Source organism: Leptospira saintgironsiae (genome assembly GCF_002811765.1).
Lineage (GTDB): Bacteria > Spirochaetota > Leptospiria > Leptospirales > Leptospiraceae > Leptospira_B > Leptospira_B saintgironsiae.
The window spans coordinates 1-54575 of the sequence record NZ_NPDR01000012.1 but is presented as its reverse complement, the minus strand read 5'-3'; the positions used below and the strand labels follow the sequence as shown (position 1 = coordinate 54575).

The 54575-nt window shown below is 39.5% G+C and carries 51 protein-coding genes and 1 tRNA gene; 13 read left to right on the top strand and 39 right to left on the bottom strand.

Features of this window, described 5'->3' with window-relative positions; translation table 11 throughout:
• Positions 1-328: 328 nt before the first annotated feature.
• A complete protein-coding gene (locus tag CH362_RS18100) occupies positions 329-1741 on the top strand; it encodes a hypothetical protein (RefSeq protein WP_100711721.1) in 1413 nt (470 codons plus the stop codon).
• A 17-nt stretch (positions 1742-1758) separates the two neighbouring features.
• Here the strand turns inward: CH362_RS18100 and CH362_RS18095 are convergent, their stop codons facing one another.
• The 8 genes from CH362_RS18095 to CH362_RS18060 all read right to left on the bottom strand — a co-directional run bounded on the left by CH362_RS18095 (position 1759) and on the right by CH362_RS18060 (position 11483).
• Positions 1759-2571, bottom strand: a complete 813-nt coding sequence (locus CH362_RS18095; RefSeq protein WP_100711720.1) for an NADH-quinone oxidoreductase subunit B family protein — start codon at positions 2569-2571, stop codon at positions 1759-1761.
• Positions 2568-3986 (bottom strand): hydrogenase large subunit, encoded by a 1419-nt coding sequence (locus CH362_RS18090; protein ID WP_100711719.1) that lies wholly within the window; start codon positions 3984-3986, stop codon positions 2568-2570. Before CH362_RS18090 ends, CH362_RS18095 begins: the two co-directional genes overlap by 4 nt.
• The gene (locus tag CH362_RS18085; protein WP_100711718.1) at positions 3983-5206 is read right to left on the bottom strand and encodes a proton-conducting transporter transmembrane domain-containing protein; all 1224 of its coding nucleotides are present in this window, start codon (positions 5204-5206) and stop codon (positions 3983-3985) included. The genes CH362_RS18090 and CH362_RS18085 overlap by 4 nt, the downstream gene beginning before the upstream one ends.
• Positions 5203-5814 carry a formate hydrogenase gene (locus CH362_RS18080; protein WP_100711717.1) on the bottom strand — a complete coding sequence of 204 codons (612 nt, stop codon included), beginning with the start codon at positions 5812-5814 and terminating at the stop codon, positions 5203-5205. The genes CH362_RS18085 and CH362_RS18080 overlap by 4 nt, the downstream gene beginning before the upstream one ends.
• A 2-nt stretch (positions 5815-5816) precedes the next feature.
• Positions 5817-6707 (bottom strand): NADH-quinone oxidoreductase subunit H, encoded by an 891-nt coding sequence (locus CH362_RS18075; RefSeq protein ID WP_100711716.1) that lies wholly within the window; start codon positions 6705-6707, stop codon positions 5817-5819.
• Positions 6674-8395, bottom strand: coding sequence for a proton-conducting transporter transmembrane domain-containing protein (locus CH362_RS18070; protein ID WP_100711715.1), 1722 nt, complete (start codon positions 8393-8395; stop codon positions 6674-6676). Before CH362_RS18070 ends, CH362_RS18075 begins: the two co-directional genes overlap by 34 nt.
• A gap of 13 nt (positions 8396-8408) precedes the next feature.
• Positions 8409-10340 carry an alginate export family protein gene (locus tag CH362_RS18065; RefSeq protein ID WP_100711714.1) on the bottom strand — a complete coding sequence of 644 codons (1932 nt, stop codon included), beginning with the start codon at positions 10338-10340 and terminating at the stop codon, positions 8409-8411.
• Between the two features lie 171 nt (positions 10341-10511).
• The gene (locus tag CH362_RS18060) at positions 10512-11483 is read right to left on the bottom strand and encodes a sodium-dependent bicarbonate transport family permease (RefSeq protein WP_100711713.1); all 972 of its coding nucleotides are present in this window, start codon (positions 11481-11483) and stop codon (positions 10512-10514) included.
• A 523-nt stretch (positions 11484-12006) separates the two neighbouring features.
• On the opposite strand from CH362_RS18060, the gene CH362_RS18050 reads away from it, so the two are divergent.
• Positions 12007-13644 carry a helix-turn-helix domain-containing protein gene (locus CH362_RS18050; RefSeq protein WP_100711711.1) on the top strand — a complete coding sequence of 546 codons (1638 nt, stop codon included), beginning with the start codon at positions 12007-12009 and terminating at the stop codon, positions 13642-13644.
• Here the strand turns inward: CH362_RS18050 and ychF are convergent.
• The 3 genes from ychF to CH362_RS18035 form a co-directional block, all read right to left on the bottom strand.
• The gene (ychF, locus tag CH362_RS18045) at positions 13641-14738 is read right to left on the bottom strand and encodes a redox-regulated ATPase YchF (protein ID WP_100711710.1); all 1098 of its coding nucleotides are present in this window, start codon (positions 14736-14738) and stop codon (positions 13641-13643) included. The two genes, CH362_RS18050 and ychF, sit on opposite strands and share 4 nt — an antisense overlap.
• 68 nt (positions 14739-14806) lie before the next feature.
• Positions 14807-15790, bottom strand: coding sequence for an LIC11612 family fibronectin-binding protein (locus CH362_RS18040; protein WP_100711709.1), 984 nt, complete (start codon positions 15788-15790; stop codon positions 14807-14809).
• Complete coding sequence (locus tag CH362_RS18035) at positions 15787-16455, bottom strand: hypothetical protein (RefSeq protein WP_100711708.1); 669 nt, start codon at positions 16453-16455, stop codon at positions 15787-15789. The genes CH362_RS18040 and CH362_RS18035 overlap by 4 nt, the downstream gene beginning before the upstream one ends.
• Positions 16456-16556: 101 nt before the next feature.
• On the opposite strand from CH362_RS18035, the gene CH362_RS18030 reads away from it, so the two are divergent.
• Complete coding sequence (locus tag CH362_RS18030; RefSeq protein ID WP_100711707.1) at positions 16557-17465, top strand: UbiA-like polyprenyltransferase; 909 nt, start codon at positions 16557-16559, stop codon at positions 17463-17465.
• 1 nt (position 17466) lies between these two features.
• Complete coding sequence (locus tag CH362_RS18025; protein WP_100711706.1) at positions 17467-18081, top strand: UbiX family flavin prenyltransferase; 615 nt, start codon at positions 17467-17469, stop codon at positions 18079-18081.
• A 58-nt stretch (positions 18082-18139) separates the two neighbouring features.
• On the opposite strand, the gene CH362_RS18020 is transcribed toward CH362_RS18025, so the two are convergent.
• Genes CH362_RS18020 through CH362_RS18005 form a run of 4 tightly spaced genes read right to left on the bottom strand, consistent with a single transcriptional unit; the run spans position 18140 to position 21059 of the window.
• Positions 18140-18823 carry a hypothetical protein gene (locus CH362_RS18020; protein WP_100705796.1) on the bottom strand — a complete coding sequence of 228 codons (684 nt, stop codon included), beginning with the start codon at positions 18821-18823 and terminating at the stop codon, positions 18140-18142.
• 40 nt (positions 18824-18863) lie between these two features.
• Positions 18864-19910: an Mrp/NBP35 family ATP-binding protein gene (locus CH362_RS18015; RefSeq protein WP_100711705.1), complete on the bottom strand. Its 1047-nt coding sequence runs from the start codon at positions 19908-19910 to the stop codon at positions 18864-18866.
• Complete coding sequence (locus CH362_RS18010; RefSeq protein ID WP_100711704.1) at positions 19900-20802, bottom strand: metallophosphoesterase family protein; 903 nt, start codon at positions 20800-20802, stop codon at positions 19900-19902. Before CH362_RS18010 ends, CH362_RS18015 begins: the two co-directional genes overlap by 11 nt.
• Entirely contained in the window at positions 20799-21059 is a 261-nt protein-coding gene (locus CH362_RS18005) for a lipoyl domain-containing protein (protein WP_100711703.1), read from the bottom strand. Before CH362_RS18005 ends, CH362_RS18010 begins: the two co-directional genes overlap by 4 nt.
• 69 nt (positions 21060-21128) lie before the next feature.
• Between CH362_RS18005 and CH362_RS18000 the strand changes: the two genes are divergently transcribed.
• On the top strand, positions 21129-21962 hold the full coding sequence (locus CH362_RS18000; RefSeq protein ID WP_086448665.1) for a hypothetical protein: 834 nt from the start codon (positions 21129-21131) through the stop codon (positions 21960-21962).
• On the opposite strand, the gene hslU is transcribed toward CH362_RS18000, so the two are convergent.
• Genes hslU through CH362_RS17970 form a run of 6 tightly spaced genes read right to left on the bottom strand, consistent with a single transcriptional unit; the run spans position 21959 to position 27352 of the window.
• On the bottom strand, positions 21959-23395 hold the full coding sequence (gene hslU, locus CH362_RS17995) for an ATP-dependent protease ATPase subunit HslU (RefSeq protein WP_100711702.1): 1437 nt from the start codon (positions 23393-23395) through the stop codon (positions 21959-21961). The two genes, CH362_RS18000 and hslU, sit on opposite strands and share 4 nt — an antisense overlap.
• Positions 23392-23949, bottom strand: coding sequence for an ATP-dependent protease subunit HslV (hslV, locus tag CH362_RS17990; protein ID WP_425269081.1), 558 nt, complete (start codon positions 23947-23949; stop codon positions 23392-23394). The genes hslU and hslV overlap by 4 nt, the downstream gene beginning before the upstream one ends.
• Positions 23924-24877: a tyrosine recombinase XerC gene (locus tag CH362_RS17985; protein ID WP_100711701.1), complete on the bottom strand. Its 954-nt coding sequence runs from the start codon at positions 24875-24877 to the stop codon at positions 23924-23926. The genes hslV and CH362_RS17985 overlap by 26 nt, the downstream gene beginning before the upstream one ends.
• A 49-nt stretch (positions 24878-24926) precedes the next feature.
• Positions 24927-25496, bottom strand: a complete 570-nt coding sequence (gene pth, locus CH362_RS17980; RefSeq protein WP_100711700.1) for an aminoacyl-tRNA hydrolase — start codon at positions 25494-25496, stop codon at positions 24927-24929.
• Positions 25484-27034, bottom strand: a complete 1551-nt coding sequence (gene cimA / locus CH362_RS17975) for a (R)-citramalate synthase CimA (RefSeq protein WP_100711699.1) — start codon at positions 27032-27034, stop codon at positions 25484-25486. The genes pth and cimA overlap by 13 nt, the downstream gene beginning before the upstream one ends.
• Positions 27035-27352, bottom strand: a complete 318-nt coding sequence (locus tag CH362_RS17970; protein ID WP_100711698.1) for a Smr/MutS family protein — start codon at positions 27350-27352, stop codon at positions 27035-27037.
• Positions 27353-27477: 125 nt separating this feature from the next.
• On the opposite strand from CH362_RS17970, the gene CH362_RS17965 reads away from it, so the two are divergent.
• Positions 27478-29019: a phosphatase domain-containing protein gene (locus tag CH362_RS17965; protein WP_100711697.1), complete on the top strand. Its 1542-nt coding sequence runs from the start codon at positions 27478-27480 to the stop codon at positions 29017-29019.
• Here CH362_RS17965 and CH362_RS17960 read toward each other — a convergent pair.
• Positions 29016-29660: a DedA family protein gene (locus tag CH362_RS17960; RefSeq protein WP_100711696.1), complete on the bottom strand. Its 645-nt coding sequence runs from the start codon at positions 29658-29660 to the stop codon at positions 29016-29018. The genes CH362_RS17965 and CH362_RS17960 overlap by 4 nt on opposite strands.
• Positions 29661-29707: 47 nt before the next feature.
• Here CH362_RS17960 and CH362_RS17955 point away from each other — a divergent pair, with 47 nt between their 5' ends.
• From CH362_RS17955 to CH362_RS17940, 4 genes are read left to right on the top strand one after another with little or no spacing between them, the layout of a single operon-like run.
• Positions 29708-30226, top strand: a complete 519-nt coding sequence (locus CH362_RS17955; RefSeq protein WP_100711695.1) for a hypothetical protein — start codon at positions 29708-29710, stop codon at positions 30224-30226.
• The gene (locus CH362_RS17950) at positions 30226-31338 is read left to right on the top strand and encodes an AI-2E family transporter (protein WP_100711694.1); all 1113 of its coding nucleotides are present in this window, start codon (positions 30226-30228) and stop codon (positions 31336-31338) included. Before CH362_RS17955 ends, CH362_RS17950 begins: the two co-directional genes overlap by 1 nt.
• A 6-nt stretch (positions 31339-31344) precedes the next feature.
• On the top strand, positions 31345-32622 hold the full coding sequence (gene xseA, locus CH362_RS17945) for an exodeoxyribonuclease VII large subunit (RefSeq protein WP_100711693.1): 1278 nt from the start codon (positions 31345-31347) through the stop codon (positions 32620-32622).
• Entirely contained in the window at positions 32619-32909 is a 291-nt protein-coding gene (locus CH362_RS17940) for an exodeoxyribonuclease VII small subunit (protein ID WP_100711692.1), read from the top strand. The genes xseA and CH362_RS17940 overlap by 4 nt, the downstream gene beginning before the upstream one ends.
• Here CH362_RS17940 and CH362_RS17935 read toward each other — a convergent pair.
• The 5 genes from CH362_RS17935 to CH362_RS17915 all read right to left on the bottom strand — a co-directional run bounded on the left by CH362_RS17935 (position 32906) and on the right by CH362_RS17915 (position 37209).
• The gene (locus CH362_RS17935) at positions 32906-33373 is read right to left on the bottom strand and encodes a DUF2752 domain-containing protein (RefSeq protein WP_244280642.1); all 468 of its coding nucleotides are present in this window, start codon (positions 33371-33373) and stop codon (positions 32906-32908) included. The genes CH362_RS17940 and CH362_RS17935 overlap by 4 nt on opposite strands.
• Positions 33345-33713 carry a DUF5684 domain-containing protein gene (locus CH362_RS17930; RefSeq protein ID WP_100711690.1) on the bottom strand — a complete coding sequence of 123 codons (369 nt, stop codon included), beginning with the start codon at positions 33711-33713 and terminating at the stop codon, positions 33345-33347. Before CH362_RS17930 ends, CH362_RS17935 begins: the two co-directional genes overlap by 29 nt.
• A 113-nt stretch (positions 33714-33826) precedes the next feature.
• The gene (locus tag CH362_RS17925; protein WP_100711689.1) at positions 33827-34306 is read right to left on the bottom strand and encodes a hypothetical protein; all 480 of its coding nucleotides are present in this window, start codon (positions 34304-34306) and stop codon (positions 33827-33829) included.
• 118 nt (positions 34307-34424) lie between these two features.
• A complete protein-coding gene (locus CH362_RS17920) occupies positions 34425-36647 on the bottom strand; it encodes a membrane dipeptidase (protein ID WP_100711688.1) in 2223 nt (740 codons plus the stop codon).
• Positions 36648-36663: 16 nt separating this feature from the next.
• Positions 36664-37209, bottom strand: coding sequence for a hypothetical protein (locus CH362_RS17915; protein ID WP_100711687.1), 546 nt, complete (start codon positions 37207-37209; stop codon positions 36664-36666).
• A 332-nt stretch (positions 37210-37541) separates the two neighbouring features.
• Here CH362_RS17915 and CH362_RS17910 point away from each other — a divergent pair, with 332 nt between their 5' ends.
• Positions 37542-38927 carry a sensor histidine kinase gene (locus tag CH362_RS17910; RefSeq protein ID WP_244280641.1) on the top strand — a complete coding sequence of 462 codons (1386 nt, stop codon included), beginning with the start codon at positions 37542-37544 and terminating at the stop codon, positions 38925-38927.
• A 33-nt stretch (positions 38928-38960) separates the two neighbouring features.
• Complete coding sequence (locus tag CH362_RS17905) at positions 38961-39668, top strand: LytR/AlgR family response regulator transcription factor (protein WP_100711685.1); 708 nt, start codon at positions 38961-38963, stop codon at positions 39666-39668.
• A 108-nt stretch (positions 39669-39776) separates the two neighbouring features.
• On the opposite strand, the gene CH362_RS17900 is transcribed toward CH362_RS17905, so the two are convergent.
• From CH362_RS17900 to CH362_RS17890, 3 genes are all read right to left on the bottom strand, one after another.
• The gene (locus tag CH362_RS17900; RefSeq protein ID WP_100711684.1) at positions 39777-41996 is read right to left on the bottom strand and encodes a membrane dipeptidase; all 2220 of its coding nucleotides are present in this window, start codon (positions 41994-41996) and stop codon (positions 39777-39779) included.
• A gap of 14 nt (positions 41997-42010) precedes the next feature.
• Complete coding sequence (locus CH362_RS17895; protein WP_244280640.1) at positions 42011-42544, bottom strand: hypothetical protein; 534 nt, start codon at positions 42542-42544, stop codon at positions 42011-42013.
• A 552-nt stretch (positions 42545-43096) separates the two neighbouring features.
• Positions 43097-43172 (bottom strand) — tRNA-Asn (locus CH362_RS17890).
• Positions 43173-43388: 216 nt separating this feature from the next.
• Here CH362_RS17890 and CH362_RS17885 point away from each other — a divergent pair.
• Positions 43389-46982 carry a vitamin B12-dependent ribonucleotide reductase gene (locus CH362_RS17885; protein WP_100711682.1) on the top strand — a complete coding sequence of 1198 codons (3594 nt, stop codon included), beginning with the start codon at positions 43389-43391 and terminating at the stop codon, positions 46980-46982.
• Positions 46983-47092: 110 nt separating this feature from the next.
• Here the strand turns inward: CH362_RS17885 and CH362_RS17880 are convergent, their stop codons facing one another.
• The 9 genes from CH362_RS17880 to CH362_RS17840 form a co-directional block, all read right to left on the bottom strand.
• Complete coding sequence (locus CH362_RS17880) at positions 47093-48133, bottom strand: sulfite exporter TauE/SafE family protein (protein ID WP_100711681.1); 1041 nt, start codon at positions 48131-48133, stop codon at positions 47093-47095.
• A gap of 15 nt (positions 48134-48148) precedes the next feature.
• Positions 48149-49108 (bottom strand): type II secretion system protein GspN, encoded by a 960-nt coding sequence (gene gspN, locus CH362_RS17875; RefSeq protein WP_100711680.1) that lies wholly within the window; start codon positions 49106-49108, stop codon positions 48149-48151.
• A 1-nt stretch (position 49109) separates the two neighbouring features.
• A complete protein-coding gene (locus tag CH362_RS17870) occupies positions 49110-49640 on the bottom strand; it encodes a hypothetical protein (RefSeq protein ID WP_100711679.1) in 531 nt (176 codons plus the stop codon).
• 12 nt (positions 49641-49652) lie between these two features.
• Positions 49653-51269 carry a cell division FtsA domain-containing protein gene (locus tag CH362_RS17865; RefSeq protein WP_100711678.1) on the bottom strand — a complete coding sequence of 539 codons (1617 nt, stop codon included), beginning with the start codon at positions 51267-51269 and terminating at the stop codon, positions 49653-49655.
• Positions 51269-52399, bottom strand: a complete 1131-nt coding sequence (locus CH362_RS17860) for a type II secretion system minor pseudopilin (protein ID WP_100711677.1) — start codon at positions 52397-52399, stop codon at positions 51269-51271. The genes CH362_RS17865 and CH362_RS17860 overlap by 1 nt, the downstream gene beginning before the upstream one ends.
• Positions 52396-53091, bottom strand: a complete 696-nt coding sequence (locus CH362_RS17855; protein WP_100711676.1) for a type II secretion system protein GspJ — start codon at positions 53089-53091, stop codon at positions 52396-52398. The genes CH362_RS17860 and CH362_RS17855 overlap by 4 nt, the downstream gene beginning before the upstream one ends.
• A gap of 1 nt (position 53092) precedes the next feature.
• A complete protein-coding gene (locus CH362_RS17850; protein WP_100711675.1) occupies positions 53093-53641 on the bottom strand; it encodes a prepilin-type cleavage/methylation domain-containing protein in 549 nt (182 codons plus the stop codon).
• The gene (locus CH362_RS17845) at positions 53622-54191 is read right to left on the bottom strand and encodes a type II secretion system protein (protein WP_100711674.1); all 570 of its coding nucleotides are present in this window, start codon (positions 54189-54191) and stop codon (positions 53622-53624) included. Before CH362_RS17845 ends, CH362_RS17850 begins: the two co-directional genes overlap by 20 nt.
• Before the next feature lie 5 nt (positions 54192-54196).
• The coding region (locus CH362_RS17840) for a type II secretion system protein GspG (RefSeq protein WP_100711673.1) at positions 54197-54575 on the bottom strand (379 nt) is incomplete at its 5' end.

Here is a 54575-nt window from a genome sequence, read left to right as displayed (position 1 = left end):
CTCAGGCTCTTTCCCTCCCGGGCGATATCCTTCAGGCGTAAAGACCATATTAATTACGTCGCCCAACCGGTCAAACCTCTTTTGTATTTATTTCTCTGAGTTTTTATCTTTTTTTCAGACTTTTTATACTCCGATTTTAGATGTAAATAGCCTGAACATAAGATGAATAACTCGAATATAAGACTTCATGTTTTATTCAACTTATGACCATTCTTCTGTCGCATAAATGGATTTCCAAGAGATGAGGATTTTATTATTCTGAGAATTATAAATAGAAGTTTGCTGGATTGGGAAAGTATTCTACGGACTTAAAAATAGGAGAATTCAATTGGGACCGGCAAATGAATACATAGATCAATATTTAAAAGAAAACATTCTACAATCGGAAACGATTCATAGAATGAAACATGTGATCCGTGAATTTAGTTTAAGAACTCCTAAAGTACTCGTTACTAAATGTATAGACGGAAGGGTTCACGGAAGTAAGTTAAAGGGATATCCTGTTACTACGATCCGTTTTGGTAGAACTGATGGAAATATTGTTTCTACTAACTTGAATAATTTTTGGTTCTGGAATCGTATTGATAGAGTTGTGAATGACGCGTTATGCAACACTCCTGGGATGCCTGCGTTATTCATTGCGTATATGCATAGGTCAGATATCCCTGGATTAGGTTGTGCTGCACACGGCGGAAATGAAGAGGCAGCCCGCGCCGCCATTAAGGCTCAAGCAGAAGCAGTTCGAAAAGTTTTCCCGAAAGAGCAACTTTATGTGATCGAAGGCATTACAAATACGGATATGATGTCTGAAACTTTGATATTTGATGATGGAACTATTATAGATTCCCAGGAAATAGTAGCAAATTTTGGGTTTAATGAACCTTCTGAAATATTTCATTCTGCTTTTTTAAAATACCAAATTAAGGATCCAGCAATTTCTAAAAATGTTGGATTTAAGACTCCTGAAGAACTGTTTTCTGGAAAGGTTCCTGATTTTTATGCGGATTTTCAAACTTCTCTTTCTCTTAAATCATTCTTGATCCGTGAGATTTCTGCAATCATTTCTGCTGGAGAAATAGAAATCCAAAAATTAATACAACCGGATCTATTTCACGCGGTTTATCAGAAACTTTCTGGGATCAAGGAATTACCTTCTACACTTCTTCCAAGTTTGTTGTACCAGATCATCTGGAATGTGGCTTATACTTTAAACCAAAAACGTAAACTTTCTAAATTAGCTGCGGAAGAACGTTGGAAACATTTGGATCATGCAGAAGAGCTGATCTGTTATGGAGAAGGTTTCGAACTATTACAAAGAAATAAAGCGGTTCTGGTAAAAACGGGAAGAGGGGATGATACGGATGCATTGCTTGTTGCCAAAAAAGTTTTGGATAAGAATCGGCAGAATGATCCAAAGCCCTACCCTGCAATCATTCATTTGAATGTAGAAATTTCAGGAGAGCTTAGGAGCTGGGAAGATTTTAATGAAAATGTTTCTTCTCGCGTGAATACGATGGTCCGTAATTTGGAAACAGTATTTCAAAATCAAGAAGTGGTTATCTTGACTACTTACTCGTATTTGGACCAGAAAAGATTTTATCCGATCCATACAAAACTAGATCCAAGGATTTCTTATCCTACAGATGTGATCTCCGATATAAACGGAGAAGATAAATTTTCAGGAATGGGTTTAAAAACGAAGGAAGCGTTTTACGCAGGAGAGATGATCACTTCTACGTAAAAGCTTCCGGATGAAATTTAAGATTTAGAGCGTCGTTCCGAAATGAATTTGGAGAGTTCTTCTCTAAAGGAGAACTTCTTCTTGCCCATCAAATAACGGAATGCGCTTACGATTACATCTGGTCTTGGAGGATCTCCTCCGATAAACAAGTCCGGCTCTTTCGGTAATTTTCCTCTTTGGAATAATCCGCCTGAAACAGCTTCAGTTCCGCAGGCAATAAGTGCTTTTGGTCCTGGGGTTGTATCCCAAGCAACTTGGAGAGGGATTTCCATATTCGGTCCGACAGGTCCTGCGAATACAACTGCATCTGAATGTTTGGGGGAAGCCACCACTCTTACCATACTTGCTTCACTATCGAAAACTGCGTTAAAGCTAGCATTTATCTCTGCTTCTGTTGCGTTATTGCCGCTTGCGGCTACTTCTCTATACTGGAAGCCTGTGTTTTTAGTGATCTTACGGAATTGTTTTACGTTTTCGGAAACTTCTTCCTCGTAATTTGCTGGAACTCCATCTATATAACGTACTTTTAATGCTTCTCTGTCTACCGAATATACGTGGATGAATCCTGAATTTTCTAATTGTCCTGCAGAAGCTTCTACACAATGGCCACATTGTAAACATGCTCCGTAGTCAATTGTCACTTCTTTAGAAGAGGATACTTTTAATCCTCCAGTGGGACAAACCTTCTCTATGGATTTATCTAAATGAAATCCCTTTTTAGAAGCTGGTACTGGAATACCTCTCGCATTCGGATTGGTAGGTCCCATTTTTTCGAAATTTAGATTTTTTGCCGGACGGAATATATTAATGATTTCCTGGATTTGTTTCATAGATCCACTCCCACATAACTGAGGTTGAAAGATTTATTATTCAGAGGAAAATCCCCGATATTCTCCCCTCTAACTGCAAGCTCCAACGCATGCCAGTTCAGAACGGAAGGATCTCTTACATAAGCTTCTGAAATATCTCCGGAAGAATTTAGGGAGAAGGAAGCTAAGACTGGGCCTCTCCACCCTTCTGCAGCGCCGAAATACACTCCAGATTTTGCTTTGGAAACTTTTATTTTTTGGAAACTTTCGTAGACTGTATGAAAGTTTTTTAATACTGGGATTGCTTTAGCCAACCAACGTCCGCTATTCTTCAATTCTTCATAACGAAGATAGAATCTTGCCCAAGCATCTCCTTTCATTTGACCAGCATCAAGATCCAAATTAATGGAATCTCCTGCGAGAGAATAACTGGAATCGTGGTGACGAAGATCTCTGGAATGGCCTGTGCATTTTTCTACCATTCCAACAAAACCTAGATCTTTGAGCTGCTTATGTGTGATCACTCCGCAGATTTGTAATCTTTCCCTGTTTGTAGATTTGTTTGCAGCTCTTTCGAAATGGCTGGCAACATCAGAAGTAACATCTTGGATCCTTTTTGCCAGATCGTTTAGGATAGATTCAGTCAGCTCTTTTTTAAGTCTTACTTTTCCTGGGCTTAAGGCTCCTCTTCCGAAGCGAGAACCGGTTAGAGCTTCCATTACTCCGAGAGGGACTCCCCTTTGCATTGCGCATACACCTTGGAGAGGATAATAACCTACGTCACCCGCAATCGCTCCCATATCTCCGATATGGATAGCAATCCTTTCTATCTCCAAAAGAACAGTTCTTGCGAAGTTTACTTCTTCTGGAACTTGGATACCATGAGCTTCTTCGAATGCTTTACTAAATGCGATTGCGTATGCAACTGTAGAATCACCTGAAATTGCTTCTGCATAAGAAGAAATAGAGTCCTTATTCAGGCCTTTCATTTTTTCTAGAAGGCCCCTTTTTTGGAAACCAAGACGAATGTCCAGGTTTTGGATCTCTTCTCCTTCTACTATAAAACGAAAATGGCCAGGTTCGATTACTCCTGCATGGATCGGTCCAACTGCATGTGAATAAAAAGAATTCGGAACAGGAACATTGATCCCTCTATAAACTAAATCCTTGATCCCGGATTTGGTCAGGAATTTTTCGAGAAGATGTTTTCTATCCTGAGATAGATATTTCTCGTAATCCATGGAAGAATAATCTTCAGCGCCTTGGTCAGTTCCGAGGCTATGTCTGAGGACCCAAATCGGATTGGAATGATCCTCATATAAACTTTTTTCTGCGGTTTTAGAAAGAGTTTCTTTCTCTATTCCTTCCCGAGTTAACCAGAAACGATGAGTTTGTTTCGTTTCCGAAGTGTGAAAAATTCCGGTAACGTTTTTCATAATACACCTTGTAATAAAAGGTAAAATCCCCAGCAGCCTGTGCTGAGAAGAAGTAGAAGTAGGAAAAATCCGTTGGTCATTCTGATCCTAAGAATGGTAGAAAGATCTTTTGAAAATGGTCTTCCTTTGATATTCAGCAGAGGTGCGAGTTTATATAACATCACTCCGAAAAATACTATTCCTAAGATCGGAACTAAGATCACGAATGTTTTTCCGTCAATCTGTCCAGCCTTGATCAGAATTATATCTGTTACAAATATTGGTGATCCTGGCATCACGAATGCTAAGAAGAGAGCTAAGATAAATAGAGATAAAGCAGGTTTGTTGATCGAGTCTGCTTGTATGATCTTATGAAGCTCTCTTTTTCCGGCATCCATTCTTACTATTCCCATGCTGATGAATAAAAGTGATTTCACCACCAAGTTAGTCGCCATCATGAATAAAAATGCTGTATCGCTTAGGTCCATCCAAAGGAAAACCGCTAAAGCTCCTGTATGGAAAAGTGCAACTTTTGCAGAAATCCTTCTGATATCGTCGCGATCATATACTGCAAAAATACTTAAGAAGATCGTTAATATTCCTAAGACCAATAAACCATCCGCTCCGCTGAATGTGTGAGGGAAAAGTTGGTGATCTAAATGAACAAAAGGTCTAAGTGCAAAACAAACCGAAACAGGAATGAATGCAGAAAGTAAGGAAGAAACTTGAGTAGGACTTTCTCCATAAGTATCTTCTATCCACACGTGATTTGGAAAAAGCCCAAGCTTAGCAGTGTATCCGAAGATCGCGAGCCAAAGGCCGATCTCTACCCAGATGATTTCAGGATGAGAAGAAGAATTTGCCGCTAAAAATTCAATCGGCTGATTGATCACATGCAAAGAAGAACGAATTAGTATAATTCCTAAGAATGCGATACCAAGTCCGAAGGAGTTGATCAGCAAAAATTTCCAAGCGATCGGAAATGATTTTGCAGTTCTACTGGAAGAGATGAGCAAAGCGCCTACGAACGTTGTCGCTTCTATCAAAACCCACTGTAGTGTAGTACCTTCTTCATTCCAATCCCTGATAATCCAGACTGCAAAATTGATCGCGGCACATATAACAAGTAATACCGACCAGAAAAGTAAGTTTGTCTGGTTCTTTGTAGGAGCTAAAACATAAGTTAGGAAAATTAGGACAAAAACACCTGCCCCGATCCCTAAAAGAATATCGAAGTTCATCTGGATATTTCCCCCTTATATTGTTCGCTATTGATCCTAAGTGCGGCACCCGCTCCTATGATCAATACAGCATCCAAGAAGGATCCGAACTCGCTTCCGATCGGAACTCCTGATTTTAGAAGTAGAGTGAGTAAGAATGTTCCGTTCTCAAAGATACTGAAACATGCGATCACACCTATCCAGTTCCTTCTTACAATAAATCCGATTACTCCGATGTATATTAGAAGAAGGACATATAATAATCCATGTTGATGAGCTTTTCCAAAGAATGCCGAAACTATATCCATAAAGAAGTAACAAGCCGCTGCACCCGCGAACAAAAGCGCGAGTGTAGGAAGATAACCTACTTTAGGAAAAGTTGATTCTGGAGAATGTATTCTTCTCGCAGTCCAAAAAAGAATGATCGGAGTTAGGATCCCTTTGAACACGATCACCATTGCTGCTAAAAAGATAGAATGGAAACCGCCTCCACTTTCTTCTTGGTATAAAGGAAGAAGTAAAAGAAAACCTTGAATACCTAAAAGGATAACTACCCTTTTTAGCCTGTTTTCTAAAAGAATGACCACGCCGGTCAATAGAATGATAAGATAACTAACATCTGCGCTCATATTTATTTACCTAGCTTCAGAAGAATTCCCAAGATCAGCATGAAGATAAAATTCAGTCCGAGTAATTCAGGGATCCAAATCCATTTTCTTCTGGTACTGTTTGCTTCCCAATAACCGATTAATGCGGAGAGAAGAATGGCTCCTCCAAAGGATGCTAATTCTTTCCAGATAGGAACGGAAGAAACTCCTAAGAAAACTTCCACATGTTCTAATCCAAGTTTGGTAAGAAGTAAGAACAAAGAAGCAGTTTTGAATTGGTGAGCGAGTTCGAAAAATGCTCTAGTCCTTCCAGACGCCTCAAGTAACATTGCTTCATGAACCATTGTAAGTTCTAAGTGAGTTCTCGGATCGTCAAACGGTGGTTTTGCGAGTTCGGAAAGAACGATCAATGTCGCTCCCAAGAAAAACAGGATCGCAAAAGAGATATGTGCGAAGTTTTCGTGGAATACTACATTAGATTCTAATACTACAAGCACTAGGATCAGGATTGGTTCTCCAAAGATAAAGAGAAGAGTTTCTCTTGCTGCGCCCATTCCACCGAAAGAAGTTCCATTCTCAACTGCGTATGCCACAGTCGCAAATCGAATCATTCCTATCAAAAATGGGATTAGTAATAAGGAAGCCCATTCGAAAGAAACCAAGGACCATAAAACTAATCCGAAAGCAAAAGCAAATATTGCGGAACTCTCAGAGAAAAATCCTGAGAAAGGACCGTCGATTGGGCTTTTTTTGATCATTCGAACTGTGTCATAAAGTATCTGTAGAACAGGTGCCCCTCTTCTACCTTGAGCATATGCTCTGATCTTTTGGAGAATACCTCCACATAAGAAAGGAAGAGATATAAAGGCTAAAATCTGGATCAGAATGCCCAATAGGAAAGTAGCTGTGACCATATGTCTCCCTCCGCAAGACGAACGATGATGATAACGATCAAAATTGTTAATACAGTGAAAGAAGAATAAGTTAAGTCTACAGAGATGGACTCATCATCCGCTCCCCTGATCTTAGCTTTCAAAGAAGAAAGAATTCTTAATAAAATCTTAATGAACCCTTTGTCCAATCTGGAATTGCCCGCTTCATCGGCAAAATATCTGCCTAAAGGAGCGGCTAGCGGATCGGAAAGTGCTGAACTTGCGATCGCTACCTCCGATCCGCCGAATAAGCCGCCACAATCCCACAGTTTTCTCTCTTTGATCTTATGTCTGAGTCCTAACAACCCTACGCTTAACAGTATGACTAAACCAATTACGTTCAAGATACCGATCCCTCTAAACCAAGAGAAATCTAACCAATCCACTCTCACTGCATAATAGTTCGTGAGACTAAGAATGATCAGAGGTGAGATCAGTATCAAGGCACCAGTTAAGAATAAGGAAATATTGATTGTCGTATTCTTTCCGTGATCTTCGAAATTTGTACGAGGTCTAGAAAGAACAAGTCCTAGGAAAAGTTTTAAGTGAGCCGCAGCTCCTACCGCTAAACCTGTGCAGACTAAAATAAGAAGTGGAAGAACGAGTGCTGCACTTGTATCTGTAACTTCTAAAACTGCTGATAATAATTTAATAAATGTGGATTCGGATAAGAAGCCTGTGGTTCCGGGAATCGCAAGAAAACTCATGGTCCCGATTGCGGCTAAAAATGTAGGAATTCCACTGATCCTTCCAATACCTGTATTTTCATCCGATTCGGATTTTCCTGATAATTTAGTAAGATATCCGAAAAATAAGAACTGAAATGTTTTACTGATACTGTGATGAACAAGTGAGATCAGGAAAAGAACTCCGAATGCTTTACTGAGCATTCTTAAACTTTCCTGCTCGCTGGATTGCCAATACGCAGAGATAAGTAAACTCAACCACAAAAAGTTCATATTCTCCACCGTACTGTATGCGATGGATTTTTTAACTTCTTTGCTGAATAATGCAGTGATCCCTGCCCATAATACTCCGATTCCGGCTAACGGTATCAAAACAGTTGTATAATGAGTTCCAGGTAAAAGTGGAAGAGCAAATTTAGAAAATAATACAAGAGGTAGATTCACTAATAATCCGGAGTAGGCAGCAGAAGCGTGAGCAGGTGCTCCTGCGTGAGCTTCCGGCAACCAGAAATGAACTCCGAAAAATGCTGACTTGATCAAAAGCCCCAAGATCAGGAAAAATAATCCAGATCTTGGATCATTGGAAAAGATCCAGAACGTAAAACAGAAGGCACCGATCCCGCCTGCAGCAACTAATGCCACGAAACTTCGGATAGAGGCGTCATTCCATTTGCCTCCAATATAAAGAAGAAAAGCGCTTATCGTGGATAATTCCCAGAAAAGAACCAGCCATAAACTTTTTCCAACCAGGTAACAAATCCCTGTGCTTAGGAAAAAAACGGCGTAGCCAAAAATGACCAACGCCTTTCTTTCTTTTTCATAACCGTATACATATACGGCTATAAAACTGCCTAGTATCGCTTGGAGAGATAACCCAAGACCGATCGAACTATCTTTCCCGAAAAAATCTACTCCGAGCACATTTCCAATTAAGAAAGGTGCAAGGAGAGAAGTTATGACGGATAGATAAGCCAATACTGTCATACGTGTTCCTTTTTTAGAAGCCTGCGTTTACTTGGAAGAAGAACATATGAGCCATAGAGGCTGTTCCGTTCGCTCCTGTCGCAACTCCTGTGTTCAAATGAAGACCTGCAGATTCAGTTCCTACAGGTTGAAGATTGTAATGATAGAGAGCGTTTCTCTGATTCTTAACAGCATTACCTGCACTCAAGATACCACCACCGATCCAGATCGAGACGTAATCGTTTACAACGTACATCCAAGTAAAGTCAAACTCGTTGTAGATATTCTTTCCTGTTCCGCCTACTGTGATCTGGGTCTGTCCAACACCGTTACTTTCAGTAGAAGCTCCAGTGTTTGCAGTACCATTGATCGCATACCAAGCATCCTGAGTTTGAACCTTGTTATTAACGATATAAGCAACGAAGAATGTTCCGTAATGATCGGTCTTATACGAAAAATTGAAATTATAAGAACTTAAGTTTTTAGTATCAATGTTTTCAGAAAGACCTGCTACGTTATTCCAATAAGGGAATACCCCGAATCTTGGGTTAGTAAGAGTTTGGAAAGTTCCGTTACTTCCATCCGTGCGGTTTCTATCCCCGGAAGCGTAAGTATATTGGAAACCTGCTCTTAACTTTTCAAAAAAAGTATAACCGGTTTGTAGAACATGCATAGATCCAGAATATCTTTGTGCTTGGGTCCCATAACTTTGTCCGGACATTCCAGCAACATTGTTCTGCACATAAGAATCTAAAAGAGGATCTTTTACGTTTCTTTGTCCAGTGGCTCCACTTTGCCATGCACTTTCGATTGCCCAATCCCAAGCTCCCCAGAGTCCATCTTTAGGAAGGTTGTTATTTGCAGTTCTGTTTGTGATTCTGAATCCTGTTGTGATCAGATCACTTTGTTGTTTTGCCCAAGAGTTATTATAAAGATCTAAATCTGATTTAGCTCCTGCAATCGCAGTCTTTTTTGTCAAAAGCCCGATGGAATAAACATCTAGAGTGAACCAATCTTTTGTAGTTACTGAGTTATACGTACCCACGATATACTGATCAGGTTGTCCAGGGTTTACTACAGTGGCTTTTTTGGTAACCGGGTCGGTGATTGATATAGGAGCGTTAGCCGAAACTACTCCGTTTACACCGTTTTGGTTAGCTGCAATTTTAGTTCCGAAGAAGTGGATCTTGTAATTGTCTTGATCGAACATAATACGGGCTCCATCATAAGACAAGCCGTTCATTGTCCAGTTGGCGCCACCAAGTAATCTTTGGTCACCATAAGCCAAAATTTGTCTACCTACCTGAACCTTAGCATCCAACGGAAGTTTTTTCAAAATGATAAAAGCTTCTCGAAGGGTTGTTTGGCTTGGGATAGTAGTTCCAGATCCTGCAGCAGGATTACTCGTTGTAGTAGCCCCTGCTCCATCGAAAACGTTCGCACGAACGTCTCCTACGCTAGCTGGAGTTTCTCCTCCCCAGACTCTCGCATCTTGAAAGGTAACTTTTGCAGAAAAATAAGGACTTGGATCGATTATGAAGAATACCTGAGATGTTTGCATTGCTCTTGAGGTATAACCTTTATTCGATTTATCGAATGCTAGGTTGTATCTGTCTTCATATCTAGGGCGAACATATGCTCCTATTCTGATCCAATCATTTAACCATGCTTTTTTATGGTTCGCGACTTTTTTTCCCAATTCCGGTTCGAAGAACATGCTTCGAGTGTAATCAGGAGTAAGACCGCTAGTTTTCATAGGAGAAACATAACTATCTTCTTCCTCTGCTGCAGACTTTTGAGGAGTTGCAGTAACCGGTGTCGGGGTTGGTTCCGCTGTTACTGTGCCTTTGTTGGCCGCTTGAGAAAATACGCTTGGGGAACCTACGGTTAAAAACAGTAGAATTAAACTGAATTTACCGATCGGTCGGATTTGGTGAATTGTTTTAAGGAATCGAAACAGTTTCATATTGGTACTCCGTGTTTTAGTAGATTCGAATATTAGAAATTTCTCCTAAAATTCGAAACCGGATACAAAAATCCGAAGTTTCAGTTCGGATTTTGTCCAAAGAATTTTACATTTTTTTGTATTAAGCAAAAATAATCCCTCCGAGATTTCGTCCCGGAGGGGGAAAATACCCTACATGATAGCTTTAACTAAGTAGTGATACAATGGGATCCCGAGGATAATATTGATCGGGAATACGATAGATAATGCCACCGTAAGATAGATACTCGGATTTGCTTCCGGGATCATATCCTTCATTGCTGCTGGAACCGCGATGTAAGAAGCGGAAGCGCAAAGAACTACGAACATCAATGCATCACCTTCTGGCATATGAATTACTTTAGTAAGAAGTAATCCTATGCTCGCGTTGATCACCATTAAAAGAATAGCTGCTGCAATTAGGAAGAAACCTACGTGAGTAAGTTCTTTGAATCTTTTTGCCGCGGAGATTCCCATGTCTAAAAGGAAGAATGTTAGGATTCCTTTAAATAAGTCTTCAGTAAACGGTTTCTCAGCATTCCAGCCGCTGTCTCCAGTCAAATAACCTACGATTAAAGCGCCTACTAAAAGGTAGATAGAAGATCCGAATAATGCTTCATGAAGAAGAGCTTTCCAGTTAATGGATCCGCCACCGTTTGCTCTGTTCTTAGAAAGTCTGTCGAGAATAACTGCGATTACGATCGCAGGAGATTCCATAAGAGCCATACCAGCTACGATAAAACCACCGTATTCAATGTTTAAATTATGAAGATAAGCACCTGCAGTTACGAAAGTTACCGCACTAATAGATCCAAATGACCCGGCTAAGGCCGCAGCGTTATGTTTCTCTAATTTAACTTTAAGAATATAATAAGCGTAGATTGGCACCAAAGTAGCCATGATACTACATGCTAATAGAGTTAGTGCATGCTCGGAACTAAAAGGGGTCTTGAAAAGCTCGTGGCCTCCCTTGAATCCGATCGCGAAAAGTAGATACATCGAAAAGAATTTCGATAAAGCCTCTGGGATCACCAAATCTGATTTGAAGATGATGACTCCCATTCCTAAAAAGAAGAACAGTACCGGTGGGTTTAGTATGTTCTGTAAAATCGCCGAATCTGCCATTTGGTTTTTTCTCCTCGGGTTTTGTGTCCAGGTTTCCCGACTTTTTTGTTCTATTCCGTAATAGGGGACGAACTTATTTTATACAAGACCTTCCAAACTTATAAAATTGGACACTAAAAAATTCCGATTCAGTAAAAATTTTCTAAGATTTAAACTCTTGGACATTCTTTGCTGAAATTATCAGCAGAACATTTGGATTTTGAATAGATAATGACAGCCTGGCATCATACTTTAGGGCTAATTTAACTAACGAAATAGAATTAGTTTTCTCCTCTGAAAGCGTACAAGAATGGACCCAAGATCTCCTGCTTTCAGATTTATTATTGCCTTTGAAAATTTGCATAAATCTGGAAAATCTAAAATTCCAAGATTATAAATTTAGATACGTCAGTTTAGGTTTTTGGAATTTCTTATAATTTTGAACTAAACTCGACCTAGGTATTATTTTAGGTAAAAAATAAGGTGACTCGGGAAAAATACCTGGTATCCTACCTGGAAAGGGATTCACTGGTATTAGGCTTAAATGAAACAATCCAGTTATAGGATCCGAAATTCCTTCCTTTCAAATATCATTTTTCGATTTCTGATTCTATTCTTTTTGGGTGCTAGTGCTACTGGAGCAAATTTAAGTGCAGCACCGATTCTTCCCTCTGCAGATGTAATTCGACTGAGCCCTTCTTCTCCTGTAGAAAATATCAGTTCAAAAATGGAATACAGATACAGAGGATACCAGTTTCGACATTGCAAACCGGAAACAATTTCCTCTCTCCATCAGTTGGAATGGCATCATAATACTGGGAATGTTTTACGTTTAAAAAGAAGCCAGTCCGGAAATTGGCTGAGATTCAGGCTCGCAAACGATGGAAAAGAACAACTTCATAGGACCCTGGCTCTACTTTGGTTAAATGTTCCTGACGCGGAACTTTGTTCAGTAGATTCCAAGGGAAATTTTGAGGCAGGATTTGCAGGTTACGACTTGGATCCTATCTGGAACGATTTCATTTCTCCACTTCCCCATTTTAATATACGTTTGGAGCCAAAGGAAGAACGGACCTTCTACCTTTACGTACTCTCGAATGAGGACATCAATTATCCAGTTCGATTATTATCAGAAGATGATTATATGGTAATCGTAAGGCTAAGATCAGTCCTATTTTTAAGTGTAGGATTCGTGTTGTTTTTGGCGTTTGGTTATAATTTATATCTGTATTTTAAATCCCGAAAAATCCTGTTTTTGACCCTGCCTCTGCACTTAACCGCGGTAGCAGCCACACTTTATTTTCTGCATGGAAAAGAATTCGCATCCATCGTAGGAAATGAGAACAACCTATTTCGTCATAATTACTTCCTATTTTTGGGAATCACTCATATAGTCTTCTTCTTCTATTTGGCTGCATGGAATAAGGAAAATTCAGGTGTGGTCTATAGATCTCCATTCTTCTGGTTAGTATGTATTGCGGGGATCTTATATCCTCTCATTCCACTCTACCAATTCTGGTATGACCATCGGATTTTGGTTTTAGTACTGAATTATGGATGTATGTTATTCTATTTTGGAAAGACCCATATTTCTTCCATCCGGAATAATACCGTCTACGAAATGTTCTTTATCTCCGTTTGGGGGATCTTCCTTCTTCTGGATCTGTACAAGACAATTTTCCATTTCGACTTCTATCCTTATAATAGAATGGCAGTGTTTGGAGTATTGTATTACTTACCTCCTTTGACTGTGTTCGTATCATTATTATCAAGAGAGATATTAAGAAGAAAAGAAGAAGAAGGTTCCAATCGTAAAACCCATCTTTCTTCCTTGGATATAAAAGACTTTGTAGCTAAAATTGAATCCTTATTAGAGAAAGAAAAAATTTATCTGACCAAGTCTTTAAAAGAAGAACATATGGCTAAAGAACTTGGGATCACGATCCATCAGCTTTCTGAGTTGATCAATACTGAGTTCAAGACCAATTTCCCATCTCTAATCAATCAGTATAGAGTAGAAGAAGCTAAAGTATTATTGAATGAGTTCCCGGACGAGAACACTACAGAGATAGGTGCAAAGGCAGGATTTAGTTCCAGATCAGCATTCTATCTGGAATTCAAAAAATTAACTGGAACTAATCCTAACTCTTATCGTAAAGAAAGTAGCGGCAAACGTGTTTAAGCGTTTACTCTAAAGAAAATAACATCTCCGTCTTGGACGATATATTCTTTTCCTTCTATTCTTAGTTTACCTTCTTCTTTTACTTTGTTCGGACTTGCAGTTCTGTCCAGGTCTTCGAACTTCATTACTTCTGCGCGAACAAATCCTTTTTCGAAGTCTGAATGGATTACGGATGCAGCGATTGGTCCAGTGCTTCCTACACCTGTTGTCCAGGCTCTCGCTTCAACCTCTCCAGCTGTGAAGAATGTTACAAGTCCCAGAAGTTTATAAGCAGCTTGGATCATTCTGTCAAGTCCGCTACTTGTCTCTCCGATCTCACTTAAGAATTCTAATTGTTCTTCTTTGCTTAGACCTGAAATTTCTTCCTCGAATTTTCCGCAGAGAGTAACTACTTCCGCTCCTTCTGCTTGGGCCATTTTTTTTACGGATTCAACGATCGGATTTTCTTTAGCGATCGCTGCTTTATCTGTGATATTCGCAACGTATAGAACAGGTTTAGAAGTGATTAAGTTGAATGTTTTAACTAGTTTTTGTTCTTCCGGTTTGATATCTGCGAGTCTTGCCGGTTTTCCTTCTTTCAAAACCGCCATGATCTTATCTAAAACTGCTGTAGCTTCTTGTGCTTCTTTATTTCCTGCTTTTGCATTTCTGGAAATTTTTTGGTACTGTTTTTCTACCGATTCCAAATCTGCAAAAATAAGTTCCATTGTAACTACTTGTGCATCTTCTACTGGATCAATTTTGCCGTGAACATGTGTGATATTCTCGTCTTCGAATGCGCGGACCACATGGCAGATCGCGTCAACTTCACGGATATGAGAAAGAAATTTATTTCCAAGGCCTTCCCCCTGGCTTGCACCTTTAACAAGTCCTGCGATATCTACGAATTCCATGATTGCAGGGACTTTTTTTTGGGGTTTATAAAGTTCTACGAGCCTGTCCAGTCTTACATCTGGAACTTCTACGATTCCTTTGTTCGGTTCGATTGTACAAAACGGATAGTTTTGCATTTCTGCACCGGCCTTGGTCAATGCGTTAAATATGGTTGATTTTCCTACGTTTGGAAGTCCTACGATTCCGCAATTCAAGCTCATACAGTCAATTTTTGAAAGAAAGAGAATCTGTAAATTCGTTTAGATTTACAGAATAGGATAAGAAGTCTTTATTCCAGGATCCAGGACTTATTGGATTCTTTAGAATTTAAGGTTTGGACTTCTTCGTTGATTCGGATCAGTCTTCCATTCCTAAAAAATAACTCTAAAACGCTGATCTTTAAGGAATCAGGTGTTGCTCCACATCCAAAACTATATTCTCCATTAAAGAAACGCAAAGCTCTTGGAGAAGATAATAGAACGATAGAAGGTAAAGTATCTGAAAGTTCTTTTTTGAAATTGGATAATCCTTCTGCAATTGGGTTTAGATCTTCTTTTGGTTTTTCGCTCGGATCTTGTGCGAGCAAAAAGTGGAATATCTGAGATTCGAATGTTTTAGAGAATTGTGCCTTGAAGTCTGCAAGCCAAGTAGATTGATTTTTTTCATCTTCTTGTAATGATTGGGGAGAAGGAGAATAAAATACAAAATTTAGTCCGCCTTCTTCCTTCACTGTTAAAATTCCAGGAGGTATCACTGGCTGTACTTTGGCGGAAACTTTAGGAGCCTTCTTCTTACCTTTTTTCTTTGAGGAAATCTTTGGTTTAGGATCTTCTGCTTTTGCAGTAGCTTTCTTTTTCTTTTTTGTAACCTTCTTCTTTTTAGCTTTTTTGCTAGAAGGTTGTACATTTTCTTTTTTAGGAATAATAGAATGATGACCAGCGAATATGATCTCAGCGCCCAGACTTTTTTTCAGTCTTTCAATTTCATCAGAAGTTTTAGGCAGAAAAGGCGCAGAAACAAGTAGAATTGCCCCCCCTCCTTCTTGGGTTTTTTGTTGTTTATACCTTTTGTACCAAAGGCCCAAGGTTCTTTCGAAATCAAATGGAGTTTCTTTCTCAGATTGTAGAGGACAATAAACCACAAGTCCGATCGGAGAATCTTTTCTTTCCGATGGAGAAGATTGGGTTTGTAAAGAAGGTCCTAAGATTACTAGGCCGACTAAAACAATCAGAGCGCCTAGTTTTTTGATCTCGAATTTCGGAAGAAAATTCATTTGGTTAAAGAGTATTGAAAAACTTCTTTTCTTAAATTTTGAAAGTACTTTTGGAAAAGTTTTTGTTCTTTTTCTCTAAATTCTAATGTTCTAGATTCGAATTTAGGATCCATTTCAGAAAGTTTAGAATCCATTTCGGATAGATGGGATTCTTCTTCTTTGATGATACCTTTTACGGAAATTCCGATATTCTTTTGATCCAAAATCTGGTCATAGGTTTCGTAGACCAATCCGGCTCTTTCTTCTATTAATTTTGTAACATATAGATAGCAGAGAAATGATTTAATGTGTTTAGGAAAGTTTTCAGATGCAAAAGATCTCTCCACAGAAAGATCGAGTTTCTGGAAATAGGAAACAGCGGAAAATCCGCAAAGCAAAGAATCCTTTTCGAAGTTTTGAGTTCCGTCAGGTTTTACTTTTAATGCTAATTTTTTAAAATAAGCGGCATGTCTTGCTTCTTCGGAAGCATGTCTTAAAACCATTTCGGAGAGTAATGCTCCCGATTGGCTTGTATGAATTTTACGAGAACCGATATGTTCCAAAAGAGAAAGAGTATTTAACCATTTAAAATGTAGTTCTGGAGAAGATACTATCTCTCTTAATAAAGAATCAATTTCCTCAGAAGAAACGTTTGGATTCGGCTTGGTATCCGTGTTTTGGATCATAGATACGAGGATTTCTTCGGGAGGTCAAAAAATCATCCATTTTCGTTTTGGTTCTAAAAAATCTGCTTTCTAACTAACAGTATTCTATAAGACTTCCTCTGATGGCTTCCAATACTCTTGCTACTCTAGGCAAATACGGTCGATTTATAAAATTCTCCCATACTTTATTCGCTCTTCCATTTGCAGGGATTGCATTTGTTCTCGCGATCTTACAAGAGCCTAGTCTTACTCTTCTTACCATGGGCCAAAAATTGATTTGGATCTTGGTCTGTATGGTCGGTGCAAGAAGTGCCGCCATGGGATTTAATAGATGGGCAGATCGTAAGATAGACGCTAAAAATCCAAGGACAGCAAATAGAGAGATCCCGAGTGGTCAGATCTCAGATTTTATGGCTGTGATTTTTATCATTGGCTCTGCTCTTGTATTTTTTATAGGGAGTTGGTTCTTAAATCCACTTTCATTTTATCTTTCTTTCCCTACTCTATTTCTTTTATTAACTTATTCTTATACAAAACGTTTTACCTTTTTATGCCATTTTTATCTGGGCTTGACGATTGGTTTAGCGCCTCTTGCGACTTGGATCGCAATCAGAGAAGAATTTTCGTGGATCGCTGGACTTTGGACTTTAGGACTCGCTTTTAATTTGGCCGGATTTGATATTCTGTATGCTTTACAAGATAGAGAATTTGATAAAAAAGAAGGATTACATTCTGTTCCTGCTCAGTTTGGAGAAAAGGATTCTTTTATAATATCAAGAATTTCTCATATTCTTTCTATTTCTTTTCTCTCCGCGGCAGCATGGTATGCAGGTTTTCAAGGAGCCTTCTGGGTATTTTTAATATTCGTAGCTTATTTACTATTTAGAGAACAAAAGATTGCCTCCGAAAATAAAGACGGAAATTTTCCACCTAGTTTCTATCAGATCCATTCTTGGATCTCTCTTGTGATCTTTTTAGGAATTTTGGCAGAAAAGGGCCCTAGTTTAGTTTCTCTATTTTCCAGGTTTTAAGATGAGCGAGGAAAAACCTTTAAGACTAGTACTTGCAATGGCTGGGGCAAGTGGCTCTATTTATGCGGCCAGATTTTTAAAAGCACTTATGGAAATTCCAGGAGAGACCTGGTTTGTTCCGAGCCCGGCTTCTATCCGAGTGTTTAAAGAAGAATATGAGGCAAATGTTCAAACCGGAGAAGATGTCCTCGAGTTTGTGCGTAAAAAATGGAATCCTAAACAAGTTCATAAATTTCATCTTAGAAAATTCGAAGATATAGGTGCTGATATAGCTTCTGGTTCTAATATTTGGGAAGGGATGGTGGTACTTCCTTGCTCAATGAAAACTGTTGCTGCGATCCGCACAGGGATCACTGAAAATTTGATTGAAAGAGCGGCTGACGTAACCTTAAAAGAAAGAAGAAAATTAATCTTAGTTCCTAGAGAAACTCCTTATAATAGAATTCATTTAGAGAATATGTTAGCACTTCATGATGCAGGTGCGATCATTGCTCCTGCTTCTCCTGGTTTTTACCAAATGCCTCAGAGTTTGGAAGACTTAGGAGATTTTATGGCCACAAGGATTTTCAGGCTTTTAGGAAGAGAGATAGATCTTTATCCTCGCTGGAATCCATAAAGAATTATTGATTAAAAGGAAAAGATCCGGGACCGGCTGGCCCCGAATTTTGAACGGATTAAACTGCTTCTAATGCTTGGATCTTTTTATTTAGATCAGAAGCATCTTCGTATCTTTCGTAAGAAATGGCATTGAACTTCTGAAGATATAATCCAACTAACTCTTCTCCGGTTTGGCCAGGAACTTCCAGAGCTTTGCGGAAATTATGAAGATCGAACTCTGGGTGTTTTCCAGAAAAAGTTTCTACCAATCTTTCCATATGAAGAAGAGAAGCTTCTCTCGCAATCCCGCTTGAGCGTCTTACTTTTAAAGAAAGATTTGCTAAGGCATCCAGATAATCTCTAACACCTTCTGGTTCTTTTTCTTGGACAGGGAAAGATCCACCTTCTCTGTTCTTACATAGTTCTACATATCGTATGACAACGTTTTCAAAATGATCCATTCTTTCTTTGATATAAGAATTGGAATCCTCTTGGCCTGCAGGCATTTCGAAATCTTTAATCTTTACCACATCATACTTGTCGTAATGATCTGTGATGATCCTTTTCAGATCGTCGTAACTGTCCAGAGAGACAGGAGGAAATGTTACAACAGGAAAGTTTTCCCCGATTCGGAGGAAACTAACCACTACGTTGGAAGCGATAATTTTGCCGCCCGGAAATAGCGGATTTTCTCCAACAACGTTGCAATATACTATGAGGTTTCCGGATGGATTCTTCTCTGTGCCTTTTTCGAACTTCACGGTGTGCCTCCCTCTGTACTAACTGACTGGCCCCAGAGTATTATTCCCACTTTTTTATCTCTTCAGTCAGGTTTTGGAGTATGTTTTTATAGGATTTTGCGATAATTCCGTCTGGTTCTTGAAAAACCAACGGTTTTCCAGCTTCTCCAGCACTCATTACATCCATAGTAAGTGGGACCCCTCCCAGGAATTTTGTATCGGCAGAATCAGCTAATTTTTGACCTCCGCCTTTGGAAAAAATCGCGGAAGAGTGTCCACAATTTGGACATACAAATTCACTCATATTTTCCACTACACCTAGTATCGGTACTTTGACTTGTTGGAACATAGATGCAGCTCTATTTGCATCTAAAAGTGCTACTGTTTGCGGTGTGGTTACCAAAATTGCGCCGTCTAAATCTATGAGCTGAGCAAGAGATAATTGTACATCTCCTGTTCCCGGTGGAAGATCTATAAATAAGAAGTCTAGTTCTCCCCAGACGATATCATACAGAAACTGTTCTACCGCCTTCCCTAACATTGGACCCCGCCAAACTACAGGTTGTTTCTCTTCTATTAAAAAAGAGAAAGAGATGATCTTCAGTCCATCTTTCTCTAATGGATAAATTTTATCTTCTTCTGCTTTGAGTGCGACCTTACCATTTACTCCGAACATTTTTCCGATAGAAGGTCCGTAAATATCAGCATCCATCACTCCCACTTTGTATCCCATTGCAGCTGCTGCAGATGCAAGATTTACTGTGACTGTGGATTTTCCGACTCCACCTTTTCCGGAACCGATCGCGATTACCTTTTTGACTCCAAGAATTTTGTTGGAATCATCCAAAGTCATTTTAGGATCTACTTCGAACTTGATCTTTACTTTTCCGACTCCTTCTTTTTTAGAAAGTGTCTGACGGATCTGTGCTTCTAATCCGATCTGTACTCTTCTGTCCTGGCTAGGAGTTTTGACTATGATACTTGTTTCTTCTTCTCCGATTTCAAGAGAACCGATCATTCCTAGAGACACGATGTCTTTTTTAAGCTCAGGATGTTTGATTTTAGTGAGTTCTCTTTGGATATCGATTGGTTGGAGTTTACCGGCCATTTGTTTCCTTTTCTTGGTATGAGATCGTTTGTGTTTCTGTGAATTCACCTTCTTCATTAGAAAAAGAGAATCTTTTAATATTTAATTCTGTTTGGTTCCATTCCATTAGATGGAAACCACTTTGGTGTCTTTGGTCCGAAATTCTGGTACTGGACGCGGAATTGATCACATAGTATGGTTTTTGTGGATCTGGATATTTAACCCAGTTCGTATGTACATGACCATGCAAATAGGCTAAAGGTGGCCTTTTTTTCAGAAGTTCCGCGATTTCTTCCCTGTTTTTCATTTTATGACCGGAGCTTTCCTGGCGTTCCGGAGGATTCCAGATAGGATGATGACAAATTAGAATGTACTCATCCAGTTTTTCTTTTTCCAGATATTCTAATGTAGAATGTACTATCTCTTCTCCAACATATCCGTATGCGTTCAGCACGGAGAGTGGCATATTAGAGTCCCAGCCTACCAGAGCAAGTTTTCCTATTTTTTTGATGCGAAGATATCCGTTTTTAAGAGGGATACTTTCTCCCATCCAAGATGAGAAAAATTTTTCGAAATAAGGAAGATCCGATCCTTTTTTACCGGCTGCAATATCTGTATAACGATCATGATTTCCAGGGATCATAAATGTTTTGTCCCCGAGTACAGGTTCTAGGATTTTTTTGGACTCGTCGTATTCTTTCCAATGAGAGACGTTTGTAATGTCTCCCGAAATAACGATCGCATCTGGATTTAAGGATTTTACTTTTCGAACAATTGCATTCCAGAGAGAGATCGGATATTTTTTCCTACGCCGAAAGGTATAGTTTAAATATCCCGGGATCATCTTACCCTTCAGACTAGTGAAAGGAAGCGCTACAGGAAAATGCAGGTCCGATAAATGGACCAATTTCACTCGGAAACATTCCTCCGGATCATTCCCAAAATTTCTCCTTTTTTGATGATGGATCCTTTCTCTCTGTCGATTCTCGCTAATATTCCGTTAATCGGAGATTCCATTGGAAAGGAAGCTTTGTCTGTGACTAATTCGCAGACTTCTGATCCTTCAATGATTTGATCTCCCAACTGAAAATTCCATCGAACTAGTTCAATTTTGTCGGTGTCTCCCAAGTCGGGAGTGATTAGTTCGAAATCTTCGGTTTTTGATGCCATCTTTCTAAAACCAGCTTGCCGTATAGAGTCCACAAGCCAACCTGTACTAAATTTTCTAAGTTCCCTCCTATGGCAAACCAGAAATCTGTCCTCAAAGGGGCTCAAATCCTCCAAAATATAGAAGAACTCAAGCAGAGACGATTCTTCCATTTAGAACTGAAAGGTCTAACTAAACCTACTAGAGATATTCTTTCCGAACTCGTTAACGGTCTTTTAGAAGAGATCGGTGCCAACCCTCTCGCTGCATTTCATCTTTTCAGCGGACTCATGGAGGCATTATTAAACGCGATCAAAGGAAATATCCGTCATATAATTTTCAGAGATGAACTTCTGAAGAAAATAGAAAGGCTTGGTGAGACTCAAGAAGAAGCAGAAGAACTACTTGAGATAATTATGGATACTTCCCCTCTACGTGATGCGATGCATCGGTATGTGGTTCCAGATAAGATCAAAAAACAAGTCCAGAGTATTCTTCAGTTAGAAGATAGGATCCGTGCTAAAAAGCAGATCTTAAAAGACGAAGAGAAAGAATTCCTCACTGATATACGTTTTAAACTTAAGAAAAACAGAATGCGAATTTCTGTTAAGATCAAGATTACCAAAGATGAACTGAATTTCAGGATTCGTAACGATTCCCCGATCCATAATATGGATTTTGGAAGGATAGAAGAGTCCCGCATTCGTCATAAGGAATTGTTCGACCAAGGGAATTCTGCAGATTTCTTCCGTCCTGAGTTTTTGGACGAAAAAGAAAGTGCGGGATTTGGTATCGCTATGATCGATGAAGGATATTATACTATGGGTCTGAATCCTTTGGATCTTCTGACCATTACGTCTGGTAGCAGAACTACCACTGTTTACATGAGATATCCTTTAACTGCACTCCGCGAAATGGCGTTTTAAAGAATATAGCGACTTAGGTCTTTATCTTCTACGATCCCTTTGAGTTTGGACTCGACTGCTTTTTGATCTATTGTAAGGCTTCTTTGGTTCTCCGGTAAGTCCGGGCCTTCGAAGCTTAGATCTTCTAATAACCTTTCCATGATGGTGTTTAATCTACGAGCGCCTATGTTTTCATGTTTTTCGTTCATGTCATAGGCTATCTTTGCGATCTCTTTGATCCCATCCGGAGCGAACTCAATTTTAATCCCATCAGTTTCGAGTAATGCTTGGTACTGTTTTACTAGAGAAGACCTAGGTGCAGTTAAGATCTTTTCAAAATCTTCCATGGATAATTTTTCGAGTTCCACTCTGATCGGAAAACGTCCCTGTAACTCTGGAATAAGATCAGAAGGTTTAGACATATGGAATGCACCTGCTGCGATAAACAGAATATGATCTGTTACGATCGGGCCGATCTTTGTGTTTACTGTTGCACCTTCTACGATCGGAAGTAAGTCTCTTTGTACTCCTTCTCGCGAAACATCTGCGCCTGCTCTTCCTTCTCTACTTGCGATCTTGTCGATCTCGTCTAAGAATACGATGCCCATTTCTTCTACTCGCTTTTGAGCTTCTCTTTGTAACTTGTCAGGATCTAAAAGTTTTTCAGCTTCTGCTTCTTCTAAAATTTTGAGAGCTTCCGGGATCGGTAATTTTCTCTTTTTTTGCTTTTTAGGCATTAGATCGCCCAAAACATTTTGGATATGATTGTCTAAATCTTCCATATTTCCTGCGCCAAATACTTGCAGCATCGGAAGTCCTTGCGGACCTGCTTGAGGAATATCTATCTCTATAATTTGTTCGTTCAGTTTCCCGGCTTTGAGTTTTTTTCTCATTGTTTCACGGGTCTCGGAAAATCTTTTCTCTCTTTCTTCTTCTGCTTCATTTGTGGAGAAGCCAATAGAAGGAGGATGAGGATCTGCGATCGAAGTTTTGGTTGGAAATGGAAGTAGGATATCCAACAGAGCCTCTTCTGCTCTTTCCTTAGCTTTTGCTTCAACTTCTTTTCTGAATTCTTGTTTAACTAGGTTTAAAGAAACCATAGCAAGATCTCTGATAATACTTTCTACGTCCCGGCCTACATAACCTACTTCTGTAAATTTTGTACTTTCTACTTTTAAAAAAGGTGCGCCGCATAGTTTGGAAAGTCTTCTTGCAATTTCCGTTTTTCCTACTCCCGTAGGCCCGATCATGATAATGTTTTTAGGATAAATTTCTTCTCTTAATTCCGGATCTAGTTTTCTGCGTCTAGTCCTATTGCGAAGAGCAATCGCCACAGCTTTTTTGGCGTTTTTCTGCCCAATGATATGCTCGTCTAATTTGGAAACGATTTGTCTAGGAGTGAGTTCATCATCCCCTAATTTGGATTCATTTGTTTGGGGAAGGAATTCGCTCATTGTCCGATTTCCTCTACAATTATATTATGATTAGTGTATATACAAATATCTGCTGCTATGTTCATGGCTTCTTTTACAATTTGAGAAGGTTCCAAGTTTGTATGATTATACAGCGCTCTTGCGGCGGAGAGCGCATAATTTCCACCTGAGCCGATCGCTAAAATTCCGTCATCTGGAGAGATTACATCTCCTGTTCCGGAAACTAAAAAGGACTCATCCTTATCGGCTACGATAAGCATTGCTTCTAATCTTCGAAGTGCTCTGTCGGATCTCCATTCTCTGGCAAGTTCGACCGCGGATCTGGAAAGACTTCCTCCGAATTCCTGCACTTTTTTTTCGAATAATTCGAATAGGGTGAAAGCGTCAGCGGCGGATCCAGCAAAGCCGGATACAATTTTATCAGAATAAAGTTTACGAACTTTTCTTGCGGTGTTTTTCATGACGGTGTTTCCGAAAGAAACCTGTCCGTCACCTGCGATCGCTACTTTGCCGCCTTTGCGAACGCAGAGTATCGTGGTTGCATGAATTTTATTTGGATTTATCGAGTCTTGCATGTGGGTGAGCCTTTCGGTAGACCTCTTTGATCTTTTCCTTACTCACGCTCAGGTAAACCTGGGTGGTGGATAGAGAGGAATGCCCCAAAAGCTCTTGGACTGCGCGGATATCTGCGCCGGCATCGAGTAAGTCCGTTGCGAACGTGTGACGGAATTTATGGGGGGTAATGGGTTTGTCCCATCCCATTCGTTTCCTTCTCTCGTTCAAAATATAACGAACCCCTCTGGTCGTCAGTTTATTTCCCTTTTGATTCAGAAAAATTTCATCAGATCTGGGACGAAATCTAGGACGCACATCTAAATATTCATTTAGACTTTTGATAGCTTCTTTTCCTAAATATACGTATCTTTCCTTTCTTCTTTTACCCAAAACTTTTAAGATAGTATGATCTGCAGATAATTGTACTAGAGTCGCATCGACTAACTCAAAAACCCTGAGTCCTGAAGAATATAAAACTTCTAAGATTGCTTTGTCTCTGATATTCAGGATCTCGGATGCGTTTTCATTTTCATATTCGTAATCTAAAATACTTTCCGTTTCTTCTATCCTGAAATTTTTAGGGACCTGTTTTCTTGTTTTAGGAAAACTAACGGAAAGGATTGGGTTTCCCGGAACCAAATTATCTTTTAATAATACTTTGTAAAATGTTCTAAGGCTTGAGAGTTTTCTACTTTGTGTTCTTCTATCCAATCCTTGGTTTTTAGAAAGGAATGCAAAATAAGAACGAACATCTACTGATTCTAATTGATAGATCTCTATCTGTTCTTGTAGGCAAAATTCAAAAAATGATTTTAGGTCGAGTAGATATGCATTAAGAGTGTTTTGGGAATAATTTTTTTCCACTCTCAGATATTCATAAAAACGAGTAGCGGCAGAGTTCAGGATTTCAGAAGGAAATTGGGGAAGTTTGACCGCGTATTCGCTCACAGGTTTCTCCGGATAAAAATCCCCGGAGCGTAAGGTCGCCCGGGATAGTTTATTTATCGGAGGCTTTCGAAAAAATGATCTGTCTTTCCCGGACCCAATCCTTGATTTTTTGTTTGGCCTGGTCGAATAATTCGGGCAATTTGCTCATTTCTTCCTGGTTAAAATTGGATAGAACATGCCCCGCAGTAAGAGCACTGTCTCCAGGTTTTCCCACTCCGAATCTGAGTCTGAAAAAATCAGGCGATCCCAATTTTTCGGAGATATCCTTGATCCCGTTATGACCGCCATTTCCGCCGCTTTGTTTGAATTTAAGTTTGGAGAATGGAAAGTCGACTTCGTCATGAATGACTAAAATATTTTCGGGAGGGATCCCATTTTTTCGTGAGAGCTCGCTGACAGCTTTCCCAGAAAGATTCATGTATTCCAAAGGTTTTAGAAAATAGTAAGAAACTCCTTCCTTATCCATTTTTCCTTTTTCTTCTTTGGTGGAACGATTTAAATCTACTCCCCAATCTTTTGCAAGATCGTCCAGGACTAGAAAGCCAATATTATGACGGTTTCTTTCGTATTTTTGGCCTGGATTGCCCAAGCCAACGATCATCAGTTTCAAGTTTGCCATGTAGGAAGAATTAAGTTCAGCATTTTTTCTGTAGCTAATACTGCAGCTACTGTTTGGTCGCAGTGGATTCCCATGGTTTTAAAATTTTCTTCTTCATGGTTTTCCTGTGCTTTATTCCAGGTAATCATTGTCTCCACGAGTGCATCCGTTTTTCCACCAGGTGGAATTCGAACCTCATAATCTACTAGTCTAGGAATAGAAAGTCCAGCTTTGGAAGCAATGCTAGTCAGAGCAGACATGAATGCGTCATAACCTCCATCTCCTTCTCCTTCCTCAGAATATTTTTTACCTTGATATTCTAATTCTAGGCTCGCTTTCGGACGGATCCCAATTCCAGAGTTGATCTTACATCCTGTGATCTTGATCGCTTGTACGCTTGAATTTCCGGAAACGTCTGCAATGATAAATGGGAGATCTTCAGGTGTGATTGTTTTGTTTTGGTCCCCGAGCTCTATAACCTTTTCCAAAACCTTTTTTTCTATCTCAGGAGAAAGTACAAGGCCTAGTTGTTTTAGATTTTCAGAGATGCTTGCTTTACCTGCAAGTTTACCAAGTGCATAACTTCTTTTTCTACCAAAACGTTCCGGCAGAATTGGGTTTGCGTATAAATTCCCTTTTTTGTCTCCGTCTGCGTGAACTCCTGCAGTTTGGGTGAATACATCTTCTCCCACTACAGGACGGTTTGCAGAGATCCTTTTTCCACTAAAAACTTCTACAAGTCGGCTTGCTTCAGAGATTGATTTTTCGTCTACATCTGTGCATATACCCACCTTATCGTGGAGTGCTGTGATTACTGCTTCGAGTGGAGAATTTCCTGCTCTTTCTCCCAGTCCATTAACGCTAACGTGTAAACCTTTTGCTCCTGCTTTAACTGCGAATAAACAGTTTGCTACAGAAAGATCGTAATCGTTATGTCCGTGGAATTCGAAATGTAATTCTGGATGTTTTTGGGTAAGAAGTGAAATTCCTGAGAATGTTTCATCAGGAGAAAGAACTCCCAATGTATCAGGTAAGAAAATTTTGCCTAATGGTTCTTTAGAAAGATGGGAAACAAAATCCAAAACATATTCTTTGCTATTTAAATATCCATTGGACCAGTCTTCCAAATAAATATTCACTTCTAGTCCATTCTTCTTAGCATATTGAATTGTTTCGGATACTTCTTCGAAATGTTCTTTTGGAGTTTTTTTGAGCTGCCCTTCTAGATGTTTTAGAGAACCTTTAGTAAGTAGGTTTAATGTTTTGGCTCCGGAAGCAAGGATCCAATCCACACTTTTGTGAGAATCTACGAATCCTAAAATTTCGATCCGTTTTTCTAAGCCCTCTGAAGCTGCCCAGGACATGATTCCACGGACACTTTCCAATTCACCCTGAGAGACCCGAGCGGATGCGATCTCTACTCGATCTACTTTCAGATTTTGTAATAGAAATTTTGCGATATTTAGTTTTTCGGAAGCGGAGAAACTTACACCTCTGGTTTGCTCTCCATCTCTGAGAGTTACATCCAGGATTTGGACTTTAGGTCTTGTGTTTCCCATTTATTTTAAATACTTTTTTAGATCTTCAGAGGATGGGCCCATGATCTCCACAAGTGTGGAACCTGGGTTATTTGCCAGGTGAAGTCCCCCATCTTCTAAAATTTTAAGAAAGGAATGTGCTCGGATATAATCGTCGGTCATTTTTTTCAAAATTCCCTCGCCTATACCGTGTACAACTTCTACCAGGGTTTCGCCCTTCATGAATGCGGCTTGGATTTCCCGGTCCAAAAGCCGATATGCCTCTTCATATCTCATTTTACGGATATAAATCGACTTGGGGCCTTTCCGGTTCTGATCCGAATGTTTCCCTCTCGCCATTCTAAGACCATCCTAGGCGGACCTTTTCTCTCGAAAACAAAGAAATTGGATTTTTGCTTTCCCTTTAGAAGCCCCATGTTAGAGTTTTCCTTTCCCAAAATGTTAGAAAGGAATCCTGCAAGCTTGTGACGGAAGAAACAGAACGTAAAATTTCCAAGAATACGGAAAAACGTAGAGCCGCAATTTGCGGAGGAACTCTAGGAAGAGAAAACCGTTATTATATCCGAGGCCAGGTTGTAGATATCTCCGTCAGCGAGGAAATGACGGATCCTAAAAAATGGGACCTTCTCACAGGCTTATTCCAAGGACAAGAAAAAGAGATCACTCCGTTTTTAGACTACGGACTTGAGTCAGTTCGCAAGCCTATCCTTGTAGCGGAAATTGTAAACCAGTCCGGAAAAGTATTACATCGTTCCCCTGAGATCAGAGGAGACGAAAGTGGATTTTTCTTTCATGAGTTTACCTTTCCTTTGTCTCCAGGAAATTATACATTTCATATCCATTTCTTAAAACCCGATTCTTACAGACAATTTGGAAAGGATCTTGCATACCTAAACACTCCAGGCAAACACGAGTTAGTCTCCCAAAGTTTGATTGGAATGGGTGCATTACGTATTTTGTCCGAGGAATATATTGGGATCGTAACTACTTCTGATATTGACCAGACCTATCTTGCTACAGATATTCATTCCAATAAGGGAAAAATTTCCACATTATTCGAAACACCTGAGCAGAAATTACCTTTGCCTGGGATGCCTACATTATTCAAAGAATTAAGAGAAGCTACGACTGATTCTCCACTTTGTTTTATTTCTGCGAGTCCCCATTTTTTTAGAAGGACACTACTTTCTACATTTAGGACCCAAGGTGTAAAAACAGAATCGCTTCACTTAAAGTATTTAGAAGGTACTTTGAAAGGAATGGTGGATAAGTTTTGGGACACTCTTTCTCATCCTACTCGATTTTTGACAGAAGGCCTTTGGGGAGCAGTAGAAAGGGTTCGTAAATTTGCTGGATCTTCCTTCCAAAGTTTATTCGATCAATTGGCGTATAAACTTACGATCCTTCTTAGAGATAGGATCTATCTTCCTACAAACTCGAAAGAGATTTTGCTTGGGGACAATACTGAAAGTGATTATCTAATCTTTATTTTGTATCAGTTTATTCTGACTGGAGCATTACAAGGGAAAGAATTAGAAGATTATTTGTATAAGCTGAACTTTTTAGGAAGAGATGCGATTACACGAGATAATGCAAAATTGATCCGAGAACTTGCTGAAGAAAATCGTAGGATCCACGGAGATATTAATCCAGTTCAGTTAGTTCTAATCAATAAAACCGAACTCGGGCCCCCTTCTGATGAAATGAAATGGAATGTAAGAAGTGCGCTTCCTACTGGTTTAGATCCTTGGAAGACAGAAGGAATTGCACCTTATATCCCTACAGATGGAGCTCTCGGATTTGCACTTGTGATGGTAGAAAGAGAAATTTTAGATCTTTCTTCTGTTTTAAAAATTGCAGGAGATATGGCAGGGCAATGGTTCGAAGGAAAAGTGATAGAACCTAATGTTCTATTGGAGATTGCTAAAAAATTAGAACTTCCTGCAGAAACAGATTCTATTCATAAAAAGTTTGTAAAAACTTTAAAAGAAGTTTTGGAAGCCTAGGCTTCCTTTCTTTTTTCTAAAAACTTTTTGTAGATTATAAATCCAAGAACAGCAGTCACGAAGAAGCCCGTAAAAATTTTATTATACAGAGCTAAAAATTCCAGAACCTTTTCCCAATGCGATCCTAAATAAAATCCTCCGTAGATCAATATCCCACACCAGATAGTAACTGCTACTGTGAATGCGGAGAAGAACAAGATCGGTCTCATATCCACCATTCCTGCAACTATAGAAACGAAAAATCGTATCCCAGCGGAAAATCTGGAGAAGATCACTACAACTAAACCATTCCTAGAAAACCAATCCAAGGTTTTTTGAATAGATTCTTCGTTATACAATTCGGATTTGAACGGGAAGTTTTTATTCTTTAGCCAATCCAGTAACTTATGGCCGAATGCATACATGACCCATGCGCCAGCAAGATTTCCTATTAATGTGCTTGAGACAAGCTCCCAAAAACTTAAAGCACCTCTTGCGAGTAAAAATCCTCCGAATGCAGTGACAGTATCACCTGGCCAAGGAGGAAAAACGTTTTCGGTAAAATTGGAAAATGCGAAAAAAAACCAGACCAGGGCGCTGGGCAGACCGGATACCCAATCAAGTAGAGTTTGGATATAAAAATCGAATCCTGCGAATTGCATCTAGAAAAGGATTGTCAAGGGGGAAGCGTTAGATTCAACTAAATTTCGTGGAAGGCCGTAGTTTCTCACAAGCCCTCGGTTCGGTTCTAGTATTTTTACTGATCGGGAATCTTTCTCTTTTTGCTCAGGATACCAAATTACCCGATTTGATGAGTCCTGATCCTGTAAAAACTAAAAAGGTCAAAGATAGACCTAAAATTTTCAGGCATAACCAACTCACTATAGTGGAAACGCCGTATAAGGCCCCTTCTTCCATTCCAAGCAATTTTGTTCCGGATGATTCAGAGGTATTATTTTTCACTGAATTGAAAGCGGATCGTCTTCTGGAAAATAAAGAAGCAGTTGTAGTTTTTAAAACTTCTCTCCCAAAAACTACGATGGAGAGATATTATGAATATTTGATCTCCAGTTTTGGTCATAAAATTTTACAAAGCCAAAAATCTGAGGAGAAAAGTTTGTATCTAGTGGATGTTCTTAGGCATAAGGTACTCGCGATCACCATTCACCCAGAAGAAAAAGGAAGTATTGTAAAATTATTCCAGAAAACCACGAACGGAGGATTTTGATGTCCCCCAAAGAAGGACAGGAAACCAACCGAAAACTTTTTAACCTGATCCTAAGTGTATTCTGCATTGGGACAGGATTTCTACTTTTTGTAGTTTTAAGGCCTTATTTTTATTCTGCACTTGTTGCTTTGATTTTATACCTAGCAACTCGCAAACAATACAAACAGTTAAGAAGGCTTGTAGGTCCTAAGTTTGAGCCATTGGCTCCTTGGATCATGATAGGTTCTGTTTGTATGATCGTTATTTTACCTTCTTATTTTATGATCCGCACTCTGATCGAAGAATCTCTTTCTATTCTATTTAAGATCAGGATCTCTCTTTCTGAAGATAAGATCATTGATACAATCATGAGTTTGAATATACTCACAGATCTTTTTACGGATAATCCATTCTTTTGGGTGAAACTCCCTGAAATTTATGGGGATTTTGCTAAGAACTATATAGATATTTTAAACTTGGACAGTTTATACGCTGTTTTAAGTAACGCTTCTTCTTTTATTCTTGGTTCTATTGATCTTCCTGCTGGGATCATCATGAATCTATTCTTCTCACTTTTACTTTTGTTCTTCTTCTACCAAGATGGAAGAAAGATAGAAAGATTCATTTTGGATAATTTGCCATTTTCCACAGAGGTAGAAGAGCAAGTAGGAAGAAAGATCGCTTCTGCTGTACAGACTGTATTTAAAGGAAATCTAATTGTTTCCATTATGCAGGGAGCTGGAGTTTATATTCTTCTTTTATTCGCAAAAATTTCCAATCCTTTCTTATACGCGAGCCTTGCAGCATTTTTCTCTTTGATCCCAGTGATTGGAACCTCAGTGGTTTGGCTGCCGATCGGACTTTATTTGATGTTCATTGAGAATAATATTATTGGTGCGAGCTTATTCATGGTAATGGGCCTCACCTTGTATATAGTTCTAGAAAATGTTGTAAAACCTAAGATGTTGGATAAAAAACTTAGAATACATCCTTTGTTGATATTTCTGTCCTTGATTGGAGGAATCCAAGAATTTGGGATCATGGGACTCGTGCTTGGACCTGTTGCTGTCACAATGGTTGTGATCCTTTGGGACTTCTGGAAATTATATAGAAAAGATTTTTTCGCTAGTTAATTTCGGATGGAAGAAACAAAAACATATTCCGTTTCGGAAATCAATTCTATTGTAAAACAACTTCTGACTGGTCCAGAAATTCTACGAAATATCTGGATCCAGGGAGAAATTTCTAATTATTCCAAATCCCACCAAGGCCATATTTATTTTAACTTAAAAGATGCAAAGTCTCTCATCGCCTGTACTTTTTTCTCTTATAGCAATGGAAGATATAAGGGAAAACCTCTGGGAAATGGAATGGAGATCAAGGCATTCGGCGCAATCTCTGTTTACGAGCCTAGAGGCCAATATAATTTAAATATTTCTAAAATAGAAGAGCTGGGACAAGGGGACCTTCTACTTCAGATAGAAGAATTAAAAAGAAAACTTGCTGCCCAAGGTGTTTTCGATCCGGAAAGAAAACGAAAACTCCCAGCATTTCCTTGGAGAATTGGTGTTGCTACTTCTCCCACTGGAGCAGCGATCGAAGATATTATCCGCATTTCTAAACAAAGATTTTCTAATATAGATATTCTAATCTCTCCTTGCCTTGTACAAGGAGATGGGGCACCTGAGTCTATTATTTCTGCAATCAAACAATTAAATGATCCCAAGTGGGATGTGGATCTTATTATTGCCGGCCGAGGTGGCGGAAGTACAGAAGATCTAATGGCCTTTAACGACGAAAAAGTGGTGCTCGCCTTTGCAGAAAGTCGTGTTCCTATTATTTCTGCGGTTGGTCACCAGATTGATTCAGTTCTTTCTGATTTGGCGGCAGATCATTTTGCACCTACTCCAACTGCTGCCGCAGAAATGGCCGTGCCTGAAATGGAACTCATAGAATCAGGGCTTACAGAATTTGAAATAAGGCTTAAAACTGCTTTAAAAAATCAGGCAAGTAATCTGAAAGAGAAACTTAGGATTCTCACAAATAAAAAAGCATTCTTAGATCCTAGATCTATGTTGAATGATCGGATCTTACAATTAGATGAGATCAATTCAAGGATACATCTATTAGGCAAAAATTATCTGATGAGCGCCCAAAATAAATTTAATCCTGTATCGACAGGACTTGTAACTTCTTTCAAATCCCAATTAGAAAGAAAGAAGAAAGAATTCCAACTTCTCTCTGGAAAGTTGGAAGGTTTTTCTCCTTTGGGAACTTTGAAAAGAGGATACTCTGTTGTTCGTAAGAAAGGAAAAAAAGTCGTTACATCTCCAGCACAATTAGAGAAAGAGGAAGAACTCGAGGTCATATTGGCGGAAGGAAGGATTCGGGTTTCTTACCAAGGTGAAATACAATGAGCAAAAAGACAGAAATCAGTTTTGAACAAGCCTTAACCGAGTTGGAGCAGATTGCGGAAAATTTGGAAAGAGGACAATTAACCCTAGAAGAATCCATTAAATCTTATGAAAGAGGAATGGAACTTAGAACTTTATGCCAATCAATCCTCGCGGAAGCAGAAGGAAAAATTGAATATCTTTCTAAATCAGGAAGTGGGGAAACCCAAAAGAAAACTGCGAGCCCTAAGTCTGAGACTTCTTCCAGGGCGGCTACTCCGCCGGCAAACGATGATGATGAGTTATTTTAATAAAAATGTTTGAAGAAGTACCAAACAAAAATTGAAAGAACTCCCAGATACGCGAAAATTTCAGTAAAACGATTTTCTAAAATATTTCTCCATACTTGTTTGCCTAGATTCCATCGGATGATAAAACCTGAAATTCCTAAAATGGAGATCGGTATTCCAAACGGATGATATTCCCATGACTTGGAAAAATCCCCTCTAAAAAAACATATCACAGATCTAGTCAATCCACATCCGGGACAATCCCAACCTGTTAGATCTTTCCACCAACATATAGTAAACCAATGTTCTGATTCAGTTTCTAGTGGGAGTAAAAAGGAAATCGAAATTGCGAATATTAAGAATACGAGTAAGGACGCTAAAAAAGGAAAGAAGGAGCGAATGACAAAATTAGAAGCCGAACCTGAACCAGGCCCGGCTTCCAATATTAGGAAATTTTTAAGCTGATTTCGCAGCTGGTCCCACATATTTCGCATCAGAGAATGCTAGTATTGGATATCCAATTCCAAAAATGAAAAGTACCGCATACCCTGCAGTTTTGCCGAATGATTTAGCCAAATCGATCGCAACAAGAATGCTGATGATGATACCAACGCAAGGGATGAAAAATAGGATAAACCACCAACCAGGTCTTCCAACGATTTCCATTAATACATAAAGGTTATAGATAGGAATGATCCCTGCCCAACCAGGTCTACCCGCTTTTTCGAAAATTTTCCAGAAGGAAAATAGGAATACTCCGAGGATCGCTACATAAACGATCGCGGTTATGACTAAACCGATTCCTGAACCTGAACTTTCTTCCATTCGTTTTGCTCCAAAAATAGAATCTGAGGAAGTATATTTTTAATTTCAGGAAAGCAAGAAGAAAATTTAAGAAATTTTTAATTTCCCAAATAGATTGAGTGGTTTATCCGAGATCACTGCACAGATAAAGTAATCGTTCCAGCATCTGTTACTGGAATGACCAAACAACGGGTGGAACCGTTTGTAGTGCTTACCCCGGAATAGGATTCGGTTCCTATATTCTCACTTCTAACTTCTACCTGACTAAAATCCGTTGGGATTAACACAGAATTTTCTGTCCCGATCCACAAGTCGGCTTCCCCACTTGTAAAACTAACATTGAAGGTATTTGTTGCGCCGTTTCCGGTAAAAGAATAGAAATAATAGTAATAACTTGCTCCGGAGAATGTCGCGGTTCCTCCGGTAACAATCGTCGGAACTGCAGAGTCTGCGCAGCCTCCAGTCGGAACAGGAGTGAAACTAGCTCCGTAAGCAGAGTATAATAAGCTAGCCGCAGTATCATCTGTGGAATCTGTATCTCCATTGGAACAAGCTACAGTAAGTAAGAGGAATACGGAAGGGATTAGAGTCTTAGGGTTCAATAAAAGCCTCATAGAAAATAAGCTCTTTTTATCTTAGAACCTATTCTTCACTTTTAGTTCCAAAGACCAAATATTTTCTTTTGGAATAGAAGATACAGAAAGGCCCGCTTGTCGGCGGGCCCTTGTTGGATTACTGGATGTTTCCGCTCCTATTTACCGCGTTCTGCCACATTGTAGTGAAGAAGTCTGCGGATCTATAGACCGGTTCCAGATCGGAACGTTTAAGTCCCTGCTGTCTCAAGTCTTCAAAGAAGTCTGGCATGAGCCCAATATGGGACGCGCCTTCTGTATTGAAGTCGAATGTTCTATTCCCAAAAGAGTATTTTCCAAGAGAAGGAGAAGCAGCAAGAGTCGCCGCTAATCTAATGGAAGAATCCGGAGAGAATGGATATCCTACTTTAGAAGCTTCTGGTTGTGCTACGACTGAAGTTCCTCCAGGACAAGCACGAGTTCCATAGCGAGGTCCAGGCATATGAGCAAATCCGTTAAAATCTGTTCCGATAGCGATCCTTCCATCATAAGCAGGATCACCTATTAGATTTTTGAGATATTGGTAAGACTGAGCGAATGTTTGGCTAGTTCCACCGCAAGCATGTGCGATATAAGAGCCGTCACTATTCTGTCTCCACTCACCTACTTCATCAAGATTTCCTTGTCCGGTAATAAGCCCGATCATTCCACCTAAGGTGCTGATACGTTTGAGTGCAGCACCTGTTGGGTTTGCCTCGTGGCGATTTCCTTTATTCGCCATATCATATACACCGGTGTGACCAGTTACGATACCTGGATAAGATTGTTGCTCAGCGAACGTAATCGCTCCGTCCAGAGATTTTGCAGACATGTGACCAACGTCGATGATCATTCCTTTTTTCATCAATTCTCTTAGGACTTTTTGTCCATAAGTAGTCAAGCCTGCAGTGTTACAATCCTGGCCGTAATGTTTACAATCATACTTAGTTCCACTTCCAAGGATATTGTATAAACCTGCTCCACCAAATCCGTTCGTTTTCAAGTGGATTGGGAATACATAACGTAATCCAAGATCATACAACTCTTGAACACCTTGTGTGATCATAGAATCGTTACAATTGCTTCCTGTACAATCTACTAGGTAGTCAACTTCTGCGCCTAAGACTACTGCGAGTTTACCACCAGCGATTACACTCTGTGCTTCTGCAGGAGTTTTTACGATACGGAACCAACCTTGTCCTGGACCGCCACTTTGTGTATCGATCCAAGCTTGCATATCATACACTGCTTGTGTTTGTCTGCGCAAAGTGTTCATATCATTTAGATCATAAACTGGATCAGTAGCGATCGCTATTCCTTTGATGATGTCTGGAAGTCCGTTATCTGTCGCTCCAAACATATAATCACCATTGACTGCGAGTACTACCATGGCTCTCATACCGCCTTCATAGGCACGTTTGATCCATTCATAATACATTGTTTGGTGAGTGTAACTATTGTTCGCAGGCCAATAAGGGAAACCTGCATAACCTCTATTGTCGTGACGAGCCGTTCCTAATAAGGCTCCGATTATATCATCCTGAACGATAGCTTCTACTCTAGAGTGTCCTGCTGAATGTCCTTCGTCTGAAGTGCTCGGACAATCTGCGAGTGCAGTTGCAGCAGGTCCAAATGGAGAACCATGGAAGATGACTCCACCAAAACCTAAATTTGCCATTGGGTGAGTATGAAGATCTACATAACCTGGAAGAGTTCCGGTTCTCTTTAGAGAATCGTTAGCTCCTCTATTATAAGCTTGTGGAGCAGCTTCACAACTTGAATCTGCAACATACCATTCTCCCCACATTCCTGTGGCTCCACCTGTGTTCACACATCTATGAGGTGTAGTATATGTTTTACCTGCGATGGTAAGAGGCAATTTAGCACATGCTTCTTCCCAGCTAATTCCCACTACGTTCCATATACGTGAAGAATACTTTCTTTTCCCAGCGTAAGTTCCAGAGGATTGACAACCGTCATTCTTATGAGTCCAGTTATAACCTCCACCGTCGTCTGTTGCTGCCCAGTTCGCTTCGCAAGAATCATCGATGAGATCGAATTCTCCCCACATATTGAATCCAGTATTTTTACAACGACTCGGCTTAGTAAACGTTTGGCCGTTAATGGTTGCTCCCATATTGGCACATGTTGTTTCCCAGCTTTGGCCGGATGGGATCCCATAAAGGATCGATGAATATTGACGTTTCCCAGGAAAAATTGCAGTGCAACCATCCTTCTTAAATGTTCCCCAATATGGATCGCCGAAAACGGACGTACTCGTAGCAAAAACAGCCAGGAATACGACGCTTAACGCAGGCCCTCGTAAAAAAGACCGACTTTTCATACGTATCTCTCCCTACTTACTTGTTTATATGTCTTTTGTATTCTTCGGTTACGTTTTTCAGCTTTTGGCCGTACAGTTCTTTGCCGGCTAGGATCATTCTGCGTTTTTCGTCATCAAGGCGCTCTGGATATCTATCTTCCATTAAGCGCAATAGTTCCAGTTGGTCTTCCTGGAGTTTTATTTGTGCCTTATAATATTCATCTATTTCTTTGCGGGTTGCTTTGCCGGAGTAAATTTTTCCATACAATGTAGCCCAACTTTCTAGGAGTTCTTCTTGTGCTTTTTTTTCTCCTGCATCTTGGGGAGTGGCAACCGCCACCCAATATAAATTGTCTGGAGTCTCACTCTTTAATAGAGAAGCAGATACAACTGCGTTATCTTCATTATAGGTAGAAGAAGAATTTCCTGATCCAATGAATCCGGAGAAGATAGAAAGGCCTTCTGAAAAAATATTTTTGGAAGATGATTGGGCAGCCCCGTTTTGGCTTTTGGTAAAAATAAAAATGACAACGATTACAACAAAAGTAGAAGAAAACAGTAATGCGTTTTTCTTAGATAGCATCGGGCGAACAGTATATTACATTACGATCCGTTATGCAAATTCTTTGTAACTATTTATTAGAAAAATGTTATAAATATTGGGAAACATGCTCTAGTAGTTTTTGCAAAGCAAAAGAAGAATAAAAATCGGTACTTAAGTCACAAAATTATAAACTAGAACAAGTAGTACTATGATAATTGCTTGTATTCTTGGAGATGAGTACATTCTTTTTTCTGGAATTTATGGCTTTTCTAATTCATCTTTTTGACAAAGTTTTTTCACTAGTTTTCCTAAATCGAATGATTGGACAAAAAAGGGAGTATTTTAAAAGGGAAAGGGATAAATTTGGAAATATGCAGGCGTTACTTCGGTTTCTTTTCGGGCTTAATTATCGTTTTGCACTCAGGCAATATAGAAAAGCAAAGATACTTTCTTCCGTAAACTTTGCCCCCGTATTCACTCGTAATGCTTATCTCGAAATTCTGATCGTGTTACGATATGTGTATCTAATCCTTCCCATCATCATTTTACCATTTGCATTCTATGATCTAGTCGATGCATTTTCGGATGCTAAGGACAATTCATTCGTTCTATTCGATCTGGTATTTTATTCGGTTTTTCTGACCATGAACGTTCTATTGAATTCAGGCCGTTTGCATAGGGCGGATTTGGATAGGATCAAATTGTTTTGTAGGATTGGGGTGCTACTTCTTTCCTTAACCGGGACTTGCATCACGGTTGTGGTCTTTCCTCGACTCCCTGAGATTTCGCTCTTCTCCACCGCAATGTTTAGTGTTGCGATCATGTTCAGATTTCCGGATCATACCAAATACTTTATATATGCGATCAATTATGCAATTCTATACAGTTTTATCTATTATAGCGGGAATAGAGAACCTGTACTTTTACAAAACCCCCTTGTGACCTTATTTTTGATCTTAATTTTTGATCGTGTGTCTTTCTTAACTTTGGCGAATACTTATCTTAAAACCCAGAGAATCATTCGATTGAATGAAAGGTTAAGAGAAGAGGATACAAATAAAAGTGATATGATCAGCATTGCGGTCCATGATCTGAAAAGCCCACTTTCGGGGATCATGAGTATCAGTACGATCCTTCGCAAAAACCTGAAATCATTCTCAGACAAGGAGAAGAAAGAAATCCTTACTGATATAGAAAGTTCTTCCAGAAAAATTTTAGGGCATATTGATGATCTTGTTGGGATCGCAGCTTCCGGTTTTGAGAATATCAAAATAGATTATGATATTTTTAATATAAATTCTTATATAAGGTCTACAATCCAAAACTTTGATTACCAAGCTTCTTTGAAAAGAATACAATTCCATACCCAATTTGATAAAGAAGATCTAAAAATCCGCTCCGACAGAAAAGCGGTTGCAAGTATTTTAGATAATTTGGTTTCAAATGCGGTAAAATATTCTCCGCCAGGTGGTTCTATATTCATACATTCTAAATTGATAAAAGATAATGGTGATTTTATACAGATCCAGATCAGGGACGAAGGAAAAGGATTCACCGATGAGGATAGAAAACGTTTATTCTCTAGATTCACTCGTTTATCAGCTAAGCCTACAGGCAATGAACCTTCTACTGGTGTGGGACTTTATGCAGTCCATAGATTAGTAGAACTATTGAATGCAAAGATCAGTTTGGAAAGTAAACCTGGACAAGGTGCAACATTCACACTTCTATTTTATAGAATGAAAATTTCAGATTGACCATTTGAGAATTTTTTATAGAAATCGCTAAGCATGGTGAGAGCAGTTCTAGTTGAGGATGATAAGCTGATGGCAAGAACCATCCAGCATTATTGTAGAGAAGCGTTCGGAAAAAGTCTAGTCTCTCTTAAAACATTCGATGAATTGACTCCTGCTCTTTATAGTATCAAAGAAAATCCTATCGATCTTCTTCTTTTGGATATTAATCTAAAAGGACAGTCGGGTTATGAAATACTAAAACTTCCTGAAAAAGATTCATTTTATACAATAGTGATCTCTTCTGATAAACAAAATGCAGTAAGTGCATTTGATTTTGGTGTTTTGGATTTTGTGGCAAAACCATTCACTCGAGAAAGATTTATAGCCGCGATAGATCGTATGAAGTCTGCATCTGCTTCTAAAGCGGATTCTATGCGTAAAAACAGTATCTCCTTAAAAAAAGACGGAATGATAGAAGTGATCCGCTTTCAAGATATTCTGTATTTAGAAGCCTCCGGTAATTTTACTGAGATCCATCTTAAGTCAGGTCGTAAAGAATTGATACGTAAAACAATGGAATCTGTTCTAGCTGAATTGAATTCGGATTTTTTCCGTTCTCATAGATCTTTTATAATCAATCTTTCCGAAGTAAAAAAGATCCTACACGGCAAAGGAAATCATTTTAAAGTGCTTCTGGGCGATTCCGCAGAAGTTGCCTTATCTAGATCAAATTATAATACTCTAAAAGATATGTTGGGTTGATAAACCCAAACTTATTCATAGGCCGACGAATTCTCTACTATTCAAGTAAGCAAAAAAAAGCCCGCTGGGTTTGGCGGGCTTAAGAAAAATCTATTTCGTTAGATTTCTTTATTGGATGCTTGCACCTCTTGTAACCGCATTCTGCCACATGGTAGTGAAGAAGTCAGCTGAACGATAAACTGGTTCCAGATCGGAACGTTTGAGTCCTTGCTGTCTTAAATCTTCAAAGAAGTCTGGCATGAGCCCAATATGAGAAGCTCCTTCTGTATTGAAGTCGAAAGTCCTGTTTCCGAATGTATATTTTCCAAGAGAAGGAAGAGCTGAAAGAGTTGCAGCTTTTCTAATGGAAGCATCCGGAGCAAATGGATATCCTACTTTAGCAGAATCAGGTTGAGCGATTGTAGACACTCCTCCTGGACATGCACGAGTTCCATAACGAGGTCCAGGCATATGAGCGAATCCGTTAAAGTCGGTTCCGACTGAAATTCTTCCGTCATAAGCTTGGTCTCCGATCAGGTTTCTTAGATACTGATAGGATTGGGCAAATGTCTGGGTGGTTCCTCCACAAGCGTGAGAGATATAAGAGCCATCAGAGTTTTGTCTCCACTCTCCTACTTCATCCAGATTTCCTTGTCCTGGGATTAGTCCGATCATTCCGCCGAGTGCAATGATACGTTTGAGAGCTGCTCCGGTTGGATTTGCCTCATGACGATTTCCTTTATTCGCCATATCATATACACCAGTGTGACCAGTTACGATACCTGGATAAGATTGTTGCTCTGCGTAAGTCAGAGCTCCTTCCAAGGATCTTGCGGACATGTGTCCCACGTCTATGATCATCCCTTTTTGCATTAGGGCTTTCATGATCTTAGGTCCGTAAGAAGTTAAACCTGCAACGTTACAATCTTGTCCGTAATGTTTACAGTCATACTTAGTTCCACTTCCAAGGATATTATAGAGACCAGCTCCACCGAATCCGTTGGTTTTTAAGTGGATCGGGAATATATAACGTAAACCTGCGTCATACATTGCTTGAACACCTTGAGTGATCATAGAGTCGGTACAAGTTGTGGTTGTACAATCTACTAAATAATCTACTTCTGCACCTAAAACCACTGCGAGTTTACCGGCAGCGATCACACTTTGTGCTTCTGAAGGAGATTTTACGATACGGAACCATCCGAGTCCCGCTCCACCACTCTTCTGATCGATCCAAGTTTGCATATCATATACTGCTTGGGTCTGACGACGTAAAGTGTTCATGTCGTTTAGATCATAAACTGGATCAGTTGCAATTGCGATACCTTTGATAATATCCGGAAGACCGTTATCAGTTGCTCCGAACATATAATCACCGTTTACAGCAAGGACAACCATAGTTCTCAAACCACCTTCGTAGGCACGTTTGATCCACTCATAATACATTGTTTGGTGAGTGTAACTATTGTTTGCAGGCCAATAAGGGAAACTTGCGTATCCTCTATTATCATGTTTTGCTGTAGAAAGTAGAGCTCCAATAATATCATCTTGAACGATTGCTTCTACTCTGGAGTGTCCTGCAGAGTGGCCTTCGTTCGACATACTAGGGCAATCCGCAAGTGCGGTTGCTGGTTCTCCATAAGGGGCACCATGGAAGATTACTCCTCCGAAACCTAGGTGAGCCATTGGGTGAGTATGAAGATCCACATAACCGGAAAGAGTTCCTGTTCTTTTGAGAGAATCTTGAGCACCTCTTGCATACGCTTTTGGAGCGGACTCACAACTTGAATCTGCAACATACCATTCTCCCCACATTCCTGTGGTGTTAGTATTCACACATTTTGTTGGAGTTGTATAAGTTTTACCTGCGATTGTAAGGGGCAATTTAGCACATGCTTCTTCCCAGGAGACACCTACTACGTTCCAGATACGGGAAGAATATTTTCTTTTGCCCGCGTACGTTCCAGAGGTTTGGCAACCGTCATTCTTATGAGTCCAGTTGTATGCTCCGCCATCGTCTGTAGCCGACCAGTTTGCTTCGCAGGAGTCGTCGAGTACATCGAATTCTCCCCACATATTTAAACCGGTGTTCTTACAACGACTAGGCTTAGTAAATACTTGGCCGTTAATGGTTGCTCCCATATTCGCGCAGGTAGTTTCCCAACTCTGGCCCGAAGGGATCCCGTAAAGGATTGCTGAATACTGACGTTTTCCAGGGAAAATTGACGTACAGCTATCCTTCTTGAATGTTCCCCAATAAGGATCCGCAAATACGGATGCACTTCCTGCAAAAAACATCGTACATACTACGAAGCTGAATACAGACCTTCGTACTGACCGATAATTCATAATTCTCTCCAAATCTATTTTTGGTTTATGTGTTTTTCATATTCATCTTTTACGTTTTTTAACTTTTTAGCATATAGTTCCTTACCGGCCAGGATCATTCTTCTCGAATCGTCGTTCAAACGTTCCGGATATCGATCCTCCATGATCTTCAATAGTTCTAATTGATCTTCATGTAGTTTGATTTGAGCTGTGTAATACTCATCTATCTCTTTGCGAGTTGCTTTATTGGAGTAAATCTTTCCGTAAAGAGCTGCCCAATCTTCTCTTAGCTCATTCTGAGCTTTCATTTCTGCTGCATCTCTTGGAGTTGCTACAGCTACCCAGTATAGATTATCAGGAGTTTCATTTCTTAAGAGAGAAGCAGGTATAAGTCCTTCTTCATCATTGGAAGAAGAGGAGTTAAGGCCTAGAAAATTAGATAAAGAAGAGAATCTTTCGGAAAAACCGCTTTTTGGTGAATGAGAATGGGCAGCCTCAGTGTCCTTCGAAGAAGAAGGGATCACCAAAAGAACAAATAAGCTTAAGATAAGAATGGATACGACAGCCAATGCTATTTTTCGCGACATACTTAGGAAGATATAAGTATTTGTACATATGTGCAATGAGTTTGGGATGAAAGTGTATCTAGGTATGATGAATGGAAAAATTCTTATTAACCCCTTATATAAGGGAAGTTTTTATATTCGATCGATTGTTATATAAAGAGGTTTCGGCAGAGCGGGTTGATTTCGATTAACAATGCATTTGTTATGCGAAATGGAGCGCCCTAAAGGGTGTTTTTTAGGGAAATATCTGGGTTTTTCCTGTGGAATCCTAAGGGATTTCGAAATAAAAGCCCGCGACAGCGATTCGAAGGGCTTTTAAGTCCGGGCTTGCCCGGATGAGCGCAAAGCGCGAACCCGTAGAAGCGCGGTCTGAGCGTTAGCGAAGAGTCGCCCTAACCTTCATAATCCAGTTATTTTTCGAGGTTTTCATATTAAAATTTTGGATAAAATAACAGAAATTATAACAAAAAGACTAAACAAATGTAGGTCTACAGGGTCTATTAAGAAGATCGCAAATATACTGAAATTTGGTAAGATTGGAAGAAAGGAAAAGATTGGCTCCCCCTGCAGGGCTCGAACCTGCGACCCAGTGATTAACAGTCACTTGCTCTACCGACTGAGCTAAAGGGGAGTGTCTGGTAGCAGAATCCAGTTTTTAGAAATGAGGCAGGCTGGCAATGAAAAATCTTCGAGACATAGGTATTTTCTGATCAGATCTACATACAATTTTCCGGCGAAAACCGAACAGCTTTTGGAAAAAGTACTATGGGAAAATTTGAAAGCTATAGTAGCGTGACATAATCCAAAAACGCACTATATTTTGCCGGAGTTTCATAAGGAGAATGCTATGAAGCTAAATAAACATTTCACTTCACCTGAGAAGGGATTTTCAAAGGACTTAAACTGGGTTAAGAGGAATTCTAAGATCTCTAACCCTGACGGATCCGTCGTCTTCGAAGCTAAGGACATTCTTGTTCCGAACCAATGGTCTCAGGTTGCAGTAGATATTCTTGCCCAGAAGTATTTCAGACGCAAAGGAGTGCCAAAATACTTAAAAAAAGTAGATGAAAAAGGCATTCCAGAATGGTTACAGCGCTCTGAACCAGACACTGAAAAACTTTCTTCTTTAAAAGCAGAAGATCGTTTCGGTGGAGAGGCTTCCGCACAGGAAGTTTTCCATCGTTTAGCGGGCTGTTGGACCTATTGGGGATATAAATACGGTTATTTTTCAGACGAAGAAAGTGCTAAAACTTTCTACGAAGAAGTATCTTTCATGCTGGCTTCTCAAATGTCCGCTCCTAACTCCCCTCAGTGGTTCAATACTGGATTACATTGGGCGTATGGGATCGACGGTAAATCCCAAGGACATTTCTATGTGGATCCTACCAGTGCAAAATTGGTAAAATCTGCTTCCGCATACGAGCATCCACAACCTCATGCATGTTTTATTCAAAGTGTAGATGATGATTTAGTGAATGAAGGTGGTATCATGGATCTTTGGGTCCGTGAGGCTCGCCTATTCAAATACGGTTCCGGAACAGGAACCAACTTCTCTAACCTGAGAGCGGAAAACGAATCCCTTTCTGGCGGAGGAAAAAGTTCCGGTTTAATGAGTTTCTTAAAGATCGGAGACCGTGCTGCTGGTGCGATCAAGTCTGGTGGAACCACTCGTCGTGCTGCTAAAATGGTATGTTTGGATGTAGATCATCCGGATATCGATCGTTTCGTAGATTGGAAAGTAGAAGAAGAGAAGAAAGTAGCTTCTCTAGTAACCGGCTCCATTCTGAACAACAGACATCTAAATGCGATCATGAAAGCTTGTTACGAGATGGAGGGAGAGGATCGTTTCGAACCTAAAAAGAACTCCGCTCTTAAAAAAACTATCGTAGAAGCTAAGAAAGTTTTAATTCCTGATAATTATATCAAGAGAGTGATCGATCTTGCTAGACAAGGTTATAAAGAACTCATTTTCGAAGAGTTAACCACAGATTGGCAATCAGAAGCATATAATACTGTTTCTGGACAGAATAGTAATAACTCAGTTCGTCTTCCGAATGAGTTCATGAATGCTGTAGAACAAGATCTTCCTTGGCATTTATATAACAGAACTGAAAAGGAAAAAGCTCTCAAAGAAAAAAGAGCTGCTAAACCTGCAAAAACCATCAGAGCAAGAGATCTTTGGGATAGAATTTCTTTTGCAGCTTGGTCTTCTGCTGACCCTGGAACACAGTATCATACTACCATCAACGAATGGCATACTTGTCCTGAAGATGGAAACATTAATGCTTCCAACCCATGTTCAGAGTATATGTTCTTGGACAATACTGCATGTAACTTGGCTTCTGCGAACTTACAGAAATTTGTAGATCCTGAAACTCTTGTTTTCGATGTAGAAAGTTTCCGTTATCTTTGCCGTCTTTGGACAATCATTCTTGAGATTTCCGTGACCATGGCTCAGTTCCCTTCCAGAGAGATTGCAGAACTTTCTTATAAGTTCAGAACTCTTGGACTCGGATACGCAAACCTTGGTTCCGCATTGATGATCATGGGAATTCCTTATGATTCTAAGGAAGCAATGGCGATCACTGGTGCCATCACTTCTATCATGCATATGACCGCTTATGCTACTTCTGCGGAAATGGCAAAAGAACTCGGACCATTCCCTGGTTATGAGAAGAACAAAAAGCATATGCTTAGAGTTCTAAGAAACCACAAAAGAGCGGCATATAATGTTCCTTCTGAAGATTACGAAGGTTTAACTATCACTCCTGTAGGAATTGATCCTGCATACTGCCCTTCTTACCTTTTGAAAGCAGCTCAAGAAGATTCTGATAATGCAGTTTCTTTAGGAGAAGCTCATGGATACAGAAACGCACAAGTTACAGTAATCGCACCAACAGGAACTATCGGTCTTGTAATGGATTGTGATACTACTGGTATCGAGCCTGATTTCGCTTTGGTGAAATTCAAAAAATTAGCGGGCGGTGGTTATTTCAAAATTATCAACCAATCCGTTCCTTTGGCTCTTCGTAAACTTGGATACTCTCCTTCTGAGATCGAATCTATCGTGAATTATTGTAAAGGACATGCTACCTTAAACGGAGCTCCTGTAATCAATACACAAAGCTTGAAAGAAAAAGGTTTCACGAACGAAATTTTGGAAAAAGTAGAAGCTTCTCTTCCTTACGCGTTTGATATTAATTTTGCATTCAATAAGTTTAACTTAGGTGAGAATTTCTTACAAAAGAACTTAGGGATCGCAAAAGAAACTTATGATTCTTTCACATTCAATTTGCTCGAACATTTAGGTTTCTCTAAAGATGAGATCAATAAAGCAAATGATTATGTTTGTGGAACAATGACCATCGAGAACGCTCCTTACTTAAAAGAGAAAGATTACCCTGTATTCGATTGTGCGAACAAATGTGGTAAATACGGAAAACGTTATCTTTCTTATGAGTCTCATATCCGCACTATGGCTGCAGCTCAGCCTTTCATCAGCGGTGCGATCTCTAAGACGATCAACCTTCCAGAAGATGCAACTATTGAAGATATCAAAAACGCATACTATATCTCTTGGAAGATGATGGTAAAAGCGAATGCACTTTACCGTGACGGATCTAAACTTTCTCAGCCTTTGAACTCTGTATTAGAACTTCTAAATGGAATCGAGTTAGAAGAACAAGAAGAGATCGCAGAAGCTGCGGTTGCTAAAGATCCTTCTCAATTTGCAGAAAAGATCGTTTATAAATATATCTCTCATAGACGTAAACTTCCTAACAGAAGAGCCGGATATACTCAAAAAGCAGTTGTTGGCGGTCACAAAGTTTATTTAAGAACTGGTGAATATGAAGATGGGCAACTCGGAGAGATCTTCGTGGATATGCACAAAGAAGGTGCAGCGTTCAGAAGTTTGATGAACGCATTCGCGATTTCCGTATCTTTAGGTCTACAACATGGAGTTCCATTAGAAGAGTTTGTGGATGCATTCACATTCTTCAAATTCGAGCCAAATGGTATCGTTACCGGAAATAAACATATCAAAATGAGTACTTCCGTAATCGATTTCATCTTCAGAGAACTTGCGATCACTTATCTGGGAAGATATGACCTTGGCCAAGTAGCTCCTGAAGATCTAAGAGGAGACGAGATCGGATCCAGAAAATCTTCTGAGTCCATCCAATCTAAGGCACCTGTTCAACCAGTAGCTTCTGCAGTAGTGGAAACTGCTCCTGCTTCCGAGCCGGAAACAATTTCCTACTCTCAGATGATGAGGACAGAGAAGCCTACCTCAGGAATTGCTCTGATGGAAGAGATCAAAATGGCAAGGATCAAAGGTTATACTGGAGATTCCTGCACAGAATGTGGATCTTTCGAGATGGTAAGAAACGGTTCCTGTCTGAAATGTATGTCCTGCGGGGCAACCACTGGATGCTCTTGATCTAAAGAGTTCCAGTCTGGATAAAAAGAAAAACCTCGGATGATGATTCATTCGAGGTTTTTTTATATCTTCAATCGATATGTTTACTGTAAAATTTACGATGATCTATCTTATTCGGAAAATTCAAATTTCGTTATATTATCTTGTTTATAACAATAGAATTCATAACTGATTGGTTCTCTGAATCGGAAAACTTTTTCGACCAGTACTTTATCATACTCCTTGGTCATTGACTCATATTTTAATTTCAAGTTATCGGGTAATTCTTGTGGAAGAATTGGTCTCTCAATTTCTAATCCTTCTTCCCATGAATATTCCAGAACAAAATTACTTTCTCTCCATTTGATCCTTGTTTCTTGTTCTCGGATTACCCATGAAGTGGAAACGGAGATATGATCCTGATCGATGATCTTGTTTATTGAATTGGAAAAAAGAAATATTCCGGCTATTACCATGGATATATATCCTATTCTTTTAAAAGCAAGATCACTTATATAAGGTAAGATATATTTTATGGAAAATGAGGATATGATAGAAGCAAACGCGATCGAAACACCGATATAGATTGCAGATTCGGAATAAAATCCTAAGGCTATATAAACAGCAAGTTTGAATAAATGAAGAAATAATTCGTTTGCCGCTCTTGTGGCGACTATCTCCTCTTTTTTCAGTCCATAATTTAAGTAAAACCTATTGAATATCAGTCCGATTGCTCCGGTGATCCCGGATACGAGGCCGGAAAAAAATCCAAGTATTGCTATGATTACGTTCGAATACGGTTTCTCCTTTGTTTCATGGTCCGCCTTTGATTGGAAAATTTCAGGGAGATTTGCTAAAAGGAAAAGTGAAACGGATAACTGTAGATAAATCGGGTTTAAAAACTTTATGAGCCATGCACCTAATAGAACCGCAGGTATCGAAAAAGGAACGAACCAATAAAAAATTTTCCAATCGATACTCTTTCTAAATACTATAATTCTAGATGCCGAATTGGAAGCTGTTCCGAGAGTTAAAGCAAATGGAACTATGGAAGGGGTTAATAAACTAGTTAGTATAGGAATTAATATTAAACTGGCTCCTCCCCCACATATCGTACTGACCCAAAACGCCAATATTGATCCGAAGAATAGAAGTACCAGTGCAGGAAGCATTGGAAATTAAACTAGTTAAGGAGCTGGAGTTCCTGGTAAACCCCCTGCTGCCGGAGCGTTTAAGCCAGGGATCTTAAATTCAGGTCTTTGGAAAGTTCCAGTGATTGGGATACATTTCCCACTTCCACCTTTTTCTAAAAGATCCAATGCACCTACAATGATCTGGTTTTCTGCAGCAGAGGCAAAATTCCTTTCTAACTCAAAACAAACTCTTAGGTTTAATTGAGAATTAGGAAGTGAATCCGAAAGTCTGAGATTTCCGTGAAGATCCAACCTTGCGACGGATGTATCTATTATAAATTCTTCGAACTCTACCATTCCTTGGTCAATTCTGGAAGTAATGAGTATCTTATTTATGAAAAAGTTTTCTATTTTTCCTATAAAAGGAATTTCAGGAAGATTCGGGAAAGACCCGAATTTTCCTTCTGGCATTTTGAGAGAGAATGCTCCGCCGAATCTGCTGGCAGGGACGCTTAATGAGTCCAACTGCAAATGACCTTCTAACTCCCCTATGTTTCCTATAGTTTGGCCGTCGTAGTCTAGTTCTAATTCTTCAATTTCGAAATCGCCGTTTACCTTTTTTCTTAATAAGGAAAAAAGTCCAGCCTTGATCTGAGCATCTTTAGATCTGATCTTGAATGTTTGACCCATGATTTCCATGGATTTTACAGAAACTTTTCCGAGCAGAACCGAAACGGATAACTCGTTAAAAAATACGCTGCTTGGCTGCCCTGAGGAGGAATTCATTAACTGGCGGACAATATTTTCGTAAGGGAATAATAGGATCAAAAAAAGAAGAAAAGAACTGAGTCCACTTCCGATCAGTATAAGTTTTTGTTTGAGAGAAAATCTGGGAGTATCTTCCTCCTCTTCTTCGAGAGGCAATTCCTCCAATTCCATCGTAAGGAATTCTTCTTCCTCGTTGGAGATTAGTTCGTCCTCTTCTTCTATTTCTATCTTTTTTGCGCGAGCCATCTTATTTTCCAGGAGCGACACTATAAGCCGCAATTTTCATGTTCACGTCGTAGGTATTTTTATCTTGGTAAGGTTTGTTAGTCTGGAAATATTCCACCCTTGCATTTACCTTATTACCCTTATCTATATCATATAATACTGACATAACGTTTTCAAGAGGAACACCTCTTAAATTTACTTCGAAAACGATTACCTGGTATTTTCCCTTGTCGATCGCTTTTGCAGGGATAGGTCGCATTGTGGAAATTCTATCCTTTACCCCGTTATCTGAAAAAATTCTCTCCAACTTTGCTGCAAATGCGCTTTGATCATTTTCTCCAGTGTTCACATTTTCCAGAGATCTGAAAAATAAATAATCTGAGATTGTTTTGTCTAACTGTGCAACAAGTCCAGGAGTATTGTTTACTGTTTCAGAAAGATCAGTCCTTAATCTGTAAATTTTGCGGACTACCAAGAATACTAACAGAAATAGGATGAGTCCCGCAGCGATGACTAATAGAAGTTTTTCCCTAGGTTGTAATTTTTGCCACATAGACGATCCCTCTTAATCGTTTTCTTCGATTTTAGAGGTCACCTCCATTTTAATCACAAAGGAAACTTTAAATGTTTTGAGTCCGAAGTTTGGACGGTTACTATCTAATTTTACGTTTTTGAACATTGGAGAACGGGCCAAAGAATCCTGTACTTTTCCGATTTCTGAGATCTCGTTTACTGCACCTTGGATGGAAACAGAACCGTTATCATAAGTGATACTTTGGAATAAGAAAGGTTGCATCCCTGGATCAGGGAACTTTAAGGAAATTTCATGTAATACGTCTAACACGCTTGGTTTAGAAAGGTATTTTCTATATAGTTCAGTTTTTCTTTCTGCGCCATCTCTCAGACTTTTTGCAAATTCTAGAGGATCTCTGCTGGAAGGTACACTGGATCCAGTACTTGATTTTACTTTTTCAGCCAGGATCTTATTGGCAGCTGCGAGTTTTCTTTTATCAGAAATAATCCCTAAGAAAAATACTCCGATCAAAAGTACAAAAGACACTGAACTTAAAATAATATGAGGTTTAAATATACTTATATCGAATAAGTTTTTATTAAGCCTTTTTACATAAGGAGTTTCTAAAAAGTCTATTTTAGCTTTTTTAGATTGGATTAGATGATAAGCCATCCCATAGCAGGTAGCGAATCTATCAGGATCTGCACTTAAGAAATCGTATCTTCTGGCTTGGATCCCAAGGTTTTCTCCTATAAAGGATTCTAAGTCTCTGACTTTACTTCCTTCTCCTGAAAGATATACTACTTCCGGTCTTTCTGTTTCCTCTAATGATAGAAAACTTCTGCGAACTTCTTCGCTTAAGGATGTGAAAAATTCCTGGGAAATTGCAAATGCCTTTTTGATATCTGCAATTTTGAGTTTGTATTCTTTTGCAAATAAATTCAAACCATCTTCTGGAGTATGGAAAGGTTCAAATTGGATACTTGTCTTTAATGCTTCTGCTTTATCTTTAGGTATCTTTAATGCTTTAGAAATTTCTTCTGTAAGAATATCCCCGCCTACAGAAAGAAAACGTGTATGTGCTATCTTTCCATCTTTAGTCACGTTTAAGATGGATTTTTTGCCGCCGATATCTAACTGAGCAACGTTTGCGAATTGTATCTCTTTATGTAAATGTTTAGATATAATAGAACCCAAACATACCGAATCCACAAAAATCCCGCGAAACACAAGACTGGATTCCAAAAATGGAGAAGCTAACGTATCAAACTCGGAATGATGAGAGGTATAAGTGATTACGTCCGATTTGTCTTGGTCGATTCTCCAAACAGAACCAAGCACTTCGACAGTTTCCATTGGAAAAGGGACTCTACTTTCTATTTCGAAAGGAATTACTTCTCTTACAGCTTTTTCGGTAGTTAATGGAATGGAGATCTCTCTCACGAAAAGTTTGTCTAGAGAGAGTGAAAGAACGATTGCATGTTCTTCTGCAAAATAGGTGTTTATAAAACGAAGTACATTTGTTTCGTACTCCTTTTCTTCCATTCGGGAGATGGGCATGGTCTCTGCTCTAAGAAGAGTCAGGTTCCCAGCTACTCTTTGGAACAGAACACCTTTTACAGAATTTGTACCGTAATCTACGGTTAAAAACTTTTCGTATAAGAACATTAATCTTCTCTATAATATAGCATCAGGTTATTGGTCAGGTCGAAAATTCCGGTGATCCTACGTACAATTTTAGGTCCTTTCATAACATCGGAACTTTTTTTACTATTATAGTTTCTTTCTACTTCCCCGACCGCGCTGATCCGAAATATTTCGCCCTTTGTTTTGATCCTTCCACCGGACACATCGGTTCCTTCTCCTGCTAATTCTTTGTAGAGGGAAAGTCCGCCAACGGAAGGTACCTGGAATTCTGGGATAGTTTCCAGATCCTTAATTTCCTTCAGGTAGCCGCCCTTTTTGATCTTCATTTTCATGATCTGAAGAACAGATTGGCGGTTCATAAAATCGGATAGAGACATTAAAACGAAGTACGGTGCGGCGTTCAAGTTGATTCTATCATCGTAGTTTCTTTGGAAAGGAACAAATGCGGTCAGATTATTTGCCAAAACGAAATCCGACTCCCCGATCAGACTTTTTTCCTCGTCGGACATAAAATCCTTGGAATACTTTTGTTCATAGTCGGGAGGTTTTTGGGAGCCATATACAATTTTAGGATCGAAACCTTTCACAGAAGTAAGCTCGGAAAGAGAATACATGTATGCGTTTTTGATCTTTCGTGGAGGGGTCAGTTTTTCATAATATGAAATTTCAAAATTCCCCTGGCTATCATCATCCAACCAGTCGATCACTGGGTTGAAAAGATCCCTCTTCATTCCCAAACGTTCCAGAAGTCTCTGGGCCATTTCTTGGTTTCTTAAATTTAATTCTTTTGTGTCTGCATTGAAGATAGAATTTAAGTTAATTTTTCCATCTTCTCCCTGGATCTTATAATAGATCCAGCCTCCTCCCATTGGAACTGGAGGTGGATTCAGTCCTATTCCAGATTGGTATAATTGTTCTTCCGGGATTTTTCTGAGTGCTGCCAAGGCTCCTTGGAATCCAGCTTTTGCTAAAAGAGAAGCTTTGAATCCAGACATTTCTCCTTGTGAAATTTTATATTCTGCCATGGACCTTTCTGCAAAATCTAAGGTAGTGGTTAATGCAGCTACACCAATGCCTCCGACTAGGAGCATTACAATTGCTCCTCTTCTTCTGGAAAATCTTCTGCCTTTTAGGCCAAGACCCGAATTCATTTCAGAAGCATCCCTGGGAAGGCAAGAGTTTCGAAACGTCTTTCCTTATTTCCCATATTAGCGATGATCTCTATTCGGATCAGACGTGGGATACTTTTTCTTTGGAAAGAATCCCATTCTTCTTCCCATTCTTTTCCTGTTTTAGAAAATTTAAAGGAGAGAGATTTTACATTATCTAACAATTCGTATTCTTGTCCGCCTACGAATGGATAACGATCTACTATCTCATCTTCTCTTCTCATTAATTTATAATAATCCGTGCCGTCTTTTTGTTTTAGATAATATTCTACTTCTCTTACTTCAGGAAGTGCAACTTCTTCTGAATTAGGATGAACTGCCGCGAATACTATAAAATGATCTTTGGTGCTTTCACCTGGATGTCTTGGTCCATCTTCTGCTTTGCGTCCCTTTCTGCTTACAAAGACCAGATTTTTTTCTGTCTGGAAATAGAATGCCATTGTCAATGTGCTTCTAATATTTTCGATAACAGAAATTGCTTTTTCCCTATCAACACCATCTGCACTCGAAGTTGGACGAGTGACTTTTAAGATTGTAGCATAAGTTCCGAATACCATTCCGAGTAAAACTCCAAGTAATGCTGCTACAATGGTCAATTCGATCAGTGTAAATCCAGATCTTCTTCTTTTTTGAAGTAACTTAAGAGATTTTGAATGTATAGAAGAAGGTTCCATATCAATTCATCCTCGCCTTATAAGTCTCGATCGTGTATTGTTCTTTTACTGGAATTCCTTGGTTATCTCTTCCACCTGTAGGATATTCTATCGTTACATAAATATGAAATACTGCAATAAGTCCACCGGTAGCAGAACCTTGGTTATTACCTGTTCTTTTTGCGATGAGCTGGTTCATGCTGGAGTTAGTTCCACCGAGTAGATCTTCAGGTTTTTTGCCGCTGTCTTTTCCTGCCATTTTTAGAAGATCTAAATTTTCTTCTTTGATGATCGTAGTGAATTTCCAGTCTTTGTAACCTGGTATTTCTCCTGAACTCGTATCCGCTTGAAGAATGGTGGCAGAATCTATCTGTGCCATTTTAATTTTTGCAAGGTGAGTTGCTTCTATCTGGAGTGCTGCAACTTTTTTAAGCCGTATCCCTTCTGAGACTACCATAAGTACATAGAGAAGCCAACCTGCGGCGAGTGCAAACGCCAAGGTCATTTCTAAAATAGTAAAACCTTGTCTCTTCTTAAGAGGGTTTTTTCTCTTAAAACTTACTCGTGCCATATTGCTCGCTACGTTTGTACTCTTCCAATTGTTCTTTGGAAACTACAACTTCTCCATCTTCTATTTCAGATTTTCCGCCATAACGTTTGATGATAAGTGTTCTTGTGATCTCTGGATCCGGACCTAAATGAATGTAGAAATCTTCGGCTACTGCCATCGGAGAAAATGGAATTCGGATCTTTCCTGTATTATATCTATAACCTCTTCCATCCATCACATCTACGATTGCAGAAGAGCTTGGAAGTTCTCTGTCTTTGAACACTGGAACTTCTTTCAGGCCAGTCTCATCTCTTTCCATATCTAAGATTGTATAAGTTTCAGTATCAACATTCAACTGAAGATATACTGTTCTTTGGTTGATCTTAGCCCTACGAAAGCAGAAGTTCACAACGTCATGCAGTAACATTGCTTCTTCTTGAGCACCTGGTGTGAGTAAATTAACTAAGGAAGGAAGCACAAGAGCGAACATCACACCAATCAGGAATACTGCGACTCCCAATTCGATCAATGTGAAGCCGGAACGGATCCGGCCTTTCGCTCTCGGGCTCATTTGATTTATTTTTTAGCGCCGGATGCAGAAGAGAATTGAGCAGGATATTGTTCTTCTTTAGTGATATCGAAGTCCGAGTTTAAACCTTCTCCTCCTTCTGCCTTATCCTGACCAAAAGTAATGATCTGGATCTCACCAGCTCCATCAAATCTGAGTTTGTATGGGTTTTTCCATGGATCTTTTATAGAATCTTTACTGCTTACCATTGGGATCCAGGTTTCAGGGATTTCTCCGTTAGTTGGTCTTTCAACTAATGCGTCTAAACCTTGCTCTTCGCTAGGATAACTTCCGAATTTGGAAGCGTATCTTTCCAAATGTAGTCTAAGTTCCTGTTTGTCTTTTTTGATCTTCATCTTTGCGGTCTCGAGGCTCACTCCACCGAAA

Excerpts from the sequence above, each read along its gene's own strand:
- CH362_RS18095 (WP_100711720.1), bottom strand. The coding sequence starts at position 2,571 with ATGAAACAAATCCAGGAAATCATTAATATATTCCGTCCGGCAAAAAAT.
- CH362_RS18090 (WP_100711719.1), bottom strand. The coding sequence starts at position 3,986 with ATGAAAAACGTTACCGGAATTTTTCACACTTCGGAAACGAAACAAACT.
- CH362_RS18085 (WP_100711718.1), bottom strand. The coding sequence starts at position 5,206 with ATGAACTTCGATATTCTTTTAGGGATCGGGGCAGGTGTTTTTGTCCTA.
- CH362_RS18080 (WP_100711717.1), bottom strand. The coding sequence starts at position 5,814 with ATGAGCGCAGATGTTAGTTATCTTATCATTCTATTGACCGGCGTGGTC.
- CH362_RS18075 (WP_100711716.1), bottom strand. The coding sequence starts at position 6,707 with ATGGTCACAGCTACTTTCCTATTGGGCATTCTGATCCAGATTTTAGCC.
- CH362_RS18070 (WP_100711715.1), bottom strand. The coding sequence starts at position 8,395 with ATGACAGTATTGGCTTATCTATCCGTCATAACTTCTCTCCTTGCACCT.
- CH362_RS18065 (WP_100711714.1), bottom strand. The coding sequence starts at position 10,340 with ATGAAACTGTTTCGATTCCTTAAAACAATTCACCAAATCCGACCGATC.
- CH362_RS18060 (WP_100711713.1), bottom strand. The coding sequence starts at position 11,483 with ATGGCAGATTCGGCGATTTTACAGAACATACTAAACCCACCGGTACTG.
- CH362_RS18050 (WP_100711711.1), top strand. The coding sequence starts at position 12,007 with ATGAAACAATCCAGTTATAGGATCCGAAATTCCTTCCTTTCAAATATC.
- ychF (WP_100711710.1), bottom strand. The coding sequence starts at position 14,738 with ATGAGCTTGAATTGCGGAATCGTAGGACTTCCAAACGTAGGAAAATCA.
- CH362_RS18040 (WP_100711709.1), bottom strand. The coding sequence starts at position 15,790 with ATGAATTTTCTTCCGAAATTCGAGATCAAAAAACTAGGCGCTCTGATT.
- CH362_RS18035 (WP_100711708.1), bottom strand. The coding sequence starts at position 16,455 with ATGATCCAAAACACGGATACCAAGCCGAATCCAAACGTTTCTTCTGAG.
- CH362_RS18030 (WP_100711707.1), top strand. The coding sequence starts at position 16,557 with ATGGCTTCCAATACTCTTGCTACTCTAGGCAAATACGGTCGATTTATA.
- CH362_RS18025 (WP_100711706.1), top strand. The coding sequence starts at position 17,467 with ATGAGCGAGGAAAAACCTTTAAGACTAGTACTTGCAATGGCTGGGGCA.
- CH362_RS18015 (WP_100711705.1), bottom strand. The coding sequence starts at position 19,910 with ATGGCCGGTAAACTCCAACCAATCGATATCCAAAGAGAACTCACTAAA.
- CH362_RS18005 (WP_100711703.1), bottom strand. The coding sequence starts at position 21,059 with ATGGCATCAAAAACCGAAGATTTCGAACTAATCACTCCCGACTTGGGA.
- CH362_RS18000 (WP_086448665.1), top strand. The coding sequence starts at position 21,129 with ATGGCAAACCAGAAATCTGTCCTCAAAGGGGCTCAAATCCTCCAAAAT.
- hslU (WP_100711702.1), bottom strand. The coding sequence starts at position 23,395 with ATGAGCGAATTCCTTCCCCAAACAAATGAATCCAAATTAGGGGATGAT.
- hslV (WP_425269081.1), bottom strand. The coding sequence starts at position 23,949 with ATGCAAGACTCGATAAATCCAAATAAAATTCATGCAACCACGATACTC.
- pth (WP_100711700.1), bottom strand. The coding sequence starts at position 25,496 with ATGGCAAACTTGAAACTGATGATCGTTGGCTTGGGCAATCCAGGCCAA.
- cimA (WP_100711699.1), bottom strand. The coding sequence starts at position 27,034 with ATGGGAAACACAAGACCTAAAGTCCAAATCCTGGATGTAACTCTCAGA.
- CH362_RS17970 (WP_100711698.1), bottom strand. The coding sequence starts at position 27,352 with ATGGCGAGAGGGAAACATTCGGATCAGAACCGGAAAGGCCCCAAGTCG.
- CH362_RS17960 (WP_100711696.1), bottom strand. The coding sequence starts at position 29,660 with ATGCAATTCGCAGGATTCGATTTTTATATCCAAACTCTACTTGATTGG.
- CH362_RS17950 (WP_100711694.1), top strand. The coding sequence starts at position 30,226 with ATGTCCCCCAAAGAAGGACAGGAAACCAACCGAAAACTTTTTAACCTG.
- xseA (WP_100711693.1), top strand. The coding sequence starts at position 31,345 with ATGGAAGAAACAAAAACATATTCCGTTTCGGAAATCAATTCTATTGTA.
- CH362_RS17940 (WP_100711692.1), top strand. The coding sequence starts at position 32,619 with ATGAGCAAAAAGACAGAAATCAGTTTTGAACAAGCCTTAACCGAGTTG.
- CH362_RS17935 (WP_244280642.1), bottom strand. The coding sequence starts at position 33,373 with ATGTGGGACCAGCTGCGAAATCAGCTTAAAAATTTCCTAATATTGGAA.
- CH362_RS17930 (WP_100711690.1), bottom strand. The coding sequence starts at position 33,713 with ATGGAAGAAAGTTCAGGTTCAGGAATCGGTTTAGTCATAACCGCGATC.
- CH362_RS17925 (WP_100711689.1), bottom strand. The coding sequence starts at position 34,306 with ATGAGGCTTTTATTGAACCCTAAGACTCTAATCCCTTCCGTATTCCTC.
- CH362_RS17920 (WP_100711688.1), bottom strand. The coding sequence starts at position 36,647 with ATGAAAAGTCGGTCTTTTTTACGAGGGCCTGCGTTAAGCGTCGTATTC.
- CH362_RS17915 (WP_100711687.1), bottom strand. The coding sequence starts at position 37,209 with ATGCTATCTAAGAAAAACGCATTACTGTTTTCTTCTACTTTTGTTGTA.
- CH362_RS17910 (WP_244280641.1), top strand. The coding sequence starts at position 37,542 with ATGCAGGCGTTACTTCGGTTTCTTTTCGGGCTTAATTATCGTTTTGCA.
- CH362_RS17905 (WP_100711685.1), top strand. The coding sequence starts at position 38,961 with ATGGTGAGAGCAGTTCTAGTTGAGGATGATAAGCTGATGGCAAGAACC.
- CH362_RS17900 (WP_100711684.1), bottom strand. The coding sequence starts at position 41,996 with ATGAATTATCGGTCAGTACGAAGGTCTGTATTCAGCTTCGTAGTATGT.
- CH362_RS17885 (WP_100711682.1), top strand. The coding sequence starts at position 43,389 with ATGAAGCTAAATAAACATTTCACTTCACCTGAGAAGGGATTTTCAAAG.
- CH362_RS17880 (WP_100711681.1), bottom strand. The coding sequence starts at position 48,133 with ATGCTTCCTGCACTGGTACTTCTATTCTTCGGATCAATATTGGCGTTT.
- gspN (WP_100711680.1), bottom strand. The coding sequence starts at position 49,108 with ATGGCTCGCGCAAAAAAGATAGAAATAGAAGAAGAGGACGAACTAATC.
- CH362_RS17870 (WP_100711679.1), bottom strand. The coding sequence starts at position 49,640 with ATGTGGCAAAAATTACAACCTAGGGAAAAACTTCTATTAGTCATCGCT.
- CH362_RS17865 (WP_100711678.1), bottom strand. The coding sequence starts at position 51,269 with ATGTTCTTATACGAAAAGTTTTTAACCGTAGATTACGGTACAAATTCT.
- CH362_RS17860 (WP_100711677.1), bottom strand. The coding sequence starts at position 52,399 with ATGAATTCGGGTCTTGGCCTAAAAGGCAGAAGATTTTCCAGAAGAAGA.
- CH362_RS17855 (WP_100711676.1), bottom strand. The coding sequence starts at position 53,091 with ATGGAACCTTCTTCTATACATTCAAAATCTCTTAAGTTACTTCAAAAA.
- CH362_RS17850 (WP_100711675.1), bottom strand. The coding sequence starts at position 53,641 with ATGGCACGAGTAAGTTTTAAGAGAAAAAACCCTCTTAAGAAGAGACAA.
- CH362_RS17845 (WP_100711674.1), bottom strand. The coding sequence starts at position 54,191 with ATGAGCCCGAGAGCGAAAGGCCGGATCCGTTCCGGCTTCACATTGATC.